Annotated in this window: 43 protein-coding genes (1 of these 43 only partly in view); 34 read left to right on the top strand and 9 right to left on the bottom strand. The window is 51.9% G+C overall.

The features are described from left to right. Positions 1 to 156: 156 nt before the first annotated feature. On the bottom strand, positions 157 to 2,184 hold the full coding sequence (metG, locus tag ACJ8PN_RS03460) for a methionine--tRNA ligase (RefSeq protein WP_442534617.1): 2,028 nt from the start codon (positions 2,182 to 2,184) through the stop codon (positions 157 to 159). A gap of 159 nt (positions 2,185 to 2,343) precedes the next feature. On the opposite strand from metG, the gene apbC reads away from it, so the two are divergent. Then, positions 2,344 to 3,456, top strand: coding sequence for an iron-sulfur cluster carrier protein ApbC (gene apbC, locus ACJ8PN_RS03465; RefSeq protein ID WP_004938926.1), 1,113 nt, complete (start codon positions 2,344 to 2,346; stop codon positions 3,454 to 3,456). 45 nt (positions 3,457 to 3,501) lie between these two features. On the opposite strand, the gene ACJ8PN_RS03470 is transcribed toward apbC, so the two are convergent. Further along, positions 3,502 to 4,131 (bottom strand): phosphatase PAP2 family protein, encoded by a 630-nt coding sequence (locus ACJ8PN_RS03470; protein WP_351106533.1) that lies wholly within the window; start codon positions 4,129 to 4,131, stop codon positions 3,502 to 3,504. 231 nt (positions 4,132 to 4,362) lie between these two features. Here ACJ8PN_RS03470 and udk point away from each other — a divergent pair, with 231 nt between their 5' ends. The 4 genes from udk (at position 4,363) to dcuC (ending at position 9,116) form a co-directional block, all read left to right on the top strand. Next, positions 4,363 to 5,004, top strand: a complete 642-nt coding sequence (gene udk / locus ACJ8PN_RS03475) for a uridine kinase (RefSeq protein ID WP_004938922.1) — start codon at positions 4,363 to 4,365, stop codon at positions 5,002 to 5,004. A 125-nt stretch (positions 5,005 to 5,129) separates the two neighbouring features. After that, on the top strand, positions 5,130 to 5,711 hold the full coding sequence (gene dcd, locus ACJ8PN_RS03480) for a dCTP deaminase (protein WP_004938917.1): 582 nt from the start codon (positions 5,130 to 5,132) through the stop codon (positions 5,709 to 5,711). Positions 5,712 to 5,755: 44 nt separating this feature from the next. After that, complete coding sequence (gene asmA / locus ACJ8PN_RS03485; RefSeq protein ID WP_351106536.1) at positions 5,756 to 7,588, top strand: outer membrane assembly protein AsmA; 1,833 nt, start codon at positions 5,756 to 5,758, stop codon at positions 7,586 to 7,588. Between the two features lie 175 nt (positions 7,589 to 7,763). Next, positions 7,764 to 9,116, top strand: coding sequence for an anaerobic C4-dicarboxylate transporter DcuC (gene dcuC / locus ACJ8PN_RS03490; RefSeq protein ID WP_171453653.1), 1,353 nt, complete (start codon positions 7,764 to 7,766; stop codon positions 9,114 to 9,116). A gap of 31 nt (positions 9,117 to 9,147) precedes the next feature. On the opposite strand, the gene ACJ8PN_RS03495 is transcribed toward dcuC, so the two are convergent. After that, positions 9,148 to 10,731, bottom strand: a complete 1,584-nt coding sequence (locus ACJ8PN_RS03495) for a TerC family protein (RefSeq protein WP_351106540.1) — start codon at positions 10,729 to 10,731, stop codon at positions 9,148 to 9,150. Positions 10,732 to 11,342: 611 nt separating this feature from the next. Here ACJ8PN_RS03495 and galU (ACJ8PN_RS03500) point away from each other — a divergent pair. The 18 genes from galU (ACJ8PN_RS03500) (at position 11,343) to ACJ8PN_RS03585 (ending at position 33,726) form a co-directional block, all read left to right on the top strand. Further along, positions 11,343 to 12,239 (top strand): UTP--glucose-1-phosphate uridylyltransferase GalU, encoded by an 897-nt coding sequence (galU, locus tag ACJ8PN_RS03500; RefSeq protein WP_171455044.1) that lies wholly within the window; start codon positions 11,343 to 11,345, stop codon positions 12,237 to 12,239. Positions 12,240 to 12,292: 53 nt separating this feature from the next. After that, positions 12,293 to 13,186 (top strand): UTP--glucose-1-phosphate uridylyltransferase GalU, encoded by an 894-nt coding sequence (galU, locus tag ACJ8PN_RS03505; protein WP_351106543.1) that lies wholly within the window; start codon positions 12,293 to 12,295, stop codon positions 13,184 to 13,186. 448 nt (positions 13,187 to 13,634) lie between these two features. After that, positions 13,635 to 14,771 carry a polysaccharide export protein gene (locus ACJ8PN_RS03510; protein WP_016928434.1) on the top strand — a complete coding sequence of 379 codons (1,137 nt, stop codon included), beginning with the start codon at positions 13,635 to 13,637 and terminating at the stop codon, positions 14,769 to 14,771. Between the two features lie 13 nt (positions 14,772 to 14,784). Beyond that, positions 14,785 to 15,219: an arsenate reductase/protein-tyrosine-phosphatase family protein gene (locus tag ACJ8PN_RS03515; protein WP_016928433.1), complete on the top strand. Its 435-nt coding sequence runs from the start codon at positions 14,785 to 14,787 to the stop codon at positions 15,217 to 15,219. Between the two features lie 12 nt (positions 15,220 to 15,231). Beyond that, positions 15,232 to 17,379, top strand: a complete 2,148-nt coding sequence (wzc, locus tag ACJ8PN_RS03520) for a tyrosine-protein kinase Wzc (protein WP_351106548.1) — start codon at positions 15,232 to 15,234, stop codon at positions 17,377 to 17,379. A gap of 87 nt (positions 17,380 to 17,466) precedes the next feature. Beyond that, positions 17,467 to 18,156, top strand: a complete 690-nt coding sequence (locus ACJ8PN_RS03525; RefSeq protein ID WP_016928431.1) for an acylneuraminate cytidylyltransferase family protein — start codon at positions 17,467 to 17,469, stop codon at positions 18,154 to 18,156. A gap of 3 nt (positions 18,157 to 18,159) precedes the next feature. Further along, on the top strand, positions 18,160 to 20,400 hold the full coding sequence (locus ACJ8PN_RS03530) for an N-acetylneuraminate synthase family protein (protein ID WP_016928430.1): 2,241 nt from the start codon (positions 18,160 to 18,162) through the stop codon (positions 20,398 to 20,400). Continuing rightward, the gene (locus ACJ8PN_RS03535; RefSeq protein ID WP_437189122.1) at positions 20,401 to 21,642 is read left to right on the top strand and encodes an oligosaccharide flippase family protein; all 1,242 of its coding nucleotides are present in this window, start codon (positions 20,401 to 20,403) and stop codon (positions 21,640 to 21,642) included. It begins immediately after the preceding gene. Beyond that, a complete protein-coding gene (locus ACJ8PN_RS03540; RefSeq protein WP_071525944.1) occupies positions 21,636 to 22,142 on the top strand; it encodes an acyltransferase in 507 nt (168 codons plus the stop codon). The genes ACJ8PN_RS03535 and ACJ8PN_RS03540 overlap by 7 nt, the downstream gene beginning before the upstream one ends. 47 nt (positions 22,143 to 22,189) lie before the next feature. Further along, on the top strand, positions 22,190 to 23,206 hold the full coding sequence (locus ACJ8PN_RS03545; protein WP_016928427.1) for a hypothetical protein: 1,017 nt from the start codon (positions 22,190 to 22,192) through the stop codon (positions 23,204 to 23,206). Positions 23,207 to 23,234: 28 nt separating this feature from the next. Next, entirely contained in the window at positions 23,235 to 24,374 is a 1,140-nt protein-coding gene (locus ACJ8PN_RS03550) for a glycosyltransferase family 4 protein (protein ID WP_437189120.1), read from the top strand. Next, a complete protein-coding gene (locus tag ACJ8PN_RS03555) occupies positions 24,374 to 25,708 on the top strand; it encodes an O-antigen ligase family protein (protein WP_016928424.1) in 1,335 nt (444 codons plus the stop codon). The genes ACJ8PN_RS03550 and ACJ8PN_RS03555 overlap by 1 nt, the downstream gene beginning before the upstream one ends. 31 nt (positions 25,709 to 25,739) lie before the next feature. Then, on the top strand, positions 25,740 to 26,801 hold the full coding sequence (locus ACJ8PN_RS03560) for a glycosyltransferase family 4 protein (RefSeq protein ID WP_442534618.1): 1,062 nt from the start codon (positions 25,740 to 25,742) through the stop codon (positions 26,799 to 26,801). Beyond that, positions 26,798 to 27,862 carry a glycosyltransferase family 4 protein gene (locus ACJ8PN_RS03565; RefSeq protein WP_171453659.1) on the top strand — a complete coding sequence of 355 codons (1,065 nt, stop codon included), beginning with the start codon at positions 26,798 to 26,800 and terminating at the stop codon, positions 27,860 to 27,862. The genes ACJ8PN_RS03560 and ACJ8PN_RS03565 overlap by 4 nt, the downstream gene beginning before the upstream one ends. A 70-nt stretch (positions 27,863 to 27,932) precedes the next feature. Further along, positions 27,933 to 29,348 (top strand): mannose-1-phosphate guanylyltransferase/mannose-6-phosphate isomerase, encoded by a 1,416-nt coding sequence (locus ACJ8PN_RS03570; RefSeq protein ID WP_253718523.1) that lies wholly within the window; start codon positions 27,933 to 27,935, stop codon positions 29,346 to 29,348. Between the two features lie 63 nt (positions 29,349 to 29,411). Beyond that, positions 29,412 to 30,785 (top strand): phosphomannomutase CpsG, encoded by a 1,374-nt coding sequence (gene cpsG / locus ACJ8PN_RS03575; protein WP_089184398.1) that lies wholly within the window; start codon positions 29,412 to 29,414, stop codon positions 30,783 to 30,785. 128 nt (positions 30,786 to 30,913) lie between these two features. Then, positions 30,914 to 32,308: an undecaprenyl-phosphate glucose phosphotransferase gene (gene wcaJ / locus ACJ8PN_RS03580; protein WP_049299854.1), complete on the top strand. Its 1,395-nt coding sequence runs from the start codon at positions 30,914 to 30,916 to the stop codon at positions 32,306 to 32,308. 92 nt (positions 32,309 to 32,400) lie between these two features. Then, positions 32,401 to 33,726 (top strand): cellulase family glycosylhydrolase, encoded by a 1,326-nt coding sequence (locus tag ACJ8PN_RS03585; RefSeq protein WP_253718524.1) that lies wholly within the window; start codon positions 32,401 to 32,403, stop codon positions 33,724 to 33,726. A gap of 218 nt (positions 33,727 to 33,944) precedes the next feature. Here the strand turns inward: ACJ8PN_RS03585 and ACJ8PN_RS03590 are convergent, their stop codons facing one another. Continuing rightward, on the bottom strand, positions 33,945 to 36,935 hold the full coding sequence (locus ACJ8PN_RS03590) for a beta strand repeat-containing protein (protein ID WP_351106568.1): 2,991 nt from the start codon (positions 36,933 to 36,935) through the stop codon (positions 33,945 to 33,947). Between the two features lie 640 nt (positions 36,936 to 37,575). Here ACJ8PN_RS03590 and ACJ8PN_RS03595 point away from each other — a divergent pair. The 10 genes from ACJ8PN_RS03595 to ACJ8PN_RS03640 all read left to right on the top strand — a co-directional run bounded on the left by ACJ8PN_RS03595 (position 37,576) and on the right by ACJ8PN_RS03640 (position 52,173). Beyond that, positions 37,576 to 39,348: a type I secretion system permease/ATPase gene (locus ACJ8PN_RS03595; protein WP_031299834.1), complete on the top strand. Its 1,773-nt coding sequence runs from the start codon at positions 37,576 to 37,578 to the stop codon at positions 39,346 to 39,348. A 52-nt stretch (positions 39,349 to 39,400) separates the two neighbouring features. Further along, positions 39,401 to 40,732, top strand: coding sequence for an HlyD family type I secretion periplasmic adaptor subunit (locus ACJ8PN_RS03600; RefSeq protein WP_015377237.1), 1,332 nt, complete (start codon positions 39,401 to 39,403; stop codon positions 40,730 to 40,732). Between the two features lie 2 nt (positions 40,733 to 40,734). Then, positions 40,735 to 42,111, top strand: a complete 1,377-nt coding sequence (locus ACJ8PN_RS03605; protein ID WP_442534619.1) for a TolC family outer membrane protein — start codon at positions 40,735 to 40,737, stop codon at positions 42,109 to 42,111. 368 nt (positions 42,112 to 42,479) lie between these two features. Further along, positions 42,480 to 43,496 (top strand): UDP-glucose 4-epimerase GalE, encoded by a 1,017-nt coding sequence (galE, locus tag ACJ8PN_RS03610; RefSeq protein ID WP_004938852.1) that lies wholly within the window; start codon positions 42,480 to 42,482, stop codon positions 43,494 to 43,496. A gap of 412 nt (positions 43,497 to 43,908) precedes the next feature. Next, a complete protein-coding gene (gene rfbC, locus ACJ8PN_RS03615) occupies positions 43,909 to 44,442 on the top strand; it encodes a dTDP-4-dehydrorhamnose 3,5-epimerase (protein WP_004938850.1) in 534 nt (177 codons plus the stop codon). Beyond that, on the top strand, positions 44,442 to 45,308 hold the full coding sequence (gene rfbD / locus ACJ8PN_RS03620; RefSeq protein ID WP_171453664.1) for a dTDP-4-dehydrorhamnose reductase: 867 nt from the start codon (positions 44,442 to 44,444) through the stop codon (positions 45,306 to 45,308). Before rfbC ends, rfbD begins: the two co-directional genes overlap by 1 nt. A 170-nt stretch (positions 45,309 to 45,478) precedes the next feature. Next, positions 45,479 to 46,327 (top strand): glycosyltransferase, encoded by an 849-nt coding sequence (locus ACJ8PN_RS03625; protein ID WP_171453665.1) that lies wholly within the window; start codon positions 45,479 to 45,481, stop codon positions 46,325 to 46,327. 122 nt (positions 46,328 to 46,449) lie between these two features. Next, positions 46,450 to 47,283, top strand: coding sequence for an ABC transporter permease (locus tag ACJ8PN_RS03630; RefSeq protein ID WP_089196820.1), 834 nt, complete (start codon positions 46,450 to 46,452; stop codon positions 47,281 to 47,283). Continuing rightward, the gene (locus tag ACJ8PN_RS03635; RefSeq protein ID WP_171453666.1) at positions 47,273 to 48,598 is read left to right on the top strand and encodes an ABC transporter ATP-binding protein; all 1,326 of its coding nucleotides are present in this window, start codon (positions 47,273 to 47,275) and stop codon (positions 48,596 to 48,598) included. Before ACJ8PN_RS03630 ends, ACJ8PN_RS03635 begins: the two co-directional genes overlap by 11 nt. Further along, positions 48,598 to 52,173 (top strand): GT99 family glycosyltransferase N-terminal domain-containing protein, encoded by a 3,576-nt coding sequence (locus tag ACJ8PN_RS03640; protein WP_411261787.1) that lies wholly within the window; start codon positions 48,598 to 48,600, stop codon positions 52,171 to 52,173. Before ACJ8PN_RS03635 ends, ACJ8PN_RS03640 begins: the two co-directional genes overlap by 1 nt. A gap of 99 nt (positions 52,174 to 52,272) precedes the next feature. Here the strand turns inward: ACJ8PN_RS03640 and ACJ8PN_RS03645 are convergent, their stop codons facing one another. Beyond that, positions 52,273 to 53,313 (bottom strand): acyltransferase family protein, encoded by a 1,041-nt coding sequence (locus ACJ8PN_RS03645; RefSeq protein ID WP_171453668.1) that lies wholly within the window; start codon positions 53,311 to 53,313, stop codon positions 52,273 to 52,275. A gap of 262 nt (positions 53,314 to 53,575) precedes the next feature. Between ACJ8PN_RS03645 and gndA the strand changes: the two genes are divergently transcribed. After that, a complete protein-coding gene (gene gndA, locus ACJ8PN_RS03650) occupies positions 53,576 to 54,982 on the top strand; it encodes an NADP-dependent phosphogluconate dehydrogenase (RefSeq protein WP_004938815.1) in 1,407 nt (468 codons plus the stop codon). 74 nt (positions 54,983 to 55,056) lie between these two features. Here gndA and hisIE read toward each other — a convergent pair whose 3' ends face one another. The 4 genes in view from hisIE to hisH are tightly spaced (at most 5 nt apart) and all read right to left on the bottom strand, a layout consistent with a single transcriptional unit that may run on beyond the window. Then, on the bottom strand, positions 55,057 to 55,677 hold the full coding sequence (hisIE, locus tag ACJ8PN_RS03655; RefSeq protein WP_171453669.1) for a bifunctional phosphoribosyl-AMP cyclohydrolase/phosphoribosyl-ATP diphosphatase HisIE: 621 nt from the start codon (positions 55,675 to 55,677) through the stop codon (positions 55,057 to 55,059). Continuing rightward, positions 55,671 to 56,447: an imidazole glycerol phosphate synthase subunit HisF gene (gene hisF / locus ACJ8PN_RS03660; RefSeq protein WP_351106584.1), complete on the bottom strand. Its 777-nt coding sequence runs from the start codon at positions 56,445 to 56,447 to the stop codon at positions 55,671 to 55,673. Before hisF ends, hisIE begins: the two co-directional genes overlap by 7 nt. Continuing rightward, the gene (hisA, locus tag ACJ8PN_RS03665) at positions 56,429 to 57,166 is read right to left on the bottom strand and encodes a 1-(5-phosphoribosyl)-5-[(5-phosphoribosylamino)methylideneamino]imidazole-4-carboxamide isomerase (protein WP_442534620.1); all 738 of its coding nucleotides are present in this window, start codon (positions 57,164 to 57,166) and stop codon (positions 56,429 to 56,431) included. The genes hisF and hisA overlap by 19 nt, the downstream gene beginning before the upstream one ends. 5 nt (positions 57,167 to 57,171) lie before the next feature. Beyond that, positions 57,172 to 57,671 carry the 3' portion of an imidazole glycerol phosphate synthase subunit HisH gene (gene hisH, locus ACJ8PN_RS03670; RefSeq protein WP_021504315.1) on the bottom strand. Its footprint extends 91 nt past the window's final position, so only the last 500 of its 591 coding nucleotides appear in the window; the start codon falls outside the window, past its right edge; its stop codon occupies positions 57,172 to 57,174.

The following is a 57,671-nucleotide window of genomic DNA, read 5'->3' on the forward strand; positions in this document are numbered from 1 at the left end:
GACGTCTATTTTGGGTTTCGGAGCATCATAACCGGATGCGGCGGGCAGGGGAATCAGGGCGGTTATGACTTTTTCTTCATGCTTATAACGTGGGGATTGGGGCATAAAAAAAGGGCCGAGCAAGCTCGACCCTCCCTATGCCACGCATCTGCGCGATTACTTGACCTGCATGCCAGGCTGCGCGCCGCTGTCCGGGCTCAGCAGGAAGATCTCTTTCCCGCCTGGGCCCGCCGCCATCACCATGCCTTCTGACACGCCGAAGCGCATTTTGCGCGGCGCCAGGTTGGCGACCATGATGGTCAGACGGCCTTCCAGCGCTTTCGGGTCCGGGTAAGCGGAGCGAATGCCGGAGAAGATTTGGCGCGATTCGCCGCCCAGATCCAGCTGCAGCTTCAGCAGCTTGTCGGAGCCCTCGACAAAGTCGGCGCTCTTGATCAGGGCGATACGCATGTCGACCTTGGCGAAGTCGTCGAAGGTGATGGTTTCCTGGATCGGATCGTCAGCCAGCGGGCCGGTCACCGGCTTGGCGGCGGCCATGTCTTCCTTCGAGGCGTTGACCATCTCGTTGACCTTGTCCAGATCGATGCGGCTGAACAGCGCTTTGAACGCGTTCACCTGATGGCCCAGCAGCGGCTGCGGGATCGCGTCCCAGCTCAGCTCGGCGTTGAGGAACGCTTCGGCGCGCTCGGTCAGCGAAGGCAGCACCGGCTTCAGGTAAGTCATCAGCACGCGGAACAGGTTGATGCCCATCGAGCAGATGGCCTGCAGATCGGCGTCGCGGCCTTCTTCCTTCGCCACTACCCACGGTGCCTGCTCATCCACGTAACGGTTGGCCAGATCGGCCAGCGCCATGATTTCGCGGATCGCGCGGCTGAACTCGCGGCCGGCGTAGGCTTCGGCGATGCTCTGCGCCGCGTCGACGAAGGTCTGGTACAGCGCCGGATCGGCCAGGCTGTCGGCCAGCTTGCCGCCGAAGCGCTTGTTGATAAAGCCGGCGTTGCGTGACGCCAGGTTCACCACCTTGTTGACGATGTCGGCGTTCACGCGCTGCACGAAGTCTTCCAGATTGAGATCGATGTCATCAATGCGTGAAGAGAGCTTGGCGGCGTAGTAATAACGCAGGCAGTCGGCGTCCAGATGCTGCAGGTAGGTGCCGGCCTTGATGAAGGTGCCGCGCGATTTTGACATCTTGGCACCGTTCACAGTCACGTAGCCGTGCACGAACAGGTTGGTCGGTTTGCGGAAGTTGCTGCCTTCCAGCATCGCCGGCCAGAACAGGCTGTGGAAGTAGACGATGTCCTTGCCGATAAAGTGATACAGCTCGGTGGTGGGGTCTTTGCGCCAGAACTCGTCGAAGTCCAGATCGCCGCGCTTGTCGCACAGGTTCTTGAAGGAACCCATGTAGCCGATCGGCGCGTCCAGCCAGACGTAGAAGTATTTGCCCGGCGCATCCGGGATTTCGAAGCCGAAGTAAGGCGCATCGCGGGAGATGTCCCACTGCTGCAGACCGGATTCGAACCACTCCTGCATCTTGTTTGCCACCTGCTCTTGCAGCGCGCCGGAGCGCGTCCACGCCTGCAGCATTTCGCTGAAGGCCGGCAGATCGAAGAAGAAGTGCTCCGAGTCGCGCATCACCGGCGTCGCGCCGGAAACGACGGACTTTGGATCGATCAGTTCCGTCGGGCTGTAGGTGGCGCCGCACACTTCGCAGTTGTCGCCGTACTGATCCGGCGATTTGCATTTAGGGCAGGTGCCTTTCACGAAACGGTCCGGCAGGAACATGCCTTTCTCCGGATCGTACAGCTGAGAAATGGTGCGGTTCTTGATAAAACCATTTTCTTTCAGGCGGCTGTAAATCAGGGTGGACAGCTCACGGTTTTCATCGCTATGGGTCGAATGATAGTTGTCATAGCTGATGCCAAAGCCGGCGAAATCCTGTTGGTGCTCCTGGCTCATCTCCGCGATCATTTCTTCCGGTTTCACACCCAGTTGCTGCGCTTTCAGCATGATCGGTGTGCCGTGCGCGTCGTCCGCGCAGATGAAATGCACTTCGTGGCCGCGCATTCGTTGGTAACGCACCCAGATATCCGCCTGGATGTGCTCGAGCATGTGGCCGAGATGGATGGAACCATTTGCGTACGGTAGCGCGCACGTCACCAATAATTTTTTCGCGACTTGAGCCATAGTGAGAACTTGCTTTCTGTAATGAATAAAAGGGCCTTCGATGTTAACCGATCGCGCCCTTCGCTGCTAGGGCGGTTTCTTACAGGTTATACGCGCCAGCTACCGGGCAGTTCTGATATGCTTAGCCGGAAGCGACTCATTCAAAATCAAGGAGCCGGGATGAACGCAAAATCCCCTGAGCAGACCAACCCCGAAGTTCTGCGCGCCCTGGTGACCGGTGTACTGGCCGCCTTTGAACACCCGACGTTGAAAAACAACCTGACTGCGCTGAAGGCTATTCATCACTGCGCATTATTGGACGATGTACTGCATATCGAACTGACGATGCCGTTTGCCTGGCAGAGCGGTTTTGAAGCGCTGCAGGCGAGCGTCGGCCCTGAGCTGTTGCGCGTGACCGGCGCCGCCGCCATCGACTGGAAGCTGAAACACGATATCACGACGCTGAAACGCGCCAACGGCCAAGCCGGGATCAAAGGCGTGCGCAACATCATCGCCGTCAGCTCCGGCAAAGGCGGGGTGGGGAAATCCAGCACCGCCGTCAACCTGGCGCTGGCGCTGGCCGCCGAAGGCGCCAAGGTCGGTATTCTGGATGCCGACATTTACGGCCCGTCGATCCCCAATATGCTGGGCACCGAACATGAGCGGCCGACTTCGCCGGACGGGCAGCACATGGCGCCGATCATGGCGCACGGCCTGGCAACCAACTCCATCGGTTATCTGGTGACCGACGACAACGCCATGGTGTGGCGCGGCCCGATGGCCAGCAAGGCGCTGATGCAGCTGCTGCAGGATACGCTGTGGCCGGATCTGGATTACCTGGTGCTGGACATGCCGCCGGGCACCGGCGACATCCAGCTGACGCTGTCGCAGAACATTCCGGTGACCGGCGCGCTGGTGGTCACCACGCCGCAGGATATCGCCCTGCTGGATGCCGCCAAGGGCATCGTGATGTTCGAGAAAGTGCATGTGCCGGTGCTGGGCATCGTGGAAAACATGAGCGTGCACATCTGCAGTAACTGCGGCCACCATGAGCCGATCTTTGGCACCGGCGGCGCCGAGAAGTTGGTGCAGAAATATAACAGCCGTCTGCTGGGGCAGATGCCGCTGCATATCTCGCTGCGCGAAGATCTGGATCGCGGTACGCCGACGGTGATCAGCCGTCCGGAGAGCGAATTCGCCGACATGTATCGTCAACTGGCCGGCCGTGTGGCGGCGCAGATGTATTGGCAGGGCGAAGCGATCCCGACGGAGATTGCCTTCCGCGCGCTGTAATCTGTTTGCGGCAGTGAAAGAACCCGGCTTAAGCGCCGGGTTTTTTTATCGGATAGGGTTAGGCTTGTGCAGGTCGGCACGGGTATAAGGGCGTTCGATCTGCGCCAGCGTTTTTGCGATATGCTCCAGCAATCCCTGGGTGGGGGCCGGCTGTCGCTGCCCCATCAGCGCCAACGGCAAGGCCAGCGCGATGGCGAAGTGTGACCAGGAGAGATGCGGGCGCGTTTTGCTCCGCTGCAACCGCAGGAACAGGGCGCTGGCCAGGTAGCCTAAAATCAGCCCGCTGATCACCTCGGATACCGAATGCACGCGAATTTCCAGCCGCGAAACGCCGATGGCGAAAGGCAATATCCACCCGGTCAGCAAAGCGATGCTACGTATCGGGTGGGAAAATCGGCCGGTCAACGTCCACAGCAGTGGCGGCCAGATGCTGGCCGCGAGGGCGGAATGACCGCTGAATCCGGTGAAATCATAGCGCTCGCTGCCGATGCCCCAGCCCATAAAGGCCAGTTTGGACAGGCAGACCACCCCGCCGGTGAACCCGAAGATCAGCGCCCACTGCCAACCCGCCGCGCGGGTGGCGGGAGACATGAGCAGCAATAAAAACAGAATCAGCGCGCAGGGCAGCAGCAACATGCTGTCGCCGAAAAAAGTCAGAAAATACCAATCCAGCACATCAATCTCCGATGAAAGGGGGGCGGGGAGCAAAAGTCAGCGCCGGGGAGTGTAACCCGTTACGGTGCGTTGCCCTAGCTGCGAAATTCTTAAAATGCCGCGTGCCCGTGGCGTGGCAGCCCGAATTCGCCCGCCGCCGCGCAATATACAGTGGCGCAATCCCCGGCGACTCCCTATAATTGTCGCGTTTTAGTTCCCCCCTTCACACTATGAAATCAGGTCTTTAATTTTATGACTGACAATCCGCATCAGTGCGTCATTATTGGTATAGCTGGCGCATCTGCCTCCGGAAAAAGCCTTATCGCCAGCACGTTGTACCGCGAACTCCGCGAGCAAGTCGGCGATGAGCACATCGGCGTTATTCCAGAAGACAGTTACTATAAAGACCAGACTCACCTGACCATGGAAGAACGGGTCAAAACCAACTATGACCACCCGAGCGCCATGGATCACAACCTGCTGTTCCAGCACCTGCAGATGCTGAAGGCCGGTAAGGCGATCGAGCTGCCGCTGTACAGTTACACCGAACACACGCGCAAGAAAGAAACCGTCCACCTGGAACCTAAAAAAGTGATCATTCTGGAAGGGATCTTGCTGCTGACGGATATCCGTTTGCGCCAGGAGATGAACTTCTCGATCTTCGTCGACACGCCGCTGGATATCTGCCTGATGCGCCGCATGAAGCGCGACGTCAACGAGCGCGGCCGCTCGATGGATTCGGTGATGGCGCAATACCAGAAAACCGTGCGCCCGATGTTCCTGCAGTTTATCGAACCTTCCAAACAATACGCCGATATCATCGTTCCGCGCGGCGGCAAAAACCGCATCGCGATCGATATTCTGAAAGCCAAAATCAGCCAATTCTTTGAATAATGCCGCTTAATGGCCGGAAATGCGCATTTCCGGCCGACGGCCAACTATTTGCACCCCGGCGTAGACCTTTCGCCCGTTGTGTGGCAATTTTTGTTTAGTTACGCGTTTTGATGGAGAAGAAAGACATGAGACTGTGCGACCGCGATATAGAAGCCTGGCTGGATAGCGAGAAACTGGTGATTTCGCCGCGCCCGCCGCTCGAACGCATCAACGGGGCCACAGTAGATGTCCGTTTGGGCAATCAGTTCCGCGTGTTCCGCGGCCATACCGCGCCGTTTATCGATCTCAGCGGGCCGAAAGATGAAGTCAGCGCCGCGCTGGATCGCGTGATGAGCGACGAGATTGTCCTGCCGGAAGGCGAGGCGTTCTTCCTTCATCCCGGCGAATTGGCCCTGGCGGTGACGTTCGAATCCGTGACGCTGCCGAACGATCTCGTGGGTTGGCTCGACGGCCGTTCTTCTCTGGCGCGTCTGGGGCTGATGGTGCACGTGACCGCGCACCGGATCGATCCGGGCTGGCACGGGCGCATCGTGCTGGAGTTTTACAACTCCGGCAAGCTGCCGCTGGCGCTGCGGCCGGGGATGCTGATTGGCGCCTTGAGCTTTGAGCCGTTGTCCGGCCCGGCGGCCCGGCCATATAACAGCCGGCAGGACGCAAAATATCGCGATCAGCAGGGCGCAGTAGCCAGTCGAATCGACAAGGACTAACGGCGCGAGATGCACCGTCGGTGTGGCGCTGACAAGAGGGTGGCATGAGAAGATTACTGACGACATTGGCGATTTTACTGGTGGTCGTGGTGGCGGGAATGTCCGCGCTGGTACTGCTGGTCAATCCGAATGATTTTCGCGGTTACATGGTCAAAAAGGTCGAGCAGAAGAGCGGCTACCAGCTAACGCTTGAAGGCGACCTGCGTTGGCATATCTGGCCGCAGCTCAGTATTTTGGCCGGGCGCATGACGCTGACCGCGCCGGGCGCCAAGGCGCCGGTGGTGAGCGCGGAAAACATGCGCCTTGACGTCAAACTGTTGCCGCTGCTGTCGCATCAACTGTTTGTGAAACAGGTGATGTTGAAAAATGCCGTCATTCGCCTCACGCCCGACAGTGAAGAGCACTCGCAAGTGGACGCCCCGATTGCGCCGGCCGGCAGCGGCGCTGATGCGGCAGACACGGCCTGGAAGTTCGACATCGATAACTTGCGCGTCGTGGACAGCCTGCTGATTTGGCAGCGCGCCGACAACGCGCAAATCAATGTCCGGGACATCAATCTTACCCTGCAGCAAACGGAGAAACGGCAGGCGCAGCTGGACATTTCCAGCCGGGTCAACCGCGATCAGCGCGACCTGGCCTTCAGCATGGCGGCCGATATCGATCTGCAGCAGTTCCCGCACCAGATCGGCGCCAAGGTGACTCAGTTCAATTACCAATTGGTGGGAGCGGATATTCCGAACGGCGGTATTCAAGGCGAGGGGAATGCTCAGGTGGTCTATCAACAGACGCCGGCGCACATTGCCGTCACCCAGCTGAACGTCAGCGCCAATAACAGCCAGTTGACCGGCGATATCAGCGCCAGCCTGGGAGCGGTGCCCGGCTATGTGGTGAACCTGAATTCGGCTAATCTCGATCTCGACGCGCTTTCCGGTTGGCAATCCAGCACCAATACCGCCGAACAGCCCGCCGTGACCGCCGCGCCGGTGATCGCCAGCCAGGTCGACGATCGGCAGCAGAACCTGGAAGCGCTGCGCGATTTCAATGCACAGTTGAATCTGCAGGCGGCGCAGTTGACCTACCGCGGTATGAACGTTACCCAGTTATCCGTCGCGGCAGATAATCAACGCGGCCTGCTGACGCTGCATAAACTTGCCGGGCAATTGGCCGGCGGTGATTTCTCCTTGCCGGGATCGCTCGACGCACGCGGCAATAAACCGGTGATAAACGTGCAACCGACCCTGAACCAGGTTGAGCTCGGCGCGGTGCTCAAAGCCTTCGAGATGCCGCAGATGCTGACCGGAAAATTCAGCATGAAAGGGGATTTGACCGGCGATCGTCTTTCTTCAGAGTCATTTGGGCACCGTTGGAGCGGTACGGCGCAGCTGGCGATGCAGGATGCGCAGCTGCACGGCCTGAACATTCAGCAATTGATCCAACAGGCGGTGGCGCGCAACGATAACAGCGTGCGCGGGCAAGATAGCTATCAGCGCTATACCGAAGTCAAAAGCGTCTCGGCGCGGGCCAGCCTGAGCCAAGGCACTGTCAAGCTCAACAGCCTGACGGCGGATTCGCCGTTGCTGGCGCTGACCGGCGCCGGCAGTATCGATATGCCGGGAAAACAGTGCGATATGGCGCTTAATGTGCGCGTCACTGGCGGTTGGCAAGGGCGCGGCGAACTGATCGAGCAACTGCAAAAAACGCCGATCCCGCTGCGGGTCTATGGGCCTTGGCAACAGCTGAATTACCAACTGCAGGTCGATCAGGTGTTGCGTAAAACGCTGCACGATCGGGCCAAAGATGCGCTGAACAAATGGGCTGAAAAGAACAAGGATTCTCGCGAGGGTCAGGATCTGAAAAAGCTGCTCGACAAGCTGTAATCCCTCCTGACGCGGGCCGTCTTGCGGCCCGCGTCAGTATCGACGTTTCCCGCGATAATTTCCCTCCGTTACCTTGATGAAGGTCATGAAGACCCGCGCTCAATTTGTGCAGAGTAAGGGCGCATTCTGCTATGACTATGCGCCTGAGCGCGAAAAAATGACGAGTTGAGGAAACATGATAGAGCTTCTTATTGGCGCGACGGTGGCGGCGGGCGTGGGCCGTTACATCATCAAAGGGTATTCCGCCACGGGCGTTTTGATGGTGGGAGGGCTGCTGCTGCTTGGCATCAGCGCCCTGATGGGGAAAACGCTGTTGCCGTCCGGCGCCGCATCTACCGGCTGGCGCGCGACCGATATGATCGAGTACGTCAAGATTTTGCTGATGAGCCGCGGCGGCGATCTGGGCATGATGATCATGATGCTGTGCGGTTTCGCCGCCTATATGACGCATATCGGCGCTAACGACGTGGTCGTCAAGCTGGCCTCGCGCCCATTGCAGATGATCAATTCGCCTTATCTGCTGATGGTGGCGGCCTATTTTGTCGCTTGCCTGATGTCATTGGCGGTCTCTTCCGCTACCGGGCTCGGCGTATTGCTGATGGCGACGCTGTTCCCATTGATGGTGAACGTTGGCATTAGCCGCGGTGCCGCGGCGGCCATTTGCGCTTCGCCGGCGGCGATTATCCTGGCGCCGACTTCCGGCGACGTGGTACTGGCAGCCAAGGCGGCGGAAATGCCGCTGGTGGATTTCGCGTTCAAAACCACGCTGCCTATCTCGATTGCCGCCATCGTCTGCATGGCCGTGGCGCACTTTTTCTGGCAGCGTTATCTCGATAAGAAGAGTGATGAACAGCACCACATTATGGACGTCAGCGAGATCAAAACCCATGCACCGGGGTTCTACGCGATATTGCCGTTTACGCCGATCCTCGGCGTGCTGATCTTCGACGGCAAATGGGGGCCGGAGCTGCACATTATTACCGTGCTGGTAGGGTGCATACTGTTGGCGGCAGCGATCGAGTTTGTGCGCAGCTTCAGCGCCAAACAGGTATTCAGCGGTCTGGAAGTGGCGTATCGCGGTATGGCGGACGCTTTCGCCAGCGTGGTGATGCTGTTGGTGGCCGCGGGTGTCTTCGCGCAAGGGTTGAGCACCGTCGGCTTTATCAGCGGCTTGATCGGGTTGGCGCAGTCGTTCGGTACCGGCGGTTTGATCATGATGCTGGTGTTGGTGGTGATCACCATGCTGGCGGCCATGACAACCGGCTCCGGCAATGCGCCGTTCTATGCGTTTGTCGAACTGATCCCGAAACTGGCGGCACAGATGGGCGTGAATCCTGCCTATCTGGTGATCCCGATGCTGCAGGCCTCGAATCTCGGCCGCACGCTGTCGCCGGTCTCCGGCGTGGTGGTGGCGGTTTCCGGCATGGCGAAAATCTCGCCGTTTGATGTGGTGAAGCGTACTTCAGTGCCGGTAATTGTCGGGTTGGTGGTGGTGATCGTGGCGACGGAGCTGCTGGTTCCCCAGTAAAAGGAAAGCCGGGCGATGCCCGGCCTCGATGTTAAACCTCGTACTCCTCCGGTGGAGGAGGCGGGGTGATTTTCACTTTCAGGATGCGGTGGCTGTTGACCTCCAATGGTTCGAACAGGTAGTCACCGATCTTGATCTGTTCTCCTTCTTGCGGCACGCGCTGACTGTGTTCCATCAACAGCCCCGCCAGCGTGTGGTATTCGCGCTTGTCTTCCAGCGGCATCGGCAGGTACAACACCAGGTCTTCCAGCGGCATGTAGCCGTTGGCGATCCAGCTGCCGTCTTCGTTTTGCTGAATGTCATGGCGTGCGTCCACCTCTTCGCCGGCCTCCGGCAGGTTGCCGGCGATGGTTTCCATCACGTCCGTCAGGGTGACGACGCCTTCGACGGAGCCGAACTCATCGACCACGAAGGCGAAGTGCGTCTGCGCCTGGCGAAATTGCTCCAGGGCGCTTAACAGCGTGAGCTGCTCCGGGAAGATCAACGGTTGGCGTATCAGCGCACGCAGATCCAGCGGCGCCTGCGCCAGTTGCTGTTTGAGGACGTCGATGGTGTGGATCACGCCCAGCGGTTCGTCGCTGGCGCTGCTTTCCACCACCACGATGCGCGTGTGCTGATTACGTTCCAGCAACTGCGTCAGCTTTTCCTGCGGATCGTTCAGCTCAAGGTATTCGACGTCGTGACGCGAGGTCATGATGCTACTGACCGTGCGCTGCGCCATGCCGAGTACGCGTTCGATCATGCGCCGCTCTTGCTGATTGAAGATCTCGCCGTTTTCGCTGTCGCTGTCCGCCAGCAGGTTGGCGGAATGGCTGTCGACTTCCGCTTCTTCATGTTTGCCGCTCAGCATGCGCAGCACCGCTTCGGCGGTGCGTTCACGTAGTGGCCGCACCTTCGACAGGAAGCGACGACGGTTGAACTGCGCCAGCTGGTTCAGCGCCTCGATCATGACCGAGAAGCCGATCGCCGCGTAGAGGTAGCCTTTAGGAATGTGATAGCCGAAGCCCTCCGCCACCAGGCTAAAGCCAATCATCAGCAGGAAGCTCAGGCACAGGATAACGATAGTCGGGTGCGCGTTGACGAAGCGCGTCAGCGGTTTGCTGGCCAGCAGCATCAGACCGATGGCGATACAGACCGCGATCATCATCACCGCCAGGTGATCGACCATCCCCACCGCGGTGATCACCGAGTCGAGCGAGAAAACGGCGTCCAGCACCACGATCTGCGCCACGACCGGCCAGAAACGTGCGCCTTTGCGCGCGCCGTGCTGCTCTTCGTCCTTGCCTTCCAGCCGCTCATTGAGCTCCATGGTGGCTTTGAACAGCAGGAATATCCCGCCGACCAGCATGATAAGATCGCGGCCGCTGAAGGGGTGCTCTGCGACGGTGAACATCGGTTTGGTCAGCGTCGCCAGCCACGAGATGGAGGCGAGCAGCGCCAGACGCATGACCAGCGCCAGCAACAAACCGACGACACGGGCCTTATCCCTTTGTTGTTTTGGTAATTTGTCCGCCAGAATGGCGATGAAGACAAGGTTGTCTATACCCAGCACGATTTCCAGCACGACCAAAGTGGCCAGGCCGGCCCAAATTGTTGGATCAGCGATCCATTCCATACGCCCAATTTCACCTGTAAGTTCTACGGCTTATGCCGCACGGGAATGATGGGCGTTGAGGCGGCAAAATTCAACTTTAATCGGGAGGATGTGGTTCAGAACAGGAGGATTGCCGTAAACATCGATCGGCGCCGAGCGGCCAAAGGAATCAAGGGGCTGGGGAGCAAATATCTACCGGGATGCCATACGCTCAGAAAAGAAACGCCTTATTAAATTTATTTAAATCAAAACATTAAAACAATTTTCTTTGGCTATGATTCTTATCGGTATGTGGCACGAGTAGTCTTATTCTGAAAACGGCTGACTGGGGGGATCTAAGGCTTGTATCACTTAGACATTAGTATAAGAATCTTAGTCATATAACGGCAGTAACTAACATTGTTTGGTTATAAAGGCACCGTTTTTTTTATTTTTTTGTGAACAGCATGACAGTTCAAACGAAGAATGAGTGCCGCTTTGCATAAAAATTGCCTGGCTCATGCAATGAAGTGGGGGAATGCGTCATTAACAGTACTTTGGTAGCTGCAAGCCAAGGGCGGTAGCGTGCCCGATTGAATCCCCTTGTTCACGCTGCACAGATGAATGCAGCGCTACGATGAATTGGAATGAAAATGCAAACAAGACTTAAGGCAGTGATCCCCGTTGCGGGCCTGGGAACCCGTATGTTGCCGGCGACCAAGGCTATCCCTAAAGAAATGTTGCCCGTGGTCGATAAGCCCTTAATCCAGTACATTGTTGCTGAATGCGTGGCGGCGGGGATTAAAGATATCGTATTGGTCACGCATTCATCAAAGAATGCGATTGAAAACCATTTTGACACTTCGTTTGAGCTGGAGGCGATGCTTGAAGCGCGCGTGAAGCGCCAGCTCCTGGCTGAAGTGCAAAGCATTTGTCCCCCGGATGTCACCGTGATGCAGGTGCGTCAAGGACAGGCGAAAGGGTTGGGGCATGCGGTGCTGTGCGCCAAACCAATGGTGGGTGATTCTCCTTTCGTTGTGCTGTTGCCTGATGTTTTATTGGATGATTCTACGGCGGATTTGCGCAAAGAAAATCTGGCTAAAATGATCCAACGTTTTGGTGATACGGGTTACAGCCAAATCATGGTTGAACCTGTGCCGGAACAAGATGTGTCCAAATACGGTGTGGTAGATTGCGCAGGTGCGACGATCGCCGCGGGAGAAAGCGCACCGATGACGGCAGTGGTTGAGAAGCCGGCCCGCGAGGATGCCCCTTCCAATCTGGCCGTCGTCGGCCGGTATGTGCTTGCCGCCGATATTTGGCCGCTACTTGAGAAAACCCCTCCCGGCGCGGGTGATGAGATTCAACTGACCGATGCGATTGCGATGCTGATGGATGAACAAACGGTTGAAGCATTCCATATGAGCGGTAAGTCCCATGATTGTGGCGACAAGTTTGGCTATATGAAGGCGTTTGTGCAGTACGGTCTGCGTCACGGTTCGGAAGGTGAAAATTTCAGCCGCTGGTTGAAGCAGACGTTGGGAAAGTAACAGGCTGTCGCCACTGCGGCTGAAAGCGATCACGAGATTGAATGAGGTCTACCATGACGAAGTTGAAAGCGGTTATTCCCGTTGCCGGATTGGGCATGCGTATGCTGCCGGCGACCAAAGCGATTCCGAAAGAGATGTTGCCAATCGTTGATAAACCGTTGATTCAATACATTGTCAACGAATGCGTCGCGGCGGGGATTAAAGAGATCATCCTGGTGACGCATTCTTCCAAGAACGCCATTGAAAACCATTTCGATACCTCATTCGAGCTGGAGGCGATGCTGGAGGCACGCGTGAAACGGCAACTGCTGGATGAGGTGCAGTCGATAACGCCAAAAGGCGTGACGCTGATGCACATTCGCCAGGGGCAGCCAAAAGGACTGGGACATGCTGTTCTCTGCGCTAAACCGTTGGTCGGTGATTCTCCATTTGTCGTTCTGTTGCCGGACATCTTGCTGGATGACGCAAAAGCCGATTTGAAGAAAGACAACCTGTCACACATGATTGCGCGCTTTGAGCAGACCGGTCTGAGCCAGGTTTTGGTGCAAAAGGCAGACGAACACGTGCTGCATGATTATTCCGTGGTTGAGTGTGAGGCCAGCAACCTGAAACCTGGCGAAAGTGCCCGTATCACATCGATTATTGAAAAGCCGGCGCCGGAAACCAAGTTGGAATCCAACTACTCTGCGGTAGGGCGCTATGTCTTGTCCGCCGATATTTGGCCGCTGCTGGAGACCACGGAACCGGGAGCCTGGGGGCGTATTCAACTGACCGATGCGATTGCAGAATTGTTGAAACACAAACCGGTAGAGGCGACGGAGCTGGTGGGGGAATCGTTCAACTGCGGTGAAAAACTGGGTTACCTTCGCGCTTTTGTCACTTATGGGTTGCGTCACCCAACCCAAGGCAAAGCTTTCCGTGAATGGGCTGAACAGCTGTCGCTTTGAGTAAAACTTCTCGCTTCTCTCGATGAGGGCCGTTGCCATCATGGCGGGAGAAGCTAGAATAGTTGTTGAATTTTGGGGAATTTCACTGTCCCATTTTTTATATTAGTATACATTTTACTGCGATTATCCGAGTTGCTATGGCGAGAGAGTTTTATGCGGTATGGCCATGTGCTTATGACAAGTCGCTGTTATTAATAAAAAATTAAAGTTTAAACTCGCCTCCGTACTGATTTTTACCGGTGCTGGGCATCACAGTTTATTTATCCTGCTCATAATAGCTTTGCTCTTATCAACGGCAGATAAACGTTCTCGATAATTGCAAACAGAGCCCATGTTTTGAGACGGCGCAGCAAGCGACAGACAGTTTGATAAGGTTACAGAGACGCTGCCACGGTTGGCGCGCATAGTAGCTTTGCAGATACATTTACTTGAAAGTGATGATAATTTGATGGCAAAACGACAATTGAAAGCGATATCACTATTGATATCGATTAGCGTAATCAGTGGATGCACTGTTTTTCCTGGAACCCATTTATCGACCAGCGGAAAAGACGTCGTAAAACAAGAAGATGCTGACTTCGATATCGATAAACTGGTCAACATTTACCCTATGACACCGAAGCTGTTGGACTCAATGCGTCCGACACAGGTGGTTGCTCAGTCGAATGCGCAACTGGATGCCTCGTTGCGTACGTATGAGTACCGGATCGGGATCGGCGACGTCCTTAACGTTACCGTCTGGGATCACCCTGAGCTGACCACGCCTGCGGGGCAATACCGCAGTGCCAGCGACACAGGCAACTGGGTACATTCCGACGGCACGATCTTCTATCCTTATATCGGTAAGGTAAACGTGGTGGGTAAAACCGTTACCCAAATCCGCGATCAAATCGCCTCCCGTTTGGCTCAGTACATCGAAAGCCCGCAGGTTGACGTCAATATTGCCGCTTTCCGCTCGCAAAAAGCTTACGTGACGGGTGAAGTTACCAAATCCGGACAGCAGCCGATCACCAACGTACCTTTAACTGTGATGGATGCGATTAACGCCGCGGGCGGTCTGACTGAAAATGCCGACTGGCGCAACATCGTTCTCACGCACAATGGAAAAGAGCAGAGTCTGTCGCTGCAAAAACTGATGCAGAATGGCGATCTGACCCAAAACCGTCTGCTTTATCCTGGGGATATTCTGTATATTCCGCGCAACGACGATCTTAAAGTGTTTGTTATGGGTGAAGTTAAGACCCCTGCGACGCTTAAAATGGATCGCAGCGGCATGACGTTGACGGAAGCGTTGGGGAATTCTCAGGGGATAAGCCAAGCTGCGGCCGATGCGACCGGCGTGTTCGTTATCCGGCCATTGCACGGAACGCAGGGCGACAAGCTGGCTAATATTTATCAGCTCAATATGTCCGATGCGACAGCATTGGTTATGGGGGCTGAATTCCATCTGCAACCGTATGACATTGTTTACGTGACGGCAGCGCCAATCGCGCGTTGGAACCGTCTGATCGTTCAGTTGGCACCAACCATCGATAGCTTCAACAATCTCACGGAAGGCTCACTGCGTATCCGCAACTGGCCGTAGTAGGGGGGGAGCCATGTTTGATTCTATCTTGGTTGTCTGCGTAGGTAATATTTGCCGCTCCCCCACGGGGGAGCGTCTCTTGAAGCGGCATCTGCCGGAAAAAGAGATCGCTTCCGCAGGCATCGGCGCCTTGGTTGGCAAAACTGCGGACAAGAGCGCTATTTCCATTGCGGAAAAACATCAGCTGTCGTTAGAGGGCCATGAAGCCAGACAGTTGACGAAAGAAATGTGCCGGGAATATTCATTGATTCTGGTTATGGAGAAAGGGCATATCGATGCCGTTTGCCGTTTGGCTCCGGAGGTCAGAGGCAAAACCATGCTTTTCGCCCATTGGTTGGGACAGAAAGAAATTCCCGATCCCTACAGAAAGAGCGCTGAAGCGTTTGAGTTTGTTTACCGCCTTCTTGATGATGCAGCCCAAAAATGGGCCCAGGCATTAAATCGTTAACCAGAGATTACAATGACTGATAATACGAAACCAGGCTTATCAACAGCCAATAATCATGATGAGATTGATCTAAGTCGCTTGTTGGGAACTTTAATTGATCACCGCTGGCTCATCATCGGGATTACTGCGTTATTCTCTGTTGCCGGGATCATTTATTCACTGTTCGCGACTCCGATATATCAAGCTGACGCGATGGTTCAGGTTGAACAAAATGTCGGTAACTCGTTGGTCAACGACCTATCCCAAATGCTGCCGAACAGTCAACCGGGCTCTTCCACGGAGATCGAGCTGATAAAGTCACGCATGGTGACGGGCAAGACTGTCGATGATCTGAACCTTGAAACGGTGGTGCAGCAAAAATACTTCCCGGTATTTGGTCGCGGCTGGGCCCGCTTGACGGGAGCCGAACCTGCCAAAATTGCGTTGTCCCGCCTCAATGTGCCAGCCAACGCAGACGATCTTGAGCTGGAATTGACGGTGATCGACGCAAAGAACTATGTGTTGAGCAATAACGGCACCGAGATTATCAAAGGGAAAGTCGGTGCGCTGGAAAGCGGCCATGGGGTTTCCTTGCTGGTAAGCGATATTTCAGCGGAGCCAGGCACCGTATTTGAAGTCGCCAAGTTGGCGCGACTGGTTGCGACCAATAATCTGTTGGATGCATTGACCGTTGAAGACAAAGGCAAAGATACCGGCGTTTTGGCGTTGAGCTTGACCGGTGACGATCCGATATTAGTGCGAAACATTCTTGACAGTATCAGCAAAAATTATCTGTTGCAGAACGTCGAGCGTAAATCGGAAGAGGCCGCTAAAAGCCTGGATTTCTTGAAAGAACAACTGCCGGAAGTTCGCAGCTCGCTGGATAGCGCCGAAGATAAGCTCAACCGTTTCCGTCAGGCGAATGATTCTGTCGATCTGTCACTTGAAGCTAAGTCTGTTCTTGATACGATCGTGGGGGTTGAGGCTCAACTGAATGAGCTAACGTTTAAAGAAGCGGAAATCTCCAAACTTTATACCAAAGAACACCCCGCTTATCGTGCACTGATGGAAAAACGCGCTACGCTACAGCAAGAAAAAGACAAGCTGAACAAGCGTGTCAGCGTCATGCCGAAAACCCAGCAGGAAATTTTGCGCTTGACCCGTGATGTGCAGGCCGGGCAAGAGATTTACATGCAGTTGCTGAATAAACAGCAAGAGCTGGGGATTACTAAAGCGAGCACGGTTGGTAACGTGCGAATCGTGGATCCTGCCGTTACGCAGCCTCGTCCGGTTAAACCGCAAAAAACCATTATCGTACTGATAGTCACGTTGCTTGGTGGCTTGTTCTCGACGGGTTTTGTGTTGCTTAAAACCATGCTGCATCGCGGCATCGAAAGCCCGGAACAGCTGGAACAGCAAGGGATCAACGTTTACGCCAGTATTCCGCTGTCTGAATGGCAGCAAAAAAGTGACCGCGAAACCATGCTGTCCGGCAAGCGCAATAGCAACAGGAGTTACACCCTGCTTGCCGTGGGCAATCCGGCCGATCTGGCGATCGAAGCCGTCAGAAGCCTGCGTACCAGCCTGCATTTTGCCTCCTTGGAGGCCAAAAATAACGTTCTAATGATTTCGGGCGCCAGCCCAAGCATCGGTAAAACGTTTGTCAGTATCAACTTGGCAGCCGTTATCGCTCAGGCGGGGCAACGTATTCTGGTCGTGGACGCCGATATGCGTAAAGGCTACGCCCACTCATTGTTAAACTGTGAATTGGGCGTAGGGCTGTCCGATGTATTGTCAGGACAAGCGACAGCGCAGCAAGCGGTCAAAAAGACCTCGATTGAGAATCTTAGCTTTATCTCGCGTGGCAAGATCCCACCGAACCCGTCAGAGCTGTTGATGCACAACCGCCTGACGGAATTCCTGGAATGGGCGGGCAAAGAGTATGACATCGTTCTGGTCGATACCCCGCCGATCCTGGCGGTGACGGATGCCGCGATTGTCGCACGCAATGTAGGCACTACCTTGTTGGTCGCGCGTTATGGCGTGAACTCGCTGAAAGAGATCGAAGTGAGTATTCGTCGCTTCGAGCAAAACGGCATGGAAATTAAAGGTATTATCCTTAACGCCGTAGAAAATAAATCGGGTAGCGCCTACGGCTACTACGCTTACGAGTATAAATAAATCCCCTTCTAAGTAAAAGCTCCTCGTAATGAGGAGCTTTCTGATTCATTCAAAGTAATTAGTAAAATCCAATTTCGGAGAGAATAAATGAGTAATCTTGCAATTATTCCGGCAAGGGGTGGGTCTAAGGGTATTCCCAAGAAAAATATTAAAGAAATTGCAGGTAAACCATTAATTGCCTGGAGTATAGAGCAGGCACTAAATTCTTCGAGTATTGAGCGCGTTATTGTTTCAACAGATTGTGAGGATATTGCTGCTGTAGCTAGGGAATATGGCGCAGAAGTGCCGTTCATGCGCCCAGCTCATCTCGCGAACGATACCGCCGCGACGGAACCTGCACTTTTGCATACCCTGGAATGGTTGGCTGAACACGAGAATTATCATCCAGACTATACCGTCTTGCTGCAGGCAACCTCTCCTGTACGTAAAGATGATGCGATTGATTCTGCAATCAAAAAGATTATCGAAAAAAAAGCCGATTCATTACTGAGTGTATGTGAGTTTTGGCATTTCCTGTGGGAAAACGAAGACAATCCGAAAGCTTATTACGATTATTTAAACCGTCCGCGTCGGCAAGATATTAAGCCTGAAAATATCAAACTCAAAGAAAACGGTTCTATTTACGTTACGAGAAGTGACATTCTCCTCAGCACCGGTAATCGTCTTGGCGGTAAAGTCATTGCGCATAAGATGTCTGAAGAGGAAAGCTTTGAAATTGACACCCTGCTGGACTGGGCGGTTGTTGAAGTAATTTTGAAAAATTGGAGTGGGAGATAATTCATGTTAATCCAGAAAAAGATATCTGATTTTTTAGTGTTTGAAACAGAATCAATCATTAAAGCATTAGAAAAAATCAACTCGAACAAAAAGCGAATCATTTTTGTTGTCACTGAAGACGGCAAGCTGTGCGGCTCTTTTTCTGACGGTGATTTCCGCCGCTGGATCACTAATGGTGATTTCGATCTGAGTCGCGAAATGTCAGAAGTGATGAACCAGAACGTTCGCTATAAAAAAGTGGACGCGCCACGTAACGAGATTGACTCACTGTTTACGAATGGCGTTGACGTATTGCCGCTGGTTGATGACTATCGGCGTCTGGTCGCTGTGGCGCTGCAAAGCGAAAAAGGCCTGACGATCGGCAAGCACACCATCACTGAAACTTCGCCGACTTACATTATTGCTGAAATTGGCAACAACCATAATGGCGACATCAAGTTGGCTAAGCATCTGGTTGACCTGGCGGTTGACGCGGGGGCCGATTGCGTTAAATTCCAAATGCGTGACCTGAGCTCGCTATATAAGGGCGGCAACGATAAAGACAAATCAGCCGATCTTGGCGCGCAGTACACGCTGGATTTGCTAAGAAAATTCCAGTTGAGCAATGAAGAACTGATCGAAGTGTTCGATTACTGCAAGGAGAAGGGGTTGACCCCGCTATGTACCCCTTGGGATCTGAAGAGCCTTGAAATACTGGAAAACTACGGTATGGAAGGTTATAAGGTCGCCTCCGCCGACTTCACCAACCACGAAATGTTGGCCGCGCTGGCTGCTACAGGCAAACCGCTGATTTGTTCTACCGGCATGTGCAGCGAAGCGGAAATCAAAAGCTCGGTTGATTTTTTGAAATCCAAAGGCGCCGAGTTTGTGATTCTGCATTGCAACTCAACGTATCCGACGCCGTTTAAAGACGTCAATCTGGCCTATATCAAGCGTCTGCAGCAGGTAACGGGTTGCCTGGTGGGCTATTCCGGCCATGAGCGCGGTATTTCCGTGCCGATCGCCGTTACTGCCTTGGGCGCACGCGTGATCGAGAAACACTTCACCATCGACAAATCTATGGAAGGCAATGACCATAAAGTGTCTCTTTTACCACCTGAGTTCAAAGAGATGGTTGTGCGCATCCGCGAAGTTGAAGAGTCCATGGGCAATGCCGGCGAGCGTACTATCACCCAAGGGGAAATGATCAATCGCGAAACTCTGGCGAAGAGTTTGATTATCAATCGCGATCTGAAAAAAGGTGAAATCATTACCCGCGAGATGGTAGAGGTGAAGAGCCCGGGCCAGGGTCTGCAGCCTCTGTATCTGGAGCAATTGGTCGGCAAGAAAGCCAATCGTGACCACGAAAAAGGCGGTTACTTCTACGAGTCAGATCTGAATGATGTAGCGATAGAGGCTAAGGACTATGACTTCAATCGTCCGTTCGGCATTCCTGTGCGCTATCACGATTACGGCAAGCTGAAGAATAAATCCAACCTGGATTTCGTCGAATTCCACCTGAGCTATCAGGACATGGAGCTGGATTTGACCGAATTCTTCTCCGGCGCTGAAGATATCGGTTTTGCGGTACATAGCCCAGAGTTGTTCGCCAACGATCATATTTTGGACCTGGCAACGGATGATCCTGCTTATCTTGCCCATTCGATCAAACAGTTGCAGCGTGTCTGCGATGTGACTCGCGCATTAAAGCAGTATTTCCCGAAAACTGAGCGTCCGGTCATCGTGGTGAATGCGGGTGGTTTCAATACCACCGGTTTCTTGCCGAAAGAGTCGCGTCAGGCGATGTACGAACGCATTGGTGCCGCTTTGGGGGAGATCAATCAAGAAGGCGTTGAAATTATCATCCAAACGATGCCTCCATTCCCATGGCACTTTGGTGGCCAGAGCTACCACAACCTCTTTGTCGATCCGGACGAGATTAAAGCGTTCTGTGAAAAATACGGCTATCGTATTTGCTATGATACGTCGCACTCCATGATGGCTTGCAATTATTACCAATGGGACCTTCATGACTTCACCCAGAAAGTCGGCCCTTATACCGCGCACATGCATATTGTTGATGCACTGGGTGTGGATGGTGAAGGGGTTCAGATCGGTAAAGGTGATGTGAACTTTGACGAGCTGGCAGATGATCTGCGCCGCTATGCGCCGGGCGCGCAATTTATTCCGGAAGTGTGGCAGGGGCACAAAAACCAAGGGGAAGGGTTCTGGCATGCGCTTAACTTCCTGGAAAAGTATCTGTAAATGAGTAAAGCCATTATGGGGGCTGCGGCTTTGTCGATAGGGGATATTCTCGGCAAAGTCATTGGCTTCATCATATTGCCTTATTTGACAGCACACCTTGGCGCGTCGGGGTACGGCGCGCTGACTCTGTATTTGTCCGTTATTCAGATCTTGATCATTTTCATTTCGTTCAGTGGTCAAGGTTTGTTGCCGGTCAAATATATGCAGGAGGGGGAAGGGAGCTCCCTGGTGTTCCGCAGAGATAACATCACCTTGGCTGTCGCGTCGAGCGTGCTATTGGTGGCTATATTCTACATAGTCACACTGGTCACCAAGATCTCAGTTTCTTTCAGTGATGGTTTTCTGGTTGTTTTAGCTTCTCTGGCACAAGCGCTGAATTTTATCAATTTATCGCATTTGCGCATTAGTCAGACCTATAAAGTTGCGGCTATCGGTCAATTTTTGCTTTCCGCATTCAATGTTTTGTTCACGATCGCCCTTTTTGAAATGATAGCGGCGACGCCAGGACAACGTTTGATAGCGATCGCGGCATCATTTTTCAGCATTCAGTTAGCCTATGAGTTCTTTGTCTACCGGAAGAGAGCGGTTAAACGCAGCGAGCTCGAGCCTTCGCGTAAACGTTATAAGGAAATCATTAGCTATGGAGTATCCTTATTACCGCATCACGGTAGTTATTGGATTAAGTCATCGGTAGATCGTTTCTTTATCGCTCATTACATGAGCACTGCTGTTGTGGGGGTTTATGGCTTGGCATTCCAGCTAACCTCCATCGTTATGCTTTTTTTTGGTGTAATCAATCAGGCGTTCCAGCCATTTATTTACCGCAAACTTAAAGCGAACGATTTTCGAGGCGTGGAGCTTATTCAATATGGATACGCGGCTCTGGTTATTGTCTCATGTGTTATTTATTTCTTTATTCTGCCGTTTGCTTTTCCATATTTATTTAATGCTGAATTCAACAGCGCAATTTATTACTTCAACATACTTTTGCCTGGGACTGCATTTTTATCGATTTATTATATTTTTACGCACTCACTGTTTTACTATCGTAAAAATAAATTAATATCGATTATTACTATGGGCTCAATGATTACGCATTTGATTGGTATCTTTGTCATCACCATGACGGAAATAAAAGTTGAGTATTTCTGCCTGGTTTATGCAATTTCCAGTTTTTATGCATGTGCAGTGACTTTTTATTGTGGCAAGCGACAGATCAGCATTGAGAGGAAAAGATGCTAGCAAGTCTTAAACGATGGTTGCGAAACTTACGTAAGCAGCGTTATCGCTCAAAAGTTATCAGAGTGGCTGAAAGCTGCGGCCGCGATCCGAAAGTCAATTTTTTAACTGTGGTTAATAACAAAACCCGGCTTGGCAACAACTTCAACTCTAATGGCTTGACGGTGGTCGGCAAGGGCAGGGTTGTTATTGGTGATAATTTTCATTGTGGTTTTGGCTGTGTGCTAATTACAGAAAATCATAATCATCATGGAAACGCTATTCCCTACGATAATACTTATGTGCTGAAGGACACGCACATAGGAGATAATGTGTGGTTAGGAATCAATGTCATTGTTCTTCCTGGCGTCAGCATTGGTGAGGGGGCGATTATCCAAGCCGGCAGCGTGGTGGTTAAAAATATAGAGCCTTACGCTATAGCCGGTGGCCATCCTGCAAAACCCTTTTCGCAACGTGATGTTGCTCATTATCTGCAGCTTAAAGCTGAAGGCAAATTCCATTGAACGGCAACTAAACATTCATGCCCGTAGCTTAATCGGATATTAGAAATATGAGTAAGTACATTGCGTATATCGAGTCACCGCTTCAGGCTTTTAATCTCATTGAATATCTTGATGCGAATGACATCATGCTCGATCTGCTGATTGTCAATAAGCGCTCGGCCAATTCCGCGTTGAATCATGGTCAGATCGTGTATCTGCTGAAGATGATTAAGCATCGCTCCTTGAAAACCATTGATGCTGAGGGGAATTTGGGCAATGCTTTTGATATTAAGCGGCAATTGAAGAGCGCGACTTCAGTAGTGAGTGCGAAGGAAACTGTCACTTTGATCGCCGGTGAGTACCGCGCCAGAGTTTTTTGGATTTTGGCGCATAAGTACCCAAAAAGGGATGTAGTTCTACTGGATGACGGTACGGCAACGCTCAGAATTAAACGTTACAATAATGTCACTACTCGGAGCATCGTAAAGTCGGTTTTCCTTAAGTCACTTGGCATGACCAATAATGAGCGCGAAAAAATAACCTTTTTCTCTGTGTATGACATTGAAGGCAATGTTTCAAAACGCGATGTGGTCATTAAACACAGTTACCAAAACTTTAAGGCTAAACTGGCCAGCCTTCCTGATGGCAAGAACAGAGTCTTCATTATAGGCACGCCGCTTTTTGAGGCGGGAGTAACGTCTGTTGATGATATTGATTTGACGCTTAAAATGATAAGCGATTTAAAGTCAAACCAGACTGATGCCGAACTGGTCTATATTCCTCATCGCCGCGAACGTGAAGAGAAAATAGAGGAAATCAGAAAGCATGTAGAGGTTCGTCGCTTGGACTTTCCCTTTGAGGTTTATCCGATTGTGGCTGGGGAGAACGTCAGGTCTATAGCCGGTTTTTATTCATCGTTGTATGATAATCTTGTGAAGATATACGATGAAAAAATAAAAATAACCGCTTATGTTCTCGATGAGAAAGTTTTGTCGCCAGAGTGGGTCGGATTCGTCGGCGCAATTTATAAAAACTATGAGAGTTATGAAAACGCGGACATTACGCTGATTAAAAATAAACTTTAATCTTATAAATTATATTTTGGTGATGGGAATGAAGATTGCTTTAATTAACACGCTTTATGCTCCTTATAAAATAGGTGGTGCTGAGGTATCAGTCCAACTATTGGCTGAAAGTTTGCAACGGGCCGGGCATGAGGTTGGTGTATTTTGTCTTCATGAACTTGATGAGGTAAAGTATGACACACTTAATGGCGTGCATGTTGCCTATTTACCTCTCAAGAATGTGTACTGGCCGTTCAAGGCATCAGCTGCAAGCAAATTAAAAAAAGCGGTGTGGCACCTACTCGACTCTTATAATCCATTTATGGCCCGAGCCATGCGCAATGAGCTACGCAAATTTTCTCCGGATGTGGTGCATACCAACAACCTCAGCGGGTTTTCCGTTGCTGCGTGGCGAGTGGCCAAGAAGCTGGGGGCGCGCGTGGTGCATACGACTCGCGATTATTATCTATTCCACCCCAATGGCACGTTGTTTAAACATGGCCAAAATATGGATGTACAGTCGCCTGCAGTGCGCATCACCTCTTATCTAAAGAAAAAAGCCAGTCAGCGCGTGGATGCTTTTGTTGGTATAAGTAAATATATTTCCGACTTGCATCAGAGAAATGGATTTGCTCGCAACGCGGTGCATACGCATATCTACAATCCTGTCGCGGCGATAGACTACGTACCGACCGTCAGCGAAAAGGTCCGGATCGGTTTTGTCGGTCGTCTCACCGAAGACAAAGGGTTTGATGAGTTTTGTGCTCTGGCAAAACAGGCCAGCTGCGATCCTCAGGTTGCATTCTACGCCGCCGGCAGATTCAACGGTGACGCTTCTGGCGAGAAGTTGAAGGGGTTGGCGTTGGAAGCAGGCATTCATTTGCTTGGCTTTATCAAGATTGAAGAGTTTATGACGCAGATTGACGCCGTTGTTCTACCGACGCGGTGGAATGAACCCTTTGGGCGGACAGTTGCGGAATCAGCCATCTCTGGTAAGGTTGTGTATACGTCTTTCAATGGTGGAGTGGCTGAAATCGCTGCTTTTTACGACAACATTTTCGAGCTAAAAGATTTTTCTGTCGCTGGTGTGGTAAGCGTCGTTAGAGAAAATAACAATAAATCGCGTCGTTCATTTTTTGAACTGGAAAAAATAACCGATGCCTATGAGAGTGTGTATAGAGGGTCATAATGAGAGTATCGACAAAGTCGCTGGTTGTTTTTCTTTTGCTGACGTACATGGCATTGCTCTCATTGAATGGCGTCGTGACCGTCGCTGCGTATATGTCGACCAGGGCACTTTTGTTATATAAAGACTTTTTTGCCATGGCAGTTCCAGTTTTCGTACTAATACTACTTTTTGCGCGTAATCCTACCGTGTCAAAACAGTGTAGAAGCGTATTGGTCTTTTTCTTGTCAATGGTAGTCTTCTCGTTAGTTTATATTCTTTTTAGTATGATTGCCGGAAGATTTGATTTCTTCCGTTCTATAGTTCAGTTTCGCTTAGAATTGCTTACATTCGGTTCTTTTTTCTTCGCGGCCGTTTTACTTCTTTTCGAATATAATGAACGTGTCGAAATTGTTAATAAAATCATCAAGTACTATATTTTCTTTGCCGTATTGAATGCGCTTTTTGCAGTCGCCGAATCCAGCTTGGCAGGCCTGCTTTATGCGCTAATCGGTTTTGACCCAGGCCCACAGTTGACACAGTTTGGTAAAGAATATGGTCTTCTGCTGCGCACTATCCAAGGTCAATTACGTGCTTTTGGTTTGCTCACCGGGCCATTCAGCCTCAGTGAATATCTGTTCTTTGCACTGGTGTTATCTCCTTATGTAAGCGTGAAACATCGCAAAAAGTATATTCTTCTCACTATGGTAGGGATCGCATTTTCAACATCGAAAACGGCGATCATTATGGCGCTGCTTTATATCATGTTCCTGATGTTGAGACGCTTTTTCTCTCAACGTTTTAGCCTGAACTCAGTTACCATGGTAACGATGGTCTTGTCACTGTTCTTTTATATTACGACAACCAATTACAGTATTTATGAGATGATATTTCCGAAGGAGAATGCTTACGCGGAGAACAGCATTTTACTTCGTACAGTCAATATAGAGGCCGTGCGAGCTGACAGTGAATATTCGCCATTTATCGGTGCTGGGTATGCTGTGAATGGCAACGCAGTGATTGGTGATGACAATACGAACTCAATCCCGCTTGACAGTATGTATATCTACATGTTGTCGAATTACGGGAATGTCGGAATTATTATTCTTGTTATCGTTGCGTCGGTTATTCTTGGCATTCTTTATCAACGTACTCGTCTTGGCCTTAACCCCAGTATTTACCTATACTGGATGATCTCGCTATCGATGAACTTTGTTTATAATAATCCGTTGACAAACTATCCAGGCTACATATTCCCAATCATTATCTCAATCTTGTTATTGTCGATTAGAACGCCCGAGACGGGGGCCGTGAGTCGGTCAAAGAAGAATGTAGGCTATATTCAATCGCTACATTGACGCGATATTATTTAAAGTTACGAGGTAATTAATGATCTATGTCAATGCGCGATTTTTAACGCAGGATTTGACAGGTGTTCAACGGTTTGCTCAGGAAATATGTCTTGCGCTGAGTAAAATTAGGCATGATGTCATTTTCTTATCGCCACCTAATATTATTCATCACGATATCGCGTCGCAATTGAATGTTCAGGTAGTGGGTAAGAAAAGTGGCCACTTTTGGGAGCAGTTGGAGCTTCCTGCTTTTTTAAGGAAACAGAAAAGTCCGCTTCTCATTAACCTTTGTAATACGGCACCGATCTTTTATCGTAATAAAGTTGTTACTCATCACGACATTATATATAAACGCTATCCGCAAAGTTACTCTGCAAAATTTCGTTTTGTTTATAATAATCTAGTCCCTCTGATGCTACGTCACAGTAAGGCGTTGATCACGGTTAGTGAGTTTTCTAAAAAAGAAATTAGCCAGGCGTTTGACTACCCATTAAACAATATTTACGTAATCTATAATGCGGTCTCTGAGCAGTTTAAACCCGCTGCGCCAGTATCCGATACAGAGCGCCCCTATTTATTGGCTGTTTCGTCTCCAAATTATCACAAAAACTTTCATGGTCTGATTGCCGCTTTCTCTAAAATGGCAAACAGCCAGGATGTAACACTGAAAATCATTGGAGCCGCCAATAAGAACTTCGCGGATGTGGGGTTTTCGACAAAAGAAGCTACGGCGAACGATAACATACAGTTTTTGGGGCGAGTGAGCGATCAACAGCTTGTCGAACTCTATTCTCATGCTCGTGCCTTTGTGTTTCCTTCTTTATATGAAGGGTTTGGCATTCCTCCGTTAGAAGCACAGGCCTGTGGCTGCGCGGTAGTATCGTCCAATCGCGCTTCTTTGCCCGAGGTGTTGTTGCATAGTGCATTGTACTTTGAGCCGGAGAATATCCCGGAAATGCAACAGGCACTGGAGCGAATTATACAGGATGAAGCGTTGCGCCAAACTTTAATCGCTGAGGGTTTTGAGAATGTCAAACGTTTCGATTGGATGCGTTCGGCTGCAGCGTTGAACGAGATAATGACGAGAGCTATGCAATGAAAAAAAAAGTGCTGCATGTTGCCGAAACAGTGAAAGGTGGCGTCGCTACGGTAATTAGACAACTTGTACAGCAAAATGATGAATTTGATTTTTACTGTGTGTTGCCCGATAGCCAATACCGCGAGATCGGGGCTTTCCCTGAAGAAAAAATGAAGGTGTTTTCGCGCACCGGGAGAAATATCCCTTCATTTATCTCTTTGGCTATTAACTATATCCAGTTAGTGCGTAAAGAAAAACCGGATGTCATTCACGTCCACAGTACTTTTGCAGGGGTTGTTTGTCGGTTGTTAACGCCATTGGTAAGAATGACGTGCAAACCCAAAATTATTTATTGCCCACATGCTTTTTCTTTCCTGATGGACACATCGGAAAAGAAAAAAAAGGTCTATGCCAAGATAGAGAAAGTACTGCAAAATAATACCGATGTGATCATCTGTACCAGCGAATATGAGAAAAGAACGGCACTGATGACCGGAATGAATCCGGGCAATTTGACCGTGGTTTATAACGGCGTAGAGCCTCCTGTCGCGTTGCCCGATGAGATTAACCCTTATCATCAAGATAAAATCAATATATTGTTTGTTGGCCGCTTTGATTACCAAAAAGGATTTGATTTGGTTCAGCAGATTGCCGATAAACTGGATGACAGATTTTTAATCACGATCGTCGGCGGCAATGTGCATGCGAAAGAACAACCCGCGCCTCATGTCCGAATGGACTTTAAAGGCTGGTTGACGCCTTCAGCGATGGCTCCTTATTTCACTTATGCGGATGTGTTGTTGATGCCAAGCCGCTGGGAATCGTTCGGCCTTGTCGCCGTTGAGGCAGAGAGCTATGGGGTGCCTGTGGTCGCCAGCCGCTGCAGTTCATTGCCGGAGGTGGTGAATGAAGGTGTTACGGGCTATCTGTTTACGACCAATGCAGCTGATGAGGCCGCTGAAATACTGAGTACTCGCGACAAGCGCGATTGGGGTGCAATGAAAGCAGACTGTGTCGATTTCTACAATGCTAATTTCACCTCAGAGAAAATGGTATCCAATACCTACCGTCTTTACAGATAATCGATACATCCACGTTTTTTGGAATGAAAATAACTTTTTTTCCTATTATATTTAATCGGTGAGAGTAAAAATGAGTAACCTTTATCCTGTTATTATGGCTGGGGGAACAGGAAGTCGCCTGTGGCCGCTTTCTCGTGAGTTATTTCCCAAACAGTTTTTAGCACTGTGCAACGAGTTTTCCATGTTGCAAACAACGGTCATGCGGCTTAAAGGGTTAGACATTATTGATCCTCTTGTTATATGTAACGAAGAGCATCGTTTTATCGTGGCTGAACAGCTACGACAAATAACGCGTTTGTCACATAATATTATTCTGGAGCCGGTAGGGCGTAATACCGCGCCGGCGATTGCGCTCGCCGCTTTGCAGGCCGTTTCCAGCGGTGACGATCCGCTGATGTTGGTATTGGCCGCGGATCACGTCATTCAGGACGAAGAGATTTTCCGCGACGCGGTGAATCAGGCTATTCCTTATGCTGAAGCGGGTAAACTGGCTACTTTCGGCATAGTACCGACGGGCCCGGAAACAGGCTATGGGTATATTCAAAAAGGTACCAGCATCGACGGTTCCAGTATTTGCGGCGTTTCGCGGTTCGTTGAAAAACCTGATCTTGATACTGCGCAGCAGTATCTGGCCAGCGGTGAATATCTCTGGAATAGCGGTATGTTCTTGTTCAAAGCCAGCCGTTATCTGGAAGAATTGGGTCGCTTCCGCCCAGATATTTTGGACGCGTGTAAGCTGTCGCTCGCGCATCTGACCCCCGATATGGACTTTATCCGCGTTGATCGAAACGCTTTCATCGCCTGCCCGGATGAGTCTGTCGATTATGCCGTGATGGAACAGACTGCAGATGCTGTCGTCGTGCCTCTGGACGCGGGGTGGAATGACGTCGGATCATGGTCTGCGTTGTGGGAAATCAGCGAAAAAGACACAAAAGGGAACTCTACTTTCGGTGATGTTCTTGAGCATAACTGTTCAAATAACTACATTCGCGCGGAGCATAAATTGGTGGCCGCTGTTGGGGTGAACAATCTGGTTGTGGTTGAAACCAAAGACGCCGTGTTGATTGCCGATAAAGATAAAGTGCAAGATGTGAAGGAAATCGTCAATCAGCTGAAACGGCAAAAGCGCTCCGAAAGCAAACAGCACCGTGAGGTTTATCGTCCATGGGGCAAACATGATGCGATTGCGCAAGGCGATCGCTTCCAGGTTCGCCGCATTACCGTGAAGCCTGGTGAGAAATTGTCCTTGCAGATGCATCATCATCGCTCGGAACACTGGGTAGTGGTGTCAGGCACCGCCAAAGTGCATACCAATGGAAAAATGCAACTCATCAGTGAAAACGAATCCATTTATATCCCTCTTGGGGTTGAACATTCTCTCGAAAACCCGGGAAAAATCCCGTTGGATTTGATTGAGATTCAATCGGGTGCCTATTTGGGCGAGGACGATATCGTGCGAATCGGCGACTCCGCTCAGCATAATTAAGAATTTTGGTGTGGCGGATATTTGAGCCGCATCGCTGTATTTACATTTGGTAAGGATCTCAATATGTCTCAATCATTGACTTGTTTCAAAGCATACGACATTCGCGGGCAACTAGGTGAAGAATTGAACAGCGATATCGCCTATCGTGTCGGCCGTGCCTATGGAGAGTTTTTGCAACCTCAAAGCGTTGTCGTCGGGGGAGACATTCGTTTGACCAGCGAGGAACTAAAACTCGCGTTGGCTGAGGGGCTACGCGATGCTGGGGTTAATGTTCTGGATATTGGCGTCAGTGGGACTGAAGAAATCTATTTTGCCACTTTCCACTTAGGTCTCGATGGTGGCATCGAAGTGACGGCCAGCCATAATCCTATGAATTACAATGGAATGAAGCTGGTGCGCAGCCAAGCCAAGCCGATCAGCGGTGATACCGGTTTGCGCGATATTCAGCGCCTGGCGGAAAATAACAGCTTCGCTGCGGTTGATCCGGCCAAGCGCGGTAGCTACGAAAAAATATCGATTGAAAAAGAGTATGTGGATCATCTGCTGGGCTATGTGAATACGGCTAACTTCAAACCGTTGAAGCTGGTGGTCAACTCCGGTAACGGCGCGGCCGGTCACGTCATCGATGCTATCGAATCGCGTTTCAAGCAGCTTCAGGTGCCGGTTGAGTTTATCAAGGTTCATCACCAGCCTGACGGCAATTTCCCCAACGGGATCCCTAACCCGTTGCTGCCGGAATGTCGGGAAGATACGGCGCAAGCCGTGCGCCAGTATAAGGCGGATATGGGGATCGCGTTTGACGGTGATTTCGATCGCTGCTTCTTGTTCGATGAGAACGGTGGATTCATTGAAGGTTACTATATCGTTGGCCTGCTGGCCGAGGCGTTTCTGGAGAAAGACGGCGGGGCGAAAATCATCCATGACCCGCGCTTGAGCTGGAACACCATTGATGTGGTCAAGCAGGCGGGCGGAGTGCCGGTGATGTCGAAAACTGGCCATGCATTCATTAAAGAACGTATGCGCCTGGAAGACGCCGTATACGGCGGCGAGATGAGTGCCCACCATTACTTCCGCGACTTTTCATATTGCGATAGCGGCATGATCCCATGGCTGTTGGTTGCTGAGTTGCTGTGCATTAAAAACAAGACGCTCGGGGAGTTGGTCGGGGATCGTATGATCGCGTATCCAGCATCGGGTGAAATTAATAGCAAACTGCAAAATCCAAAAGCCGCGATCGAAAGAGTATTAAATCGCTATCGGCCTTCGGCGCTGGAATTTGACACGACCGATGGCATTAGTCTGGAATTTGCAGATTGGCGATTTAATTTACGCAGCTCGAATACTGAGCCGGTGGTGCGTTTGAACGTCGAGTCGCGAGCCAATCCTGCACTGATGCAGAAGAAAACAGAGGAAATACTGGCCTTGCTTCGAAGCTGATCTCTGGTTTTAAAGCTATATTCTAATGCTGGGTGGGCGGTATACTGCCCAGCATTGCGAAGTGATATAGGTACCAGAGAAAACTAACAAAAGGCATCTATACTATGATAGTTAATAGGCAGTTATCTATGAACGGTTTCCGTCGGGGTGTGTTGCATACTAATGCGTCTCTTACTTCAATGCTTCAGCGCTTCTCTGATATTTTCGTTATCTTTAGCGGATTGTACTTATCCTGCTTAATCTCCGGTGCCGCATTCAGCATGCAGCACTGGATTATGGTATTAATTTCGATCGTCATCTTCCAAATGATTGGTGGTATTACTGATTTTTATCGATCATGGCGTGGTGTGCGTGCGGGGCTGGAAATCCAGCTCATTTTGCAAAACTGGTCGTTGAGCCTGCTGTTGACGTCGGGCACGGTGGCGTTGATTAATGTGTTCAACAACGAATATTCCATTTATATCCAATGGTATCTGTTGGTGTGCTGCGGTTTGATCATTACGCGCAGCGTGATCCGGCTGCTCTTGGGATACATGCGCAATATTGGTTTCAATACCCGTAATGTGGCCATCATGGGGGCGATGCCCGTCGGCATTCGCCTGGCAGAGTCTTTGCGTGATGCTCACTGGATGGGATTTAAAGTGTTGGGCATTTACGACAATGATAATTCTCCATTGAACAGCAAGATTGAGCGCTGTGGCGACTTGTCTCAACTCGTCAGCGATGCAAAATGTGGGCGTATTGATCGGGTATATATCGCAATGTCGATGGAGCAGGAAAAATTGATCAAAGATACGATTGCGGATCTTTCTGATACGACCTGCTCAGTGATGCTGATTCCTGATATCTTTACGTTCAATATATTACAGTCGCGTTCTGAAGAAATTAATGGCGTCCCTGTCGTTTCATTGTTTGATACCCCGATGAGCGGGATTAATCAGGTGATTAAGCGTATTGAAGACATCATTCTGTCAATATTTATTCTGCTGTTTATATCTCCGGTTCTGCTGCTGATCGCCGGTATGGTTAAGTTTACCTCTACCGGTCCGATCATCTTCAAACAAAGGCGTTATGGCATGGATGGTAAGGCTATCGAGGTATGGAAATTCCGTTCGATGACCGTGATGGAAGATGGCGATAAAGTCGTTCAAGCGAAAAAAGGGGACTCGCGTTTAACACCGGTCGGCGCCTTCTTGCGACGCACCTCGCTGGATGAACTGCCGCAGTTTGTCAATGTATTGAAAGGCGACATGTCGATCGTAGGTCCAAGGCCGCATGCCGTGGCACATAATGAGCAGTATAGAAAGTTGATCAACGGCTATATGCTGCGCCATAAAATGAAGCCAGGCATTACGGGATGGGCCCAAATCAATGGTTGGCGTGGCGAGACGGATACGTTGGAAAAAATGCAAAAGCGCGTTGAGTTCGATTTGGACTATATCCGTAACTGGAGCGTTTGGTTGGACATTAAAATCGTCTTCCTGACCATTTTCAAAGGATTCATTAATAAAGCGGCGTACTGAGGTTTTCTCCGAGCGCCGCACCCGGGAAATGCGGATTTCCTGATCTCTGGGGTATTGAGACGATTCATTTTTCTTTTAAAACTGGAGGTCAGATGTTGACTAAATCAAACCGTAAACGGATGCGTCGCCAGGGCACCGCCGCATCGCTGGCTCTCGCATTGCCGCTGATGTTCATCAGTGCGAATGCGTTGGCTTTCGAAGTCGGGGTGCATGCGCATTTTCGCTGGTATCCCAACGATCCAGATAAATATTTGGAGCTGATCAAGCGATACGGTTTCACGTCGTATCGTGCGGATTTTCCCTGGAGCGGGTTGGAACAGCAAAAAGGGCAGTATGTCATAACCGGCAATATGCAAAAGGCTGACCAAGCGTTTAACGATGCTCAGGCGAAATTCGGTCTGAATGGGTTATTAGTATTGGCGTACGGTAACAAGCTTTACGATCCATCGGGTTATCCAACCACCCCTGAGGCCATTCAGGCTTTCGCCAATTATGCGTATTGGACAGCGTCTAAATACAAGGGCAAGATCAAGTATTACGAGATCTGGAACGAATGGACGAATGCCACTGCAATTAAGCCAAAGCCGCGGACGGCTCCGCCGCCGGAAGTTTTCGTCGCGCTGGTGAAAGCAACGGCGGCTGCGGTGAGAAAAGCCGATCCCAACGCAATTGTCATTACGGGAACGGCTAACCCAACAGGCACTCGCGATCCTTCCTGGGTTGATAACATCGTTAAACTCGGCGTGTTGAATTACGTTGATGGCTTCTCTATCCACCCTTACTCGTATGGCAACGATAATTACGCTATACGGGCCCCTGAGGGGAACCTCGGCGTCGTGGATAAATTTGAGGCCCGGCTTGCAAAGGCAGCAGGTAAGACGGTGCCGATTTATATCACGGAAATTGGCGTGCCAACCTATGATGGTAAAGGCGGGTTATCAAAAGATGTGGCCGCGCAATATGTGGTGAAATATACCTTCCTGGCCAAATCGCGTCCCTTTATTAAGGGGGTATGGTGGTACGATTTGCTCGATGATGGCGACAACCCGAAAATCAACGAACATCGATTTGGGTTGCTGACGCGGAACGGCCAACCGAAGCCGTCGATGCTGGCTTTAAGTCAGGTGGCAGATGTTGCGCGATCCTATTCCGTCGAAAAATATCAAGTGCTGCCGGGCGGGAAAATCTCCATAGCCCTGAAAGGCAATAATCAGCATGCGATGCTTTTCTGGCAGGAAAAACCGGTGAGCCAACCTGCAAGCGGCATTTCTTCAAGCCTGCGCAGTTTTATGTCTGCTGAAGCTCCGCAAAACCAAAGTGCCACACCGCTCAAAGAGGTTCAGGGGAATACGGCCGCACCCGATGGTGATGTACCGGTAATGATGCGCTCCAGTGCCCCTATAGCATCGCCTTGGTAGGCTATTGAGAGCGCCGTACGCGCCGTGAATAAAAAACCGCAAGCTTATAAGCTTGCGGTTTTTTTTTATCCAGGATTAAGCGACGAGCTTCTTCATCACTCGCCGAAATTGACGCCAATAAAAAGCCAGCCGGCATAGCCGGCTGGCATCAGGACACGTATTGCATTTCCCCTCGCGGCGCTGAATAAAAATCAGATCGCTCGGTGATAGCGCTACGCTTATGCGTAGTGCAGAGTATCCACCAATTGCTGGTGGTTCTGCCCGGTCAGGTATACCACGGTATCGTTGAGATCCAGCGCATGGTTATCGTTGTTGTCGATAATCACATAAGAGCTGGCAGTATTACCGCCACCGCTGAATACTACGGATGCCACACCCACTTTCGACGTCAGCGAGTTGCTGCTGTCCAGACCGAGAATGCCGCCCAGCAGGCCGATAACGCCGTTGGTCAAACCGCCCACCAGAGTCCCCAACAGCGCATCCAATGTGTCTGCGGAACGAGTGCCGTAGTCCGCAACCGCCGTGCCGCTGGCATCATTGGAGATAGTCAGGCCGCCATGGTTAACATCGACAATCTTGTCTTTGAGGCTGCTAAAGTCCTTGATGGTCACACCCGCCTGCGTGTTACTCGCCTTGATGTCATAGGTGTTGGCACCTGCGCCACCGGTCAGCGTGGTGTTGCCAATCACGCCCAGGGTATCGGCAGCACTGGAACCTTCTACGGTCAATTGGTAGCCGTTCAGGCCCAACGCCGACAGCACCGGCGCCAACAGGTTAGTGGTTACGACGCTCAGCGGCAGAATGTTCAGCAACTGAATGATGATACCGTCACCGGTACCGCCATGGCTGGAGTCGAGATTCAGCCCCGCGGTATTGGTGGACGCATTGATATCACGCACGTTGCTGAAACCGCTGCCCACCGTCAGATCCAGCGCGTGATCACCGGTCACGTTGATGGTCTGAACCTGCGCATTGGTGCCGGCCAAGGACAGAATGTTATCGAAGCTGCCGGTACCGCCCGAGGCTACGTTCACCGTACTCAATGCAGTACCGCCAATCAGGCTGCTGCTGCTGTTGAGGGTGATGGCACCGGCGTTCACATTGGCGGAACTCACCGCATCGAAGTTGATGTCGAAGTGATTGGTGGCATTCTGGACGAAGGTAAAGTTCAGCGTGCTGGCAGCGGTCGCGTCCCCTTTCACTGCCAACTGCGCGGCGTTGCCGCCGGCGGCGTTGATGACGTTGACGTTAGCCAGACCGGAGACCACAAACCCCTGAGTGCCCAGATTGGTGGCCGCTGCGTTCTGCGTAACCGTGCCGCCCGTAGTGCCTTCGACCGTGGACGTGCCGTTGGTCAGGCCAAAGTCAAAGGTATTGTTTGGCGTTGTCACGCTGGTGGTGGTCTGTGAACCACCGAGCGACGTCGTAATCAGCGTACCGACGGACTTGCCGATATAGCCGGTCAGGTCGATCTGCTCGAAGTTCGAGAAGTTGTTGGCGTTGCTGGTCACGGTGCTGGTACGAATGCCCAGGGCGTTTTGGTTGGTCACCACGGTTTTGGTGATGAAGTTGGCGGAGATGGAGTCCGTACCCGCGCCGCCATTAGCGGAAATGCCGGCGCCGACGGTGTTGGCTGCGCCGGTTGCCGCATTCCCCGCCCATTTCAGCGAGTCGTTGCCGTTGCCAAGGTTAAAGTCGCCGGTGCCCGTGGCGATATTGGCCGTCGACGTCACGATGACATCATCATTCCCGGAACTGGCGTTCAGAATCACGTTGCCATTGTTAACGGTAATATCGACACCAGGGTTAACCCCGTTGTCAGACAGGTTGACCGTTGCTGCACTGGTGCCGTTGATGGTCAGATTCGCCAGGTGGTCGGCGAACTTCAGGTTCACGATGCTGGCGGCATTGGCGTTCAGTTGCACATCCGTCAACACTGCCGTTTCGGCATTGCTAATTTGGTGAGATGCGCCGGTGTTGACGGTGCCCGTCGCGTTGCCGCCGGCGGCCGTTGCCGTCAGAGACGCAGCGGTTTTGTACAGCAGGCTGGTACCGATGTCGTATTCGAAGCCATGCTGCTGAGTGACGGTGGCACTGTCAGTGGCGACGGAGCTGCGCAGGTCGTTGATAATGGCCTGCGTGATGGCCGTTTTGCTCCCCAGCGCACCATAGCTGGCTAATTGCGCAGCGGTGGCGGCGGTGCCATGCACCAGGGTAAAGATATGCTGAACAAAATCATCGCCAGTCAATTGAGCGCCTTTCTTTTGCGACTCTGCTGAATTGATCAGGGTAGTGATGACCTGTGCATAAGTTTTACCGGCAAACAGTTCTTTGCTCCAGGTGTCCAGCCCGCTGGCATCGACGCCACGGCCAGGAATTGCCAGGAAGGCCGCTGCGACTTGTTCTTGATAGTTCAGAGCCGGCAGTTCACCCGGTTGCCACACGTGTGTCGCCGCCTGGAAGTGCTGTTGGGCCGTGGTATCGCCGGCGGCAACGGTGCCCTTCAGTGCTGCGATCACTTGAGCGACGACATCGCCGCGAGTCGAACCGCCACTCAGCAAGGCAAGATAGCTGCTGCTTTCGGCCGAGGTCGGTGCGCGTTCATAGCTATTTTGGAAGATGGCATTGATGAAATCGCTATCGCTTAACGTTTTCAGCGGGCTGTTGTTCACGAAGGTTTGTGCGACTGCCGCCAGCGTTTTGCCGCCCTGCGCCAATACGGTTCCCCAGTAGGTAATGCCGTCCTGAGTTTGCGTTAAGCCCACGACATGGAAAACACCCTGGACGTCAGCTGCGCCGGCCGACGATGCGGCGGTTGCGACTGGGAACAGGGTTTTTTCGACTTGGGCTTCGAAATTGCTCTGTGCTGTCAGCAGCGTTGAATCAAAACCGCTGTAGCTGAGTACGTCGTTAATCACCTTGGCGACGACGGACGCCGTGGTGGGGTTGCCCGCTAAAAGATCGGCGAGCACGCTGCTGCTAGGGGCGCTGCCGTTCACTGCGGTGTATATTTTGGTTACGATCTGAGAAGCCGTCAGACCGTTCAGGCTTGCGGTGCCTGCAATGAATTTTTGCGCAACTTGTTCCAGCGAAAGTGCAGAAGTTTCAATTTTCTGCGAGTAGTAATCTAACGCCGCGGTGTCAATATTCTTTCCAGAGATTGCAAGGAAAAAAGCAGCCGCTTTTTGCTGTGCTACTAATGTGGCCATACGTTACCCCTTTGGATGTACCCATTTTCTACGGACATAAGAAAGATGTGACCGGCCCCCCATAGCCGTGCCAGGAAGAGGTTTGGTCAGGTTTTTTAGTATTAAATCTTGTAAAAACAACGGCATATAAAAATGACATACTAATGCCAATTGTTGCTTTCACGATTTAATCAAAGGAGCTGATGAGATTTTTGTCAAGGTTATAGGATTTTTTTTATTTTTTTGATTTTTTCTTTTCTATAACCAATTGTGATCTCAATTAATCCTGCAGGTTTTCTGTGTGAAATTAATGTTTTTATGTCTAAGATAATCACCTTTGTATTTTTAACTCTGGGGATTATTAGATTTCTAATGATTTGACTGGCGTGGAATCGGGAATGGCTTCATTGATGCACGGCGAATGCGATGTGATGCCATATTCGTTTAGCCTTTGCTAACTTTTTGCTTTGTATTGTTTTTTTTTGTTCTTTTTGGTACATGTTTTTTTCATCTGCCAGCCTTGCTGGAATTACATATATGTATCTATAGTTAATGAAAAGCATCTGCAGTCTTGAGCATGTTTGGGGCTTTTTTTGTGAGGTTAATCTCATAAATATCAATGCGGATTGGACTGACAGTGCACATGATGTAAGGGCAGAAAGTGAATCAATTTATACCGCGCAATGAAATTGCGGATGTTATACGGACTCGCAGTAAGGTTTTTTGGACCGTTGGCATATTTACCGCATTTATTAATTTATTAATGCTAGTTCCTTCTATCTATATGCTCCAGGTTTACGACCGGGTGCTTCCTTCGCGTAATGAAATCACGCTGTTGATGCTGACGCTGATCATGCTGGGCATGTTCGGCATGATGTCGCTGTTGGAATACGTGCGCAGCATGGTGGTGATCCGTATCGGCAGTCAGCTGGATATGCGTCTCAACACGCGAGTCTACACTGCGGCCTACGAGGCGAATCTGAAAAACGGTTCGTCTGACGCCGGCCAGATGCTGAGCGACTTGACCAATCTGCGCCAATTCCTTACCGGCAGCGCGCTGTTCGCTTTCTTTGATGCGCCGTGGTTTCCGATCTATCTGTTGGTGATATTCCTCTTTAACCCTTGGTTGGGGCTTTTCGCCCTGGTCGGTGCGCTGTTGCTGATCGCATTGGCGGTGATCAACGAAATGGTGTCGAAAAAGCCGCTGGCGGAGGCCAGCAAGCTGTCGATTATGTCCGGTACGCTGGCCAGCACCAATCTGCGAAATGCCGAAGTGATCGAGGCTTTGGGGATGTTGCCTAACCTGAAACGCCGGTGGTTCGGTCTGCACCAGCGGTTTTTGAACAGTCAGCGTATCGCCAGCGAACGCGCATCGCGGGTCACATCGATCACCAAGTTTGTGCGCATGTCGCTGCAATCGCTGGTGCTGGGGCTGGGGGGCTGGCTGGCGATCGATGGGCACATTACGCCCGGTATGATGATCGCCGGCTCCATTCTGATGGGGCGAACGCTGGCGCCGATTGAGCAGGTTATTAACGTCTGGAAGAGCTACAGCGCGGCGAAGCTTTCTTATGGCCGGTTGGTCAAGCTGCTGGAAACGCACCCGCAACGAGGTACCGGTATGTCCTTGCCGCGTCCGGAAGGGGTACTCGCAGTAGAAGGCGTCACCGCCACGCCGCCGGGCTCCAAAGGCGATGCGGTATTGCATAACGTGAGTTTTGCCATCCAGCCCGGTGACGTGCTGGGGATCATTGGCCCGAGTGCGTCAGGGAAGTCGACGCTGGCGCGTTTGCTGGTCGGCATTTGGCCGGTCAGTGAAGGGATTGTTCGGTTGGATAATGCCGACATCTATCAGTGGAACAAGGATGAATTGGGGCCGTATATCGGCTATCTGCCGCAGGACATTGAGCTGTTTGCCGGGACTATCGCCGAGAATATCGCTCGCTTTAACGATATCGACTCAGAGAAAGTCATTGAAGCCGCTAAGCTGGCCGGTGTGCACGAACTGATCCTGCGTTTCCCTAACGGCTACGATTCGGTGCTCGGCAACGGTGGCGCTGGGTTGTCCGGTGGACAGAAACAGCGTATCGGCCTGGCGCGCGCCTTGTACGGCGACCCTTCGCTGGTGGTATTGGATGAGCCTAACTCCAATCTGGATGATGCAGGCGAGAAAGCGTTGAACCAGGCCATTATGTTCCTCAAGCAACGTAATAAAACGGTGGTTCTGATTACCCATCGCACCAATTTGCTGTCGATGACCAGCAAGTTGTTGCTGTTGGTGAATGGCAACGTCAACGCGTTCGGCCCGACTCAACAAGTGCTTCAGGCGTTGGCCAATGCGCAAAAAGCGCAGACGCAACAGCCCCAGCAAGCGGTGAGGGCGGTAAATTCTGAGCCGGATGAAGGCAATATCCCAAAAACGCAAATTAATTAAGCCGTGAATTGCCTGATGGCTTTATTGCCGTCTGCAGTTTAAAGGAGTTGGTATGTCGACGCATATTGGCGAGCCGCAAGACTCGTATATTGAAGAGATCCCGCAGGATGAACGGCGGTTTACCCGGATGGGCTGGCTGGTAGTGGGAATTGGTCTGTTCGGATTTTTGGTCTGGGCAGCGTTCGCGCCTCTGGATAAAGGGGTGGCATCACCGGGATCGGTAACCGTTTCCGGCAACCGCAAAACGGTGCAGGCCCCGGCCAGCGGCATCATCAAGAATATCGCGGTGAAAGACGGCGACAAGGTGAAAGCCGGTGAGGTTCTGGTGCAATTGAGCCAGGTGCAGGCACAGGCTCAGGTTGATTCGCTGCGCGATCAGTACTACACCACGCTGGCTACCGAAGGGCGTTTACTGGCTGAACGCGATGGTCTGAGCAAGGTCACTTTTTCCCCTGTTTTCACCCAGGTTAAGGATCAGCCGCGCGTGGCCGAAATCATCGCGTTGCAAACGCAGCTGTTCGCCTCTCGCCGCCAGGGGCTGCAAAGTGAAATTGACGGTTATAAGCAGTCGATGGATGGGATCCGCTTCCAGTTGAAAGGCCTGCAGGATTCGCGCGCCAACAAGCAGATCCAACTTTCCAGCCTGCGTGAGCAGATGAACAGCATGAAGCAACTGGCGGCGGACGGTTATTTGCCGCGCAACCGTTATCTGGAAGTCCAGCGCCAGTTCGCTGAGGTGAACAGCAGCATCGATGAAACCATCGGGCGGATTGGTCAATTGCAAAAGCAGCTGCAGGAATCTCAGCAGCGTATCGATCAGCGCTTCGCCGACTATCAGCGCGAGGTCAGGACGCAACTGGCGCAAACCCAAATGGACGCCAGCGAGTTCCGCAACAAGCTGCAAATGGCCGACTTCGATCTGGGCAACACCGCCATCACCTCTCCGGTGGATGGCACTGTGGTCGGATTGAATATTTTCACTCAGGGGGGCGTCGTGGGAGCGGGTGACCACCTGATGGACGTTGTACCCAGCCAGGCGACGCTGGTGGTGGATTCTCGCCTGAAAGTCGATTTGATCGACAAGGTGTACAACGGGTTGCCGGTGGATCTGATGTTTACCGCCTTCAACCAAAACAAAACCCCGAAAATTCCGGGGACGGTCACGTTGGTTTCCGCCGACCGCCTGGTCGACAAAGCCAATGGAGAACCTTACTACCAGATGCAGGTCACGGTCTCGCCGGAGGGCATGAAGATGCTCAGTGGCGAGGACATCAAGCCGGGGATGCCGGTCGAGGTGTTCGTGAAAACGGGCTCACGCTCGCTGCTGAGTTATCTGTTTAAACCTATTTTGGATCGCGCTCATACTTCATTAACCGAGGAATAATTTTGATTCAATCAAAACGACAGGCTGCCGGTCTGGTTATCGGCACCCTTTTGTTTGCGATATCTGCGCCGGTTTATTCGATAGGGATTTTAGACGCATATTCGCTGGCATTAGAGAAGGACCCGACCTACCGGGCGGCTATAAAAGAGAAAGAAGCGGGAGATGAAAACGAAAACATCGGCAGGGCGGGGCTGCTGCCGAAGGTATCGCTGAACTACCAGAATTCACCGCGCAACTGGCAGACGCAAAAGTATCCGCAGGGCGACTTTTTCGGTAATGTTTCGGAGGTCACCCGGCGGCAGCAATATCGCAGTTATTCCAGTTCGATCACGCTGACGCAGCCGCTATTCGACTATGAAGCGTACGCCCGCTACAAAGCCGGCGTGGCACAGACGATGATGTCGGACGAGCGCTATCGCGGCAAGTTGCTGGATCTCGCTGTTAGGGTGATTAACGCCTATGTCGAAGTCGCCTATTCCAAGGATCAAATCGCGTTGGCCGAAGCGCAAAAGGCGGCTTACAAGGAACAGCTGACCTTGAACGATCGCCTGATGAGCGCTGGTGAAGGCACCATTACCGACGTATCGGAAACCCAGGCGCGCTACAGCCTGGCCGAAGCGCAGGTAATTGAAGCGCGCGACGCGCTGGACGCCGCACAGCGCGAGCTGGAAGTGATTATCGGCATGCCGCTGAACCAACTGGATGAATTGCAGGTCTTGCGGCCGGGTAAGTTCAAGGTGGCACCGCTGATCCCATCCAAGTTCGAAGAGTGGCAGAAGATCGCGCTGGAGAACAACCCGGTGCTGGCCGCGTCGCGTCATGGCGTGGATGCAGCCAAGTATGATGTCGAAAGGAATCGTGCAGGCTTTATGCCTCAGGTGCAGCTGTATGCTTCGCATTCGGAAAACGACTCCAGCAGCGATAATACGGTTAACCAGAAATACCGTACCGACAGCATCGGCGTGCAGGTCAGCATGCCTATTTATTCCGGCGGCGGCGTTTCGGCGTCGACCCGGCAGGCGGCGGCGCGCTATGGCCAGGCGATGTATGAAATGGATGCACAGACGGGCACCACGCTCAACGATCTGCGCAAGCAATACAATTTGTGCATCAGCAGCCGCGCCAAGGTGGCGGCCTATGAGTTGGCGGTGCAATCGGCTACTACACAGGTGACGGCGACTCGGCAGAGCGTGCTGGCCGGGCAACGTGTCAACGTCGATGTGCTCAACGCCGAACAGCAGCTCTATAGCGCCCAACGCGATCTGGCCTCCGCCAAGTACGCCTACATCAAATCATGGATCACCTTGCTGAGCGACTCCGGTACGTTGGATGAAAAAGATGTTATGCGGGTCGCGCAGTATTTTTCCCGCAGTCGCTAATCCGGTTTTGCGACGAGGCAAGTATTTATCTGAAAGGGAGCAGCGCTAAGCTGCTCTTTTTGTTTTGTTGCGTTATGTTATCGGTCGGTGGCCGCGTGTCTGATTTTCGTTCGTTTGCCAGAGGGGCCATGGCGCTGTATCAACCGGTTGTATTAAATCGCTGCCTCCGGCGCAGTTAAGCTGCGTGATAACGCAGAGAGCGTGGCGAGAGAGAACGAACCGTTGCCGTTTATGGTGCTTTACGGTCGATGAGCCGTAAGCTCTTGATGACCGAAAAGGATGCGTGATTCTACGTTTTATTTAAAATAGGCCTGTGGCTTTAGGCGGCTGTTTTTCTTGAGCGCGTTGGGCGCGAGTGAGGGGTTTGTATGGCGGTTTTAGTTACTGGCGGAGCCGGTTACATCGGTTCACATACCGTTTTGATGCTGTTGGAGCGCGGTGAAGAGGTGGTGGTGTTGGACAATCTGTCGAACTCGTCAGCGGAGTCTTTACACCGCGTAGAGAAACTGACGGGAAAAGCCGCCGTGTTTTACCAAGGCGATGTTCAGGATGCGGAATGCCTGCATCGTATCTTTGAAGCGCACTCGATTACCGGTGTGATCCACTTCGCCGGTCTTAAGGCAGTAGGGGAATCTACGCGTAAACCGCTGGAATACTATCAGAATAATGTCACCGGAACGTTGGTGTTACTGGACGCTATGCGCCGCGCCGGCGTGTATGCGTTTATCTTTAGTTCGTCCGCTACCGTTTATGGTGCCCATTCACCGGTGCCTTATGTCGAGACGACACCGATCGGCGGCACGACAAGCCCTTATGGCACGTCTAAGCTGATGGTGGAGCAGATCCTGCAAGATGTCGCCAAGGCTGAGCCGCAATTTTCGATTATTGCCTTGCGCTACTTTAATCCGGTAGGCGCCCATGAGTCGGGGTTGATCGGTGAAGATCCTAACGGTATTCCCAATAACCTGTTGCCCTACATCTCGCAGGTAGCCATCGGCAAACTCGAAAAGCTGGGTATTTTCGGCGGGGATTATCCGACGACCGATGGGACGGGAGAGCGTGACTACATCCATGTCATGGACCTGGCCGAAGGCCACCTGAAAGCGATGGATCATCTGCCGACGCTCAGCGGATTTAAGGCCTATAACCTTGGGGCGGGTGTAGGGCACTCGGTACTGGCGATGGTTCAGGCATTCGAAAAAGCGTCGGGGGTTACGATCCCTTACCAAATATTACCGCGTCGCGAAGGCGATCTGCCTGCCTTCTGGGCGAACGCCGATCTGGCTTATCAGGAGCTGGGGTGGAAAGTTCGTCGGGGCCTTGATGATATGATGCGTGATACCTGGAACTGGCAGAAGAAAAATCCTAAGGGTTTTCAGCGCTGAGCATGCAATTCAACCCCCCGTTTATCGGAAAGGATAAACGGGGGGCACAAACGCCTATTGGCAATCAGTAAGTAATACTTGATAAATTGTAAGCAGTCTCTTAGAAAGCACATCAGAATTTCCTACTAAAGTTCCTATATTTTATTTTAAAACCATTGAGTTAAATCTCATCTTTGAACGAGAACCGCACAAATTAAGCGTATTTTTTTACGTTACGGTGTCGGATGTTTTTGCAAATTGTGCTAGTCTCTCAGACCTTCGCGGACCCTATATTATTTCTGTCATATGCACGCGAGTTTGTTTAAGGTTCGTTCAAAAAGACCTCAAACGTGAAGTGTAAACTCGGTGGCGGCGCGTGTTTATAAGCATAATTCTAGGTCTCTGGGTAACGTTTTTCGTGAGTAAATTTCTAATGAAAGTGATAGAGACGCAGGTTGAAGGTGTAAAGCTGATTGAACCCAAAGTGTTTGGCGACCAGCGTGGTTTTTTCTTGGAAACATTCCAAAAAAGTCGATATCAGGAGCTGCTCGGCATTGATGCGGAGTTCGTACAAGATAACCACTCCCGTTCAGCGCGTGGCGTCTTGCGGGGATTGCATTTTCAAACGGCAAAACCGCAAGGCAAGTTGGTGAGGGTAGTACGCGGCGAGGTCTACGATGTGGTCGTCGATATTCGTCCTGAGTCGCCGACGTTCAAAAAGTGGGTTGGCGTCTATCTGTCCGAAGAGAACAAAAACCAGCTTTGGGTTCCGCCTGGTCTCGCCCATGGTTTTGTCGTAGTTTCGGACTCGGCTGATTTTGAATATAAATGCACTGATTACTATGATCCAAGTAATGAAGGGTGCCTGCTGTGGAACGATCCGGAAGTAGGTGTCGAATGGCCAGTCAGCGAGCCGCTGTTGTCGCCAAAGGATCTGCAGGGAAAACTGTTTAGAGAGCTTTTTTAATGCGTGTACTTTTGACCGGTGCTGCAGGGCAGTTGGGGCGCTGTATTATCGATCGTTTCCCTGCCAATTGGACCCTGGTGGCGATGGACAGCCAGCAATTGGATATCGCGGACTCCGCCGCCGTCTCGGCGACGGTTGAGCAGCTAGTACCGGATGCCATTATCAATGCTGCGGCTTATACTGCGGTGGATAAAGCGGAATCGGAACCTGAAAAGGCTCGGGCAATCAATGCGTTCGGCCCCGGCTTCCTCGCTGCTGCGGCGGCGAAGTTAGATATTCCTTTCATACATATCTCGACCGATTACGTCTTTGACGGCACTTCATCGGAACCGTATTGTGAAGAGACACCTTGTTCACCCAAGAGTGTTTACGGGCAGACGAAACTCGAGGGTGAGCGGGCAGCATTACAAGCTAATCCGAAAACCGTCGTGATCAGAACGGCCTGGGTTTTCAGCGAGTACGGTAACAACTTCGTGAAAACCATGCTGCGAGTCGGCGCGCAGAGAGGGGAGTTGGGCGTGGTGAGCGACCAGTTCGGCTGCCCAACCTATGCGGGAGACATTGCAGCGACGGTCATCGCTATGCTGTCCCATCCTCAATTGCCTTATGGCATCTATCATTACTGTGGCGATAACGCTGTTTCATGGTTCGATTTTGCTTGCGCCATCTTCCGGGAGGCGGAAGCATCAGCGCGCTATCCGCATAAGGTGAGTGTCAAACCTATCGCAACCCATGAATATCCAACGCCTGCATCCAGGCCAGCGTATTCGATTCTGAGCACCAGCAAGATCTGTGCGCTGGCTCTGAAGCCTAGCCCATGGGAACAGCAACTTAAAACTGTACTCCAGAAGATATTATCTCAGTGATGATCCTTCAAATGGATGAGATTAAAGGGGATAATGTTATCCCCTTTGGCGTTTTTGCATGTTGATGAAATGTTAACATCGCTTATGGGCCTGACGTTCAGTCTTTTAACCACCCTAATGGCATGACTTTGTGACTGCGGTAAATTACGGGTTTAGGAACTAGATACAGCATGGCTGTAGACCAAGAAAAATCTCAATTTCAGATCGTTGCATCTATCGTTTTATTCAACCACAGCTATGAGCAGGTGGCGGGCACCTTGACGTCTCTTTTGGCGGAGCGCTGCGTTGATAAGATTGTTCTGGTCAATAATGGCGGTGCCGATTGGGCCGATGCCTTGAATAATGCCCGTATCAGCTGCATCTCTGCTAAGGGAAATGGCGGATTTGGTCATGGGCACAACCTGGCGATGGAGCGCTACCTTGACTCCTGCGAGTATTTTCTGATCTGCAACCCGGATATCAGTTTTGAAGTCGGCGCGTTGGCAAGTTTGCATCAGTTCGCCAGCGAAGGGAAACATCAGTTTGTCTCTCCGCGGATACATTACAGCGATGGCCGCTTTCAGTACAGTTGCCGATTGCTGCCGACGCCGGCGAATCTGCTGTTGCGCCGCTTTATCCCCCGTTTAGGGGCTAAGATGGATGCAGCCTATGAGCTCCAGGCTGCTGATTATGATTCAACGTTTGCCGTACCGACCGTGTCAGGGTGTTTCATGCTGATAGCGTCACCGTTGCTGAAAAAGTTGGGTGGATTTGACGAGCGCTTTTTCATGTATATGGAAGATGTCGATCTCTGTCGCCGGGCTTTGCCGCATAGCGACATCATCTACTTTTCGGGAGCGCAAATCACACATGTCTTCGGCAAAGGGTCTTATAAAAATCTGGTGCTGCTGGGCCATCATTTACGCTCTGCCGTTGCCTACTTTTGCAAGTGGGGGTGGTTTTTTGATCGTCAGCGGCGCCAATATAACCAGCAATGCTTAAAGAGCATTCCTATGAAAGAAAACGGTCGCAAGCGGTAGCATACATCGCGAGAAAAAGTGCAAAGACGGCGAGTTAAAAGTATTAAGGTATTGATTATGATTATTTTTAATGAGTTTATGGCGGTGATACATACTGCCGTGATCATACAGGGGGCAGGGGAATGAGTAATCCGCATAAAAATCAACCAATATCACCGCTCTCCTTGGTGCGTAACATATGGGGTTACAAGCAGCTGATTCTGCAGATGACCAAACGCGAAGTGATCGGCCGCTACAAAGGTTCCGCGATGGGACTGGCCTGGTCGTTTTTAAACCCTTTGTTTATGCTCGTTGTCTATACTTTTGTCTTTTCTGTCGTTTTTAAAGCTCGCTGGTCTGTCGGCGGAGATGAAAGCCGCACCCAGTTTGCCGTGATTCTGTTTGTCGGCATGATTGTTCACGGTTTTTTTGCTGAGGTCGTGAACCGTGCCCCGCAGATCATTCTGGGAAATACTAACTACGTGAAGAAAGTGGTGTTTCCTTTGGAAACCTTGCCGGTGATCAGCTTATGTGCTGCCCTGTTCCACACTTTGATTAGCCTGCTGGTTCTGCTTAGCGCTTTTTTCCTGTTCAACGGCTATTTGCATTGGACGCTGGTGTTCGTGCCGTTGGTCTTCTTGCCGCTGGTCATTTTTTGCCTTGGTTTGGGGTGGATCCTGGCTTCACTTGGGGTATTTATCCGTGATGTCGGCCAGACTACGGTAATCATTACCACCGTAATGATGTTTTTATCCCCGGTCTTCTTCCCTATCACCGCGCTGCCTGAGAAGTATCGGATCTGGATTATGCTCAATCCTCTGACATTTATCATCGAACAAGCGCGTAATATTTTGATCTGGGGTCAGATGCCCAACTGGAGTGGGCTGGCGGTCTATACGTTGGCCGCGATGTTAGTGGCTTGGCTGGGTTATGCTTTCTTCCAGAAAACCAGAAAGGGGTTTGCAGATGTCCTCTAACGATGTTGCGATTCAGGTTAGCAATTTAAGCAAATGCTACCAGATCTACTCTCGTCCGCGTGACCGTCTGAAGCAGTTCTTTGCCCCTAAGCTGCAGCGCGTCGCGAGAAAAGAAAGCCGTACTTATTTCCGTGAGTTTTGGGCACTCAGGGATGTGTCTTTCACGATCAACCGTGGAGAGACCGTTGGCATTATCGGCAGAAATGGGGCGGGCAAGTCCACGCTGCTTCAGATGATTTGCGGTACGCTGACACCGACGACCGGTGACATCAGCGTTAACGGCCGAATCGCCGCCTTGCTGGAGTTAGGAGCGGGGTTTAATCCTGAATTTACCGGCCGAGATAACGTCTACCTTAATGGCAGCGTACTGGGGTTAAGCAAGGCTGAGATCGATCGCAAGTTTCAAAGTATTCTCGATTTCGCAGATATTGGCGCGTTTATCGATCAGCCGGTAAAAACCTATTCCAGCGGGATGTATGTGCGCTTGGCGTTTGCGGTGCAAGCCTGTATTGATCCCGAGATTTTGATCGTCGATGAAGCGTTGGCGGTAGGGGATATCGGATTCCAGTATAAATGCTTTAAAAGGATGGAAGCGCTGAAGAAGCAGGGGACAACCATCATTATGGTGACCCATTCAACCGGCAGCATTCTGGAATACGCCGATCGCTGTCTGGTTATGAGCGACGGCCAACTGATCGGTGATACGACGGATGTCCTGGCCGCGGTGTTGGCTTATGAAAAGGGCATGCTGCTTTCTGAAAAGAAACAGGAGCCGGTAGTATCTTCCTCCGTCGATGCTTCAGCCAGGTATGGTATTGAGGAGCTCCGCGCCCTGCAACAGGCGTCGATCAATGCGGACGTGGATGAGAAACGTTTTGGTAGCGCGCGGGCGATTATTGAGTCGTTCTCCGTCATCAAAAGTGACGGCACCCCCCTGGCTGACAAGCCTTTAGTCAAATCGGGTGAAGAACTGTACTTTAACTTTACCCTGGCGGCTTCCGAGACAATCAGCGACGTTGTTTTGGGTATCTCGATTTCTCGCGCTCAGGGAGGCGATATTTGGGGGGATAACAACATAGGCGCCGGTCACCCTCTGACGCTGCAACCGGGTTTGCAAACGCTGAAATACAAAGTCAAGTTGCCGATTAACGCCGGCGATTATCTCATCCACTGCGGTCTGGCGTGCTTTAATAATGGCGAGCGAGAAGAGCTCGATCAGCGTAGGCCTATTGGAAAAATTAAGTACTGGTCCTCACGAGAGCTCGGTGGCGTGATCCATGCTCCAATCCAAATCGTTGCCGATGGAGTGTCATAATGATCAGTATTTTCTTACCGGCTTATCCCTTTAGAGGCATTAAAGCACCCTATTTGTGGTTTTTCTATCGCGTCTTGAGCTCGATGAAAGAACCCGTTTATTTCATGATGGGCAACGATTACCTGTCTTCTCTTGAACAATGGGAAAGTGAGAAACGTTGGGAGCTTGAGGAAGATTCGCAAAAGCGTTTGGGTTTCCAATTGCCCGACCTGAGCCAGCTGAGCGATAAACATAAAGTCAGTGTGATTGACGAGTCGTATTTCAATCACTACATGGCAAAATGTTTTAACAACCCCGATGCGCTCTTTAAGAAGTTCATCACCGAGGTGATTCCTGAGCTTGAGGAGGTTCTGTTTGCTGCATTAAGCCAGGAAAGCCACATTGAGTGCGTATTGACATGGTGTAATTGCCCTTCCTTAAATGCGGCAGCGAAAAGAAGGAATATTAAAGTCGTCAACCTTGAGTTGGGGCCATTACGCTCGCCAGAGTATTTGTCGACCGCTTATTTTGACTTTAGCGGGGTAAACGGCAATACGGAGGCGGAAAGACGCTATCTGAGTAGCGATTACTGTTTCAATATGAACGCTCAAGTGGAGCAACTCCGCGAGTTCTTTACCAACCAGCCTTTGGTGATGCCTCAAGGTGATGAAGACCGAACGGAAGACAAGTTTGATGTCGGTATTGCGCTTCAGGTTGAAAATGATTCCAATATCATCGCGTTCAGCAATTCGTTCAATAATCAGTCATTGCTGGACTATGCCGAGTTCACTTTCCCTGGGAAGCGATTGATTCGTAGCCATCCTGGCAGTCGCTTTACGTTGCAGGAAGGGCATGATGTCATCGACCATTCGGCAAACAGCATCGACTTTATTCAGCGTTGTAAACATATCCTGACGATTAACTCCAGTGTTGGCCTGGAAGCGATGTTGCTGGACATTCCCGTGACCGTATTGGGTGATTGCTCATACGCTTTCTGTAATGTCGCCAATCAGACAGAGAAGGTAAAGCGCCTTGCCTTCTACCTGTTCTCCTATTTGGTGCCTTTTGAGTTATTGTTTGATATCAACTATATTCGTTTCCGGCTTTCCTCCCCGGATGAAGCGGAAATAATAGCGAAACACGTCAATTATTATATTACCCGTGGTGATGGCATGCGTGATGCGGAAATGGAAAAAAAGGCCTCTTCCATTGTTGAAGATGGAAGTGTTGAAAGGACTGTTTGTACTTTAATGAATACAATTGAAGATTTGAACTCGGCATTGGCAGCCAAGCAGGCTGAGATCAGCGTTCTGGAAGAAAAAGTCGGCGCATTGGAGGCTACGGTCAGCGAGCAATCCGAAGAGATCATTGTCGACGTCGTCGTCCCTGTATACGGTGGATTGGAAGAGACTCAGGAGTGTATTGAGTCCGCTCTGGCGACGTTGCCGCACTGGGCGCAACTGGTGGTTATCAACGATGCCTCGCCGGAGCCTGAGCTGACCCTGTGGCTACGTGAGCGGGCCGAAACGGCGCGTTTCAAGCTGCTTGAAAACGAGCAAAATCTGGGCTTTGTGGCGACGGTGAACCGTGGCATGAAGCTCAATCCGAAGCGGGACGTCTTGCTGCTCAATAGCGATGTTGAAGTCGCTAATGATTGGCTGGAGCGCATCCGTGAAGCGGCTTATTCACGTAGTCGGGTCGGCAGCATCACACCGTTTTCAAACAATGCAACCATCTGCAGCTTCCCTAATTTCTGTGAAGATAATGAACTCTTTATGGGAATGAACGTGCAGCAGCTGGACGATCAGTTCTCGACTTACGGTAGAGAAAACAACCTGGTGGAAGTGCCGACTGGTGTCGGCTTCTGCATGTATATCCGTCGGGATTGTTTGAACGAGGTGGGGTATTTTGACGTCGAAACCTTTGGCCGAGGTTATGGTGAGGAAAACGACTGGTGCCAGCGTGCGGCAAAAGCAGGTTGGCCCAACTTTCATCAGCTCAACGTCTTTGTTTATCACAAAGGCGGCGTGAGCTTCGCCGGCGAACAGAACCCGCGCAAAACGCGAGCGCTGGAGCTGTTGAACGAACTCCATCCCAACTACACGAAAGATGTGATGGATTTCATCGCTCAGGATCCGGCAAAAAAAGCTCGCCAACAGATGTTACTGCGTATTTTGGCCAAGAAAGACGTCAGCAAAGTCTTGTTGGTCTCTCATAAGATGGGCGGTGGTGTTACCCAGCATTTGCATGAGTTGGTCAAATTTTATAAAGATAAGGCGCATTTCCTGCTGTTAACGCCGGAAGAAGAAGGTCGCAGCGTTGCATTATCGTTAAATACGAACGAGGCAGTATACCGCGAGAAGTTCATTATTGATGTCGCCCATGGTTATGACACGCTGGTCAACTTGTTGCGCTTTATTGGCGTTGGACACATTCACTTCCATCATATGATCGGGGTTGCCGATAAAATTGGTGAGTTGAAAAATAGCTTGTCATGCACCTATGACATTACGATTCACGATTATTATTTCGTGAACGCGAATCCGACCTTAACCGATAAAAATGGGATTTTTGCCGGTGATGCCGTCGCTACCCGCGATAAGCTGTGTAGTGAACACTATCAGATTCCGGGCGGGTTGTCGGCGGAACAATGGCGCGCAAAACTGCTGCCATGGATCGAAAATGCCGAGCGGGTTATTTTCCCTTCTGCCGATACGCAAGTCCGCTTTATGCGCGATTTTCCGAGTTGCGCACAAAAAAGTGTCATTGCCTGGCATCCGGATTACGAAGTTGCCGCTCCGTATCCTGAAGTCAAGTCCACCTATCAGCCGGGGCAGAAGCTGAAGGTACTTGTTTTGGGCGCGATCAGCCGTGAAAAAGGCGCATTGATGTTGGATGAAGTCGCCAATGACTTGAAACACGAAGATATCGAGTTTCATCTGTTAGGCTACGCTTTCCGTCCTCTGTGCGATGCCGTCAAAGGTCATGGTGCCTATTCAAGCCGCGATCTGCAGCAGAAGCTGGATGAGATCAAGCCGGATGTCATTTGGTACCCGGCTCAATGGCCTGAAACTTATAGTTATACGCTCAGCATCGCGCTTGAGTACGGTATTCCCGTTGTCGTTCCGAACATTGGCGCTTTCGGCGAGCGTGTTGTCGGCCGCCGCGATAGTCGGGTGATTGCCTGGGACACTTCCGCCAAGAAAATGTGCGAGCTCTGGCGTTCTTTACGTGCCGATCCGCAAGCTTTCTTTGCGGGTGCTAATGCGCCGGCATTGCTGGATCTTTCTCACGCAGAACGCGTAGGGGACTTCTATCGGGACGGTTATCTGCAGGCTGATTGGCTGCGGGAAAGTGAGTTGGGGCGTATCGATTATAAAGCCCTGCTGGCATCCGTTTATGCCTCTGCCTATGTGGAAGTTGTTGCCGTAACGCCAGCTGCACCGCAAGGCCGTAAGGAAAAACTGCTGGCCATTCTGTGGCGGTTGAGCAAACATCCGACATTGGCCTGGGGCGTCAAATTGGTGCCTTATCGTTTTCAGCGCTACGTGAAGCGAATTCTGTCGCGCAGAGCGATCCATGAGATCATCGGTTAACGAGACAGAGAACGAGTGTCTTGCATTAAAAACCGGCGCTATAGCGTCGGTTTTTTTATAGAAAAGAGAGCGGAGGGCCTCTAGACGGCGCTATTGGCGCTACTTCACGGCCAGTTCGTCCACATGGATAGAAGATGTGGTGGACGGTATCGCTTTCTTGCGCAGGAAGCGTCTTTCCACAAGATGCCAGGATAACGCACCGAGGAATAAGGTCATTAATGCGCTAAGCAGCATACTGCTGTAAAAACCCAACGACGTATGGTTTATGACAATTTGTTGCACTGGGAACGCATAAATATAGACGCCATAAGAGTAATCAAATCGGCCATAGATAAATTTGTCCGTTATTGACACACCCATGATAATGACCAGTGTGGGAATGATGAGGTAGCCTAACACCCGCAATTCATAACTCCCTTTCAGTACATAAAGCAAAACGATACCTGACAGGAAGATAAATTTCTTGGCATTTCTATTATTCCAACTGCTTTCCGTTAATGCCATTAAGGCTCCCAGAAAGAAGGCGACGGCGCGTGGCGTAAACAGTTGCAGCGAAATTGAATAGAATCCGAGAGTTGTTGGATTTGACAGAAAATAAATAGTGAGCGCCACCATGGCGAGCAGAACGATGAGTATTGGCTTGATATTTTTTGCGAAGCAAAAAGCGACGGCAAGAATAAGATAGCAAGCGAACTCTAACGGCAACGTCCAGAGGCTGCCATTTATCGCGTTAGGATAAATGTAGTGCTGTGCCATAGTGATAGGGTCAGCACCGCGTAAGGCGACCAGATTGATCGCAGCAATCAACGATCTTTTAGTGAAGACACTTTCTGGCTGTAGAATTAGGCCTAAGGCGACGTAGAGAACGATGCTGCATACGACAAGCGCCGGGAATATTCGCTTTATTCTTTTTTCCATAAAAGAGACAAAGCTCCCGCTTCTCATCCCTGACTGAGCGATCAGATACCCGGAAACGCCAAAGAATATGACAACGGCTAAGCCACCAAAACTTTCAAATCCCAGGAAGGACGGTTCGGCTTTGCCGCTCAAAGCGAAATGGTGCGAATAAAGGACAAGGAATGCTGCAAAAATACGAATAACATCAAAACAGTTTTTTTGATGAGAATAGAGAGGCTTCATTTTCTTTTTTTACACAAAAAATGGGTTGCTGGATTTTAGTTCATCTCACTTCAAGTTTAAAGTTTTTCCCCTCATTGCTCTCCCTTTCTGTCAACTCATGTAACAAAATGTGAATTTTCCCTGCTATGAATTTGTGCCTTGATGCGACCTATCGCACCAATCACTACCCACCCGGCTCAATCCTGAGTTAACATGTGTGCCACATCACAAAACCTGCTGGCCGACGTTGCCGGCAGGGTCATCCTCAGACAGGAGTTCCTAAATGTCCAAGCAACAAATCGGCGTTGTCGGCATGGCGGTAATGGGCCGCAACCTCGCGCTGAACATCGAGAGCCGTGGTTACACCGTTTCCATTTTCAACCGTTCTGGCGACAAAACTGACGAAGTGATCGCTGAGAACCCGGGCAAGAATCTGGCGCCGTATTACACCGTTGAAGAGTTTGTTGAATCGCTGGAAAAACCGCGCCGCATCCTGCTGATGGTGAAAGCGGGCGAAGCAACGGATAAAACCATTGCCTCGCTGACTCCGCACCTGGACAAGGGCGACATCTTGATCGACGGCGGCAACACCTACTATCAGGACACCATCCGTCGTAACCGCGAACTGTCCGACCAGGGCTTCAACTTCATCGGCACCGGCGTTTCCGGCGGTGAAGAGGGCGCGTTGAAAGGGCCTTCCATCATGCCTGGTGGCCAGAAAGAAGCTTACGAGCTGGTGGCGCCAATCCTGGAGAAAATCGCTGCGGTTGCGGAAGGCGAGCCTTGCGTGACCTACATCGGCGCAGACGGTGCCGGCCACTATGTGAAGATGGTGCACAACGGCATCGAATACGGCGACATGCAGCTGATTGCCGAAGCCTATTCTCTGCTGAAACAGGCGCTGAATCTGAGCAACGAGCAGCTGGCCGAAACCTTCGCCGAGTGGAACAAGGGCGAGCTGAACAGCTACCTGATCGACATCACCAAAGACATCTTCACCAAGAAAGACGAAGAGGGTAAATACCTGGTCGATGTGATCCTGGACGAAGCCGCCAACAAAGGCACCGGCAAATGGACCAGCCAGAGCTCGCTGGATCTGGGCGAACCGCTGTCGCTGATCACCGAATCGGTATTCGCACGCTACCTGTCCTCGCTGAAAGATCAGCGCGTTGCTGCCTCTAAAGTGCTGACCGGCCCGAAAGTGGCGCCGTTCACCGGCGACAAAGCTGAATTCATCGAGAAAGTGCGTCGCGCGCTGTATCTGGGCAAAATCGTGTCCTACGCGCAGGGCTTCTCTCAGCTGAAAGCCGCGTCTAAAGAAAACAACTGGGATCTGCACTACGGCGAAATCGCCAAGATCTTCCGCGCCGGTTGCATCATCCGCGCTCAGTTCCTGCAGAAGATCACCGACGCTTACGCGGCGGATGCCGATATCGCCAACCTGCTGCTGGCGCCATACTTCAAGCAAATCGCCGACGAATACCAGCAGGCGCTGCGTGACGTGGTGGCCTACGCCGTGCAGAACGGTATCCCTACGCCAACCTTCTCCGCTGCGATCGCTTACTACGACAGCTACCGTTCCGCGGTGCTGCCGGCGAACCTGATCCAGGCGCAGCGCGACTACTTCGGTGCGCACACCTATAAACGTATCGACAAGGAAGGCGTGTTCCATACCGAATGGATGGAATAAGCCCGCTCGTTGAGCGATAAAAAAAGCCGCCGAGGTTAACGCCCGGCGGCTTTTTTATTGCGTGCGAGTTAACGTCATGCTTTTTTCTGATGCCGCTCGCGCAGCCGGCCAATCACCGCGCTCAGATCCAGATCCTGGTCCTGCAGCAGCACCAGCAGGTGATAGATCAGGTCCGAAGCTTCGTTGGTCAGCTCTTCGCGATCGTTGACCGTGGCGGCCAGCGCGGTTTCCACGCCTTCCTCCCCGACCTTCTGCGCGATGCGCTTGGTGCCGCTGGCATACAGGCTGGCGGTGTACGAGCTGTCCGGGCTGGCGTGCTTGCGCTCCGCCAACAGCTGCTCCAGCTGATAGAGGAACGCCCAGTCGCTGGCGGCCGGGTGGAAGCAGCTGCTGTTGCCGAGGTGGCAGGTCGGGCCGATCGGGTTGGCCAATATCAGCAGCGTATCGTTATCGCAGTCCGGCGTGATGCTGACCACCTTAAGGAAGTGGCCGGAGCTTTCACCCTTGGTCCACAGGCGCTGCTTGGTGCGCGAGAAGAAGGTGACGTTGCCGCTTTGCTCGGTGGTGGCCAGCGCTTCCGGCGTCATGTAACCCAGCATCAGCACTTCGCCGGAAACGGCGTGCTGCACGATGGCCGGCATCAGGCCATCGGTTTTTTCCCAGTCCAGCTGGTTTCTCTGTTGTTCTGTCAGCACACGCGAATCTCCACGCCTTGTTCAACCAGGAACCTTTTCAGTTCGCCGATATTGATGAGTTGTTTGTGGAACACCGACGCCGCCAGCGCGCCGTCGACGTCCGCATCGCGGAACGCTTCCAGGAAGTGTTCCATCGTGCCCGCGCCGCCGGAGGCGATCAGCGGCACTTTGCAGACCTCGCGCACCCGGCGCAGCTGCTGCAGATCGTAACCGTTACGCACGCCGTCCTGGTTCATCATGTTCAGCACGATCTCACCGGCGCCGCGGCGCTGCACTTCCTGCACCCAGTCGAGGGTTTCCCACTGGGTGACGCGGGTGCGGCTCTCGTCGCCGGTATATTGGTTGACGTGATACTTGCCGGTTTCACTGTCGAACCAGGTGTCGATGCCTACCACGATGCACTGCACGCCAAAGCGATCCGCCAGGCGGCTAATCAGCTCAGGATCGGCCAGCGCCGGCGAGTTGATGGAAATCTTGTCGGCGCCGAAAGACAGGATCTGGCTGGCGTCCTCGGCGCTTTTAATGCCGCCGGCGACGCAGAACGGAATATCAATCACCTCCGCCACGCGCGACACCCAGCTTTTGTCCACCACCCGGCCATCGCTCGAGGCGGTGATATCGTAAAACACCAGCTCGTCCGCGCCTTCCTGCGCATAGCGCTGCGCCAGCGGCACGATGTCGCCGATGATTTCGTGGTTGCGGAACTGCACGCCTTTCACCACTTGCCCGTCTTTAACATCCAGGCACGGGATTATCCGTTTTGCCAGCATGCGATCGCCTCCTCAACGCTAAATTTACCTTCCAGCAGGGCGCGCCCCACGATCACGCCGGCAACGCCGCTGCCGCGCAGCTGGGCGATGTCGTCCAGATTGCCGATGCCGCCCGAGGCCTGGAAGGCCACCTGCGGATAACGGCGGCTGATCTCCTGATACAGCGCCACGTTGGAACCGGCCAGCGTGCCGTCGCGCGAAATATCGGTGCACAGCACGTGCTTGAGCCCGTAGGGCAGGAACTGTTCCACCACCTGCTCCAGCGTGGCGTCGGAGTCTTCTTGCCAGCCGCTGATGGCCACGCGCTTCACGCCCTGCGCGTCGATGCGCACGTCCAGCGCCAGCACCAGCGCGTCGGCGCCGTAGCGCTCGAACCAGTTTTGCACCAACTGCGGCTGTTTCACCGCGGTGGAGCCGATCACCACGCGCGTGGCGCCGGCCTCCAGCAGGGCGCTGACGTCTTGTTCGTTGCGGATGCCGCCGCCGACCTGCACCGGCACGTCAACCCCCGCCAGCAGCTTGCGCAGCAGCGGGATCTGGCGCGCCGCCGGATCCTTGGCGCCGGTCAGATCGACCAGGTGCAGCACCTGGGCGCCCTGTTGTTGATAGTCCTGCAGGCGCAGCAGCGGATCGTTGCCGTAGTCGCGCTGCTGGCCGTAATCGCCCTGATGCAAACGCACCACGTTGCCGTCGATCAAATCCAAAGCCGGAATAATCATGCTGCCTACATCTCCAGAAAGTTTTTCAACAGTTGTGCGCCGGCCGCTCCAGAACGTTCTGGATGAAACTGCACGCCGAAGAAGTTGTCTTTTTGCACGGCGGCGGTGAAGGGCTCGCCGTAGTTCGCCTGAGCGATGGTGCTGGGGCATATCGGCATCGCATAGCTGTGTACGAAATAGAAGTAGGCGCCGTCATCGATGCCGCGGAACAGATGGTGACCCGCCTGTGCGGATACCTGGTTCCAGCCCATGTGCGGCAGCGGCAGGCCGAAGTCGGTCATCTGCTTTACCGGCGTATCGATGAGGCCGAGCGTCGTTATGCCGCCGTTCTCTTCGCTGCTGGCCGCCAGCAGCTGCATGCCGAGGCAGATGCCCAGCACCGGCTGCGTGCAGGCCCTGATCAGTTCGATCAGATCGCGTTCGCGCAGCTGATCCATCGCCGCCTGCGCGGTGCCGACGCCCGGCAGGAACAGCTTGTCGGCGCGCAGCACGATCTCCGGATCGC

It is taken from the genome of Serratia sp. CY76391 (assembly GCF_052166695.1).
Classification (GTDB): Bacteria; Pseudomonadota; Gammaproteobacteria; order Enterobacterales; family Enterobacteriaceae; genus Serratia; species Serratia nematodiphila.

Coding starts and splice junctions, on each gene's coding strand:
- metG (WP_442534617.1), bottom strand. CDS start 2,184: ATGGCTCAAGTCGCGAAAAAATTATTGGTGACGTGCGCGCTACCGTAC.
- apbC (WP_004938926.1), top strand. CDS start 2,344: ATGAACGCAAAATCCCCTGAGCAGACCAACCCCGAAGTTCTGCGCGCC.
- udk (WP_004938922.1), top strand. CDS start 4,363: ATGACTGACAATCCGCATCAGTGCGTCATTATTGGTATAGCTGGCGCA.
- dcd (WP_004938917.1), top strand. CDS start 5,130: ATGAGACTGTGCGACCGCGATATAGAAGCCTGGCTGGATAGCGAGAAA.
- asmA (WP_351106536.1), top strand. CDS start 5,756: ATGAGAAGATTACTGACGACATTGGCGATTTTACTGGTGGTCGTGGTG.
- dcuC (WP_171453653.1), top strand. CDS start 7,764: ATGATAGAGCTTCTTATTGGCGCGACGGTGGCGGCGGGCGTGGGCCGT.
- ACJ8PN_RS03495 (WP_351106540.1), bottom strand. CDS start 10,731: ATGGAATGGATCGCTGATCCAACAATTTGGGCCGGCCTGGCCACTTTG.
- galU (WP_171455044.1), top strand. CDS start 11,343: ATGCAAACAAGACTTAAGGCAGTGATCCCCGTTGCGGGCCTGGGAACC.
- galU (WP_351106543.1), top strand. CDS start 12,293: ATGACGAAGTTGAAAGCGGTTATTCCCGTTGCCGGATTGGGCATGCGT.
- ACJ8PN_RS03510 (WP_016928434.1), top strand. CDS start 13,635: ATGGCAAAACGACAATTGAAAGCGATATCACTATTGATATCGATTAGC.
- ACJ8PN_RS03515 (WP_016928433.1), top strand. CDS start 14,785: ATGTTTGATTCTATCTTGGTTGTCTGCGTAGGTAATATTTGCCGCTCC.
- wzc (WP_351106548.1), top strand. CDS start 15,232: ATGACTGATAATACGAAACCAGGCTTATCAACAGCCAATAATCATGAT.
- ACJ8PN_RS03525 (WP_016928431.1), top strand. CDS start 17,467: ATGAGTAATCTTGCAATTATTCCGGCAAGGGGTGGGTCTAAGGGTATT.
- ACJ8PN_RS03530 (WP_016928430.1), top strand. CDS start 18,160: ATGTTAATCCAGAAAAAGATATCTGATTTTTTAGTGTTTGAAACAGAA.
- ACJ8PN_RS03535 (WP_437189122.1), top strand. CDS start 20,401: ATGAGTAAAGCCATTATGGGGGCTGCGGCTTTGTCGATAGGGGATATT.
- ACJ8PN_RS03540 (WP_071525944.1), top strand. CDS start 21,636: ATGCTAGCAAGTCTTAAACGATGGTTGCGAAACTTACGTAAGCAGCGT.
- ACJ8PN_RS03545 (WP_016928427.1), top strand. CDS start 22,190: ATGAGTAAGTACATTGCGTATATCGAGTCACCGCTTCAGGCTTTTAAT.
- ACJ8PN_RS03550 (WP_437189120.1), top strand. CDS start 23,235: ATGAAGATTGCTTTAATTAACACGCTTTATGCTCCTTATAAAATAGGT.
- ACJ8PN_RS03555 (WP_016928424.1), top strand. CDS start 24,374: ATGAGAGTATCGACAAAGTCGCTGGTTGTTTTTCTTTTGCTGACGTAC.
- ACJ8PN_RS03560 (WP_442534618.1), top strand. CDS start 25,740: ATGATCTATGTCAATGCGCGATTTTTAACGCAGGATTTGACAGGTGTT.
- ACJ8PN_RS03565 (WP_171453659.1), top strand. CDS start 26,798: ATGAAAAAAAAAGTGCTGCATGTTGCCGAAACAGTGAAAGGTGGCGTC.
- ACJ8PN_RS03570 (WP_253718523.1), top strand. CDS start 27,933: ATGAGTAACCTTTATCCTGTTATTATGGCTGGGGGAACAGGAAGTCGC.
- cpsG (WP_089184398.1), top strand. CDS start 29,412: ATGTCTCAATCATTGACTTGTTTCAAAGCATACGACATTCGCGGGCAA.
- wcaJ (WP_049299854.1), top strand. CDS start 30,914: ATGAACGGTTTCCGTCGGGGTGTGTTGCATACTAATGCGTCTCTTACT.
- ACJ8PN_RS03585 (WP_253718524.1), top strand. CDS start 32,401: ATGTTGACTAAATCAAACCGTAAACGGATGCGTCGCCAGGGCACCGCC.
- ACJ8PN_RS03590 (WP_351106568.1), bottom strand. CDS start 36,935: ATGGCCACATTAGTAGCACAGCAAAAAGCGGCTGCTTTTTTCCTTGCA.
- ACJ8PN_RS03600 (WP_015377237.1), top strand. CDS start 39,401: ATGTCGACGCATATTGGCGAGCCGCAAGACTCGTATATTGAAGAGATC.
- galE (WP_004938852.1), top strand. CDS start 42,480: ATGGCGGTTTTAGTTACTGGCGGAGCCGGTTACATCGGTTCACATACC.
- rfbC (WP_004938850.1), top strand. CDS start 43,909: ATGAAAGTGATAGAGACGCAGGTTGAAGGTGTAAAGCTGATTGAACCC.
- rfbD (WP_171453664.1), top strand. CDS start 44,442: ATGCGTGTACTTTTGACCGGTGCTGCAGGGCAGTTGGGGCGCTGTATT.
- ACJ8PN_RS03625 (WP_171453665.1), top strand. CDS start 45,479: ATGGCTGTAGACCAAGAAAAATCTCAATTTCAGATCGTTGCATCTATC.
- ACJ8PN_RS03630 (WP_089196820.1), top strand. CDS start 46,450: ATGAGTAATCCGCATAAAAATCAACCAATATCACCGCTCTCCTTGGTG.
- ACJ8PN_RS03635 (WP_171453666.1), top strand. CDS start 47,273: ATGTCCTCTAACGATGTTGCGATTCAGGTTAGCAATTTAAGCAAATGC.
- ACJ8PN_RS03640 (WP_411261787.1), top strand. CDS start 48,598: ATGATCAGTATTTTCTTACCGGCTTATCCCTTTAGAGGCATTAAAGCA.
- ACJ8PN_RS03645 (WP_171453668.1), bottom strand. CDS start 53,313: ATGAAGCCTCTCTATTCTCATCAAAAAAACTGTTTTGATGTTATTCGT.
- gndA (WP_004938815.1), top strand. CDS start 53,576: ATGTCCAAGCAACAAATCGGCGTTGTCGGCATGGCGGTAATGGGCCGC.
- hisF (WP_351106584.1), bottom strand. CDS start 56,447: ATGCTGGCAAAACGGATAATCCCGTGCCTGGATGTTAAAGACGGGCAA.
- hisA (WP_442534620.1), bottom strand. CDS start 57,166: ATGATTATTCCGGCTTTGGATTTGATCGACGGCAACGTGGTGCGTTTG.